This is a genomic window from Coprobacter tertius, assembly GCF_024330105.1.
GTDB classification, from domain to species: domain Bacteria; phylum Bacteroidota; class Bacteroidia; order Bacteroidales; family Coprobacteraceae; genus Coprobacter; species Coprobacter tertius.
Map to the genome: position 1 here is coordinate 1 of NZ_JANDHW010000015.1, position 57,671 is coordinate 57,671.

The window sequence follows — 57,671 nt, forward strand, 5'->3', positions numbered from 1 at the left end:
AAATTGTCGGCCATTTAGCTGTTTACTCAAGCGCAAAAGTAATTAAATTTTAATATCGCACAAACAATTTTAATAGAAAACAGGATACAATATTTTAAAATACATTAATTTACCAGACACTATTATCTCTGATACACTTCTCCGGGGATCCTTCACTTACGTTCAGGAGGACAAAAGGGCGGTCACGTCCCGGATAACAGAAGATGTCATCCGGGACGTGAACAAAACATTTTATTTATCGAATCAGTTTACGGATATAATTCTTATCACTTTACTGGAATATTCACCATAAAGGGGAATATCGATTCCTTCTTCCATTAAATATTTCCCGCTTATTACTATCCCTTCTTGAGGCAAACCGTCGCTTATCCGATTCAGTTCTTCCAGCTTGTATTTTCTATTCGGGTCGAGACCTGCCATTCTGAAACGGGGAACAGGCTGATTATAAAAATGCTCGAGCTTGTAAGCAAAAAATACGGCTTCATCTTTTTCCGGAGTAACATACATGAGCGAAGACACCCCTTTTCGGTCATAAGGCGATATCAACCGGTAAAGATCCCCCTGCTGCACGACCGGACGTATTATTTTATACGAAGCTATGGCTTCGCGGGCAAATTCTTTTTCGTCGGCCGTCATGTCTGCGGGTTGCATCTCCATTCCCAACCGGCCCGACATCGCTACATCGAAACGAAATTTTAAAGGAATAGAACGGCCGGTCTGATGATTTCTGCCCGCACTCACATGAGAGGCCATAGCGACAGCCGGATAAAAATCGGAAAATCCCCATTGAATGTATACACGCTGTAATGCGTCGGTATTGTCACTGGGCCAAAATTCGTCGAAATACGGCAACAAGCCATAGTTAACCCGTCCGCCACCGCTGGCGCAAGCCTGCATTGCGACTTCGGGATATTTAAATCGTATCTTTTGGAGTACATCGAGTAGTCCCCGATGATAATCGATATACAGATGCGACTGTTTATCTTGAGGGAGATACGAAGATCCGTAATTAAACAAAGACATATTGGCATCCCATTTTATATATTTTATTTCGGGGTGCGCGGTAAGTAATTTATCCACCACACCAAAGACGAAATCCTGTACTTCGGGATTAGACATATCCAACACGAGTTGCGTACCCCCTCGTCCTTTAAACGCTTCCCGGTTATCTTGACAAATGATCCAGTGGGGATGTTTCTCATACAATTCACTTAGCGTATTGATCATTTCCGGTTCTATCCATATACCGAATTTTATATGATTCTTATCGGCAGAAGCAATAAGTCCTTCGATACCGCCGGGCAATTTTTCCCGGCAAACTTCCCAGTCTCCCAACCCCTTCGTATCGTTATTTCTCGGATATTTATTTCCGAACCACCCGTCATCCATAACGAATAATTCGCCGCCTATATCCGAAAAATCCTTCATCATCTGTTCCATGACGGTCTGATTCACGTCAAAATATACACCTTCCCAACTATTCAGCAAGATATCACGGTTTTTATCCCCGTGAGCCAACTTATATTTACGGGCCCACCGATGAAAATTGCGGCTTACACCACCTTTACCCTCTATACTATATGTAATCGCAAGCGGAGGGGTTACAAAATTCTCTCCCGGCGACAATTTATAATATGATGCGTCTTCGTTGATACCTGCAATAATACGAGTGGTACGGGTATAATCTATATCGAAGCGCAATGCATAATTTCCGCTCCATGCCAATGAGCCGCCCAATACCGCTCCGGCATCTTCCCGGGGATGTCCATCGACAGATAACATAAAGGAAGGATTGTCGGTTTGAGAATTTCTCACGCCGTCTTTATTTTTCAGCATTTTCATTCCCGGTAATAGCCTCTCTTCTTCCTGATACGATTCGGAAGCCCAGTTTCCGTGCAAATGGGTAAGCCAGTGATCTCCCTGACGCACAGGCAAAAAAGCGGAAGCGAACTTGTACAACGTCACAGGTTTCTTTTCACGGTGTGAGATTTCGGTCCATACTTCGATGACATCCGTCCCGCTATATGTCTTATAGCACAGCTTTACCGTAAAAGGATATTTTGGATCTTTCAAAATAAAAATATAGGTTTCACCGTCTTTCGCCGCTATTTTCACGGTATCTTCCAAATAGAGGTCGAGCGACATGTTCCCGTCGGCATGCGTTACTTGTACGGCCGGCTCGGTCACACACTCGATACCGAATGAAGGATACGCTTGTATATCTATCGCCGTGCCGCTGTTATAAACGTCGGCCGGAGAATTTATTCTCGTACCGTAATACCTGAATAAAAGCCTTTCTCCCTTCTTGCCCGACACCAGCAACGACGTGTTAGGCGTTGAAATAAGGTAATCGGCGCCTTCTGCCGAATAAACAGCGGAAAAAGAGAACAGAAAAGATAAAAGTAAGATCAGATTTTTCATTTCAGTATCGTAATTTATTATTATCATTTATCGGCTTTCATCGGTCGAACCATAATCGATACCCATTTCTCATCTTCATTGTTAATCGTCAGGTACCTCAATAAATCTTTTTGTGTTTTTCTCATCATAAATTTCTCGGAATCAGTCTCCGAAACGCTATTAATAATTGTAGTGACATATCTAAAATAGAATTATCAAATATGCAATTAATCCTCTAATATAAACCATTATGTTTGTAGTGTAAAATTATATAAAGTATTAAGACAGACAAAAACTCAGGTTGTTATTTTATAATAAATTTTAGCTCTATTATTTTAAAAGATATATTTTTGCATAAATCATATTTACTTAATAAACTATTTCCCTATGAGAAAAATAATCTTTTTGTTATTACTCTTCGGCATTTTTCAATTAAACCGGGCACAAGAATCATTTACCATTCAGGGTCACCAGTTTGTACTGAACGGTAAGCCTGTGCAACTGATATGCGGCGAAATGCATTATTCACGCATTCCGCACGAATACTGGAGAGATCGTTTAAAACGGGCAAAAGCCATGGGACTAAACACGATCTCGACGTATGTTTTCTGGAACTTTCATGAAAAGCAACCGGGAGTTTTCGATTTTAAAGGACAGGCCGATTTATCTGAATTTTTACATATTGCGCAAGAAGAAGGATTATACGTAATATTAAGGCCCGGCCCGTATGTATGCGCCGAATGGGATTTCGGCGGGTACCCGTGGTGGCTGCTGGAGGAAAAGGGCATGATATACCGTAGCAAAGACCCCAAATTTATGAATGCCTGCAACCGTTATATAAAAAGGTTAGGCAAAGAGGTTTCCCGACAAACGATAACCAAAGGGGGGAATATCATTATGGTACAAGTCGAAAACGAATACGGCTCTTACGGCAACGATAAAGAATATCTTGCCGACTTAAGAGATATGATAAAAGATGCCGGATTCGATGTTCCGCTGATCACCTGCGACGGCGGCGGACAATTACCCAACGGCCAAATCGACGGAACTCTCGCGACCGTCAACGGAGTATTAGGAAACGATATTTTCAAAATTATCGATAAATATCATCCGGGAGGACCTTATTTCGTGGCCGAATTTTACCCGGCTTGGTTCGATGTATGGGGTAAACCTCATTCGGCGGTAAATTATCAAAAACCGGCAGAGCAACTCGATTGGATGCTGAGCCACAATATTTCGGTAAGCATGTATATGTTTCACGGAGGCACTAATTTCTGGTATACTAACGGCGCGAATACCGCTAATGGTTTCGAACCTCAACCTACCAGTTACGATTATGACGCACCGTTAGGAGAATGGGGGAATATTACCCCTAAATACATAGCTTTCAGAAAGGTAATCGAAAAATATCTGCCCGAAGGAGAAAAACTACCTGATATACCGAAGAATAATCCGACCACCTCGTTCGCATCTATCACACTCGATAAGAGCGCACCATTGAACGCCATATTCAAAAATACGAAAATCTCGGAAAATATCCTTACCATGGAAGATATGGGACAGGATTTCGGTTATATACATTATGCTATTACGCTGAACAAAACCGGTAAAAACGAGCTGAAATTAAACGAGCTTCGCGATTATGCAGTTATTTTTCTCGATGGGAAACAAGTTGGCAGCGCTGATCGCAGGCATAACCAAAACAGCGTAATACTCGAAGTAAAACATGTACCGGCACGTCTCGAAATAATCGTAGAAAACAGCGGACGTATAAATTACGGTCCCGATATTTTACATAATCGCAAAGGAATTACCCATAATGTATTGTGGGGAGATGAGGAACTTTCCGGTTGGGAAATAACGTCATTACCTCTTTACAAGGAAAATGTCTCGAAACTCGAATACGGCAAGCCGATAAAAGGGATACCCGCTTTTCATAAAGGGACTTTCTTTATCGAAAAAATAGGAGATTGTTTTGTCGATATGAGCAAATGGGGAAAAGGTGCCGTATGGGTAAACGGTCATTCATTAGGTAAATTCTGGAATATCGGTCCGCAACAAACTTTATACCTACCTGCACCCTGGCTGAAAAAAGGTAAAAACGAGATCATCGTCTTTGCCTTAGAAGACAACGGAGAACGTTCGTTACAAGGATTATCCCAGCCCATATTGAATCAGTTGGGAACCGACATCAATTTACCAGTGAAAAAGAAAGAAATTTACTCACAGAAGCCGATCCTCGACAAAGGAGATATCATTCTGTCTTCTTCTTGTAATAAAACAGATAACTGGCAAACATTTCCATTCGGAAGCACAAAGACTTTAAGGCATCTATGCATAGAAATACTGTCGTATCAGAATGCAGAGGATCCCTTTGCTCATATCGCCGAAATAGAACTGATCGATGAAAACGGAAATGCTATCGATAAATCGAAATGGAGTGTGGTATATGCCGATAACCAAACAGACAAAGGGAAAGCGGAATATATCTACGACAATGATTTAACAACTTCATGGCAGGCTGATCCTGGTAAAAAACAAGTTCCATTACACATTATAATAGATACGCATGAAATAAATAAAGCAAAAAGTATTCGTATAAAAACAGATGAGGGTAAAGAAGGTAACGGGATTAAAGATTTCAGGATTTACGGCCGACCCCAATTCTTTTTATTTGAATAATATAGATTTATTCATACATATCGGCTTCTAAGACATTCCCGTTCTTTCAAATATTATTTACGATAATAAACAAACGGGAATATATCATTAAAATAGGCAGGGGAAATAAATTTATTTCCCCTGCCTATTTTAATGATTGCAATTTTCATTCATCCATTTTTCCGCTTCTTTATCTCCAAGACCCGCAGCCATCCCCATATCGGCACAAGCTTTGCTCATTTCTTGTAAATTATACCAACACAAAGCGCGGTAATAATACATATCAGCGTCCTTTTCCTGAGCTATAGAAATCGCCTGAGAAAGTTTCTCCACAGCCAAACGATAATCTTTTTTATAATAATTTATATACCCCCATACTGCATACAAACGCACATCTTCTTTATCCAAATCGATTGCCGAAATAATATCCTTTTCAGCCATATCATACATTTCGAGAGATGCCTCTACTTTCGCTTTTTCTCTGAGAATATCGGATAATGACATTTTATCAGAATTTTTATATTGCTTAGCGGCCTCATTATAAGCAAACAACGCCTCGGATACACGTCCTCTTGCCGCACGACACAATCCCCTCAGATACAACATCTCCGAATTTTTAGAGTCCTGTCGTAAAACACTATCGACAATCGCATCCACTTCGTCATATTTTCCGACTTCGAGTTTTTGCCATACGGTTTCTTCTTTCGGTACTACATTTGAACTCGTTATCGACGGAATTTGCGGTGAGCGCACTTCGTCCTCCTCATCCGACTCGTCTCGGATATTATCGGCCAAGATAAGATAAGTATTAATTTTACGTTTGGAAACCAATTGAGGAAGGATAAGAGTCGTGTCGTTATTTATTTTATCTACAGGAAGATTAAGCCCTACACTTTTGGCCATTTTTAACAGGACAGTCGATTTAGAAGCAAAATTGGCAGCCGTGAAAACACCTGATCCAGCACTCGTGTGCCCGATGAGCATACCATTGCGATCGAAAACAGGACCTCCACTACTACCATAGGTAACAGGAACCGACATTTGATAAAAATCTAAATTATGATTTGTAGCGCTGATAATTCCTTCTGTTACTTTAATCGTGTATCCCAGCCGGTCTGAGATAGGAAATCCGAGAGCAAAACAACTTTCACCTTCGAGAGCTTCGGTATTCCTGAAATGATAATTCACTCTATCTATACCCGGGAAACGAAAATCTTTTATGCGAATAATAGCGATATCGCTTTCCTTGTCGGTGGTCACGACGATAGCTTTATACCTTTGTGTATAATCCCCGTTAATGCCCATCACATATAGATGACGTGCCCCGTCAACAACATGATCGCAGGTAGCGATATACCCGTCGGTCGTTAACGCATACCCCGAGCCTTCCCAACTTCCGGGAGCTTTCTCTTTTCCTGAATGTACTCCCTCTTTGGGTTGAGGATATTCACGGGTAAGATAATCGAAAAGCTTATTTTGTTTTTTATACATCTGGACGGTAAACCGCTGAAAATTATATACTGCCGTAGACGATAAATACTGAATATCATTGAAATTATATAATTCGATAAATTTATATTTATGACGTATCGCAGTAGGCTCTATAAATCCTACGATTGTTCCTTTTTTCCATCTTTTACCGGTATTTCCCGGATAATCCCACCATTGTCCTAATTTTTTCCCGGGAGGATTCAAAAGAACAATCCGGTATTTTATCGTTTCAGGAACAATACCGTTAACAGGATTTCTTTCGATCAAAACCGAAATATTATTTTCGAGTCTCCATATCCCTTCTAATTCTGAAAGCTGATCTTTACTATCGATTATTCTTTTTGCCTGTTCAACCGATGTAATCGGAGAATAAAAAACCTGTTCGTACCATTCTTTCGATTTTTTATTCCATTGACCCCACATCTGCGAGGTACACAATAAAACATATAAAAAGACAAAAAAAGTAATAACATTCCGTTTCATGGCCAGACAATTAATTAAGTACACAATACGACTTTTAAATCGCATCGCTTTCATATAACTTCAGTAATGAGAGACGGCTATAAAAACTCAACCCGGTAAATTCATCAAAAACGATAATTAAAACCGAAACTCAGCAATTCTTTCAATTGTAAATATGTATTCCGTTCTTTCTTGGGCTGTCTGTCGTCATAACGTAAATGCACAAAAAGACGGGTAGAAAAATAACGGTTCAAAACAAAATCGAAACTATTTTCAAAATCGATTTGTATACGATCATAATTGGTAAAATAAAAGAAACGCGAATTCCAGTGCATATTCCACAAAAACTCCCATTTTAAAGTCGTTTCGAACGATGAACCGTACTGATTTTGGGTTTTCCCTTTTTCGATACCGAACCATTGAGGATCGATGTATTTGTCCCGAGCCACAAATTTCAGGTTATAAGATAAAGGAGAAGGCACAACCGAAATATGTAACTTACGCGGGTCGTTATCGTACTGGTACGACATACCTAAACCGAGATTCAATTCTCCCGGAGACAAGAATTCGGCCTGTTTCTCATCCGAATTGGCTTTGTAACTACTTAATAACTGAGTTTTGAACAATAACGTTAGCGAATAATACCATTTATATTTCTTATTCGCTTTATATCCGAATTTCGAGTTTATCTGAAACAAGTCTTCATTTACCCGAATAGATCGTACCGTATCGTCAGGCGCATTATTCAATCCCAATTTCCACTGTATTGTATTCTCAAAAAGAACACGTTTATAATCATCATATTTCAGATTATATACCTGATTGCTTACGATGTTAAGGTTACTTTCCCCTCCTTGGTACCAATTATCGGATATGTGTACCTGCGAAAACTGAATAGAACTCTGGAATCCAGAAATCCAGTTTTTTAACTTTACCTCTTCTTTTTTTATCTGCGACTGATCTATCTCTAATTTATCAGGCTCTACCGTCAGTAAATTTTTCAACCGGTTGCTCTTCAGTTTCTTCGGTTCGGGTACATCCGGCAACTTCTCCCGATCGTATTTTATCGACTGCGGAGAAGTCACTATCATATTAAAACGAGCATCATCGGCTATCCCATTTAAAGCAATAACGTCTTCCAGCCATTGATCAGACCCCAATGGAGGCAGCCTATTATATCCGGTTTGTTTTTCAGGAATACTCAGTCCTTTAACCTCTTGATTCTGATAACTGGTAAATATAATCGGTAAAAATATTGGATTAACAGGCATCGTATCGGAATAAGTCATTAACGAATCATAATGTAATGCCATATATAATGCCCGTTCGACTTGCGGAGACAACTGAATAGTCGTATCAGGTTTAACAAGCTTCAACAAATTCGCCGTTTTAAGACTATCTATCACGGCTCTATCGACCGGTTGTTTTTTTATTTTTGATTTTTTCTTTTTTATCGTATCGGTAACGGTATCATTCTTAACCGTAGTTTTTTCAGGTAACAAAATTTTTTGATCCGTACTATCAACCGTTACCTCTTTAGCCGGTACAACCAAAGAATCGGGGATTGCCGGTGTCGCATCCACAGACTGAGCACTTATATTAGCCATCGCTAATACCCCTATAATACAACTCCACACGATTCTTTTAAAAAGAAGTTCCATACGATGCCGTTAAATTTGTTTACAAAGATAACCAATTAATAACAAATTATTTTTATAGAACCCTCAAAAAAATGTTTAACAACATGATTTCTCTCTTCAATTGTTAATTCATAATTAATATGAAAGATTTTCCGGCGTTTGTAGAGAATTTTTCATACTTTTGCATTTTAAAAAAATTAAACCGCACATAATTAAAGTATTAAATATATAATATTGTGGATACAAAGTATATTTTTGTTACAGGCGGAGTTGTATCTTCCTTAGGTAAGGGTATCATCTCCGCATCCTTAGCCAAATTGTTACAAGCCCGGGGGTATCATGTTACTATCCAAAAATTCGATCCCTATATCAACATCGACCCGGGAACTCTGAACCCTTACGAACATGGCGAATGTTACGTAACAATCGATGGACACGAGGCCGACCTCGATCTGGGACATTACGAGCGTTTTATCAATACCCGTATGACTCGTGCCAACAATATTACTACCGGACGCATTTACCAAAATGTAATCGACAAAGAACGACGCGGTGATTATTTGGGAAAAACAGTACAGATCATCCCCCATATTACCGACGAAATAAAAAGAAACGTAAAATTATTGGGAACGAAAAACGAATTCGACTTTGTAATTACCGAAATCGGCGGTACCGTCGGAGATATCGAATCGCTTCCTTTCCTTGAAAGTGTGCGTCAGCTTCGATGGGAAATGGGGAAAAATTGTCTTTGTATCCATCTTACCTACGTTCCTTTTATCGCTGCTGCCAAAGAGGTAAAAACAAAACCTACCCAACACTCGGTAAAACAGTTACAGGAAGTAGGTATTCAGCCCGATATTCTCGTTTTACGTACCGAACATGAACTAAGTGCCGATATACGACGTAAAGTCGCTTTATTCTGTAATGTAGATCCTTCTGCAGTTATACAATCGATAGATGTACCTTCTATCTACGAGGTACCGATTAAAATGCAGCAACAAAAACTCGATGAAATCGTATTACAAAAAACCGGGATGCCGATAAATTCCACTCCAGAACTGAAACCGTGGAAAGAGTTTCTCTCTCAAATGAAAAATGCCAAAGAAACTGTGCGCATCGGCCTGGTTGGAAAATACGTAGAGTTACCCGACGCTTATAAATCGATTAATGAAGCGCTGTTTCAAGCTGCGACTTATAACGACCGGAAACTCGATTTAAAACTCATTCATTCTGAAAAACTAAACGAATCAAATACTAAAGAACAAATCGGATCGATGGACGGAATCATTATCGCACCCGGTTTCGGACAACGAGGAATCGAAGGCAAATTTGCTGCCCTGAAATATGCCCGCGAAAACGACATTCCTACCTTCGGCATTTGTTTAGGTATGCAATGCATGGTTATAGAATTTGCCCGGAATGTTTTAGGATATACCGATGCCAATTCGACAGAAATGGAAGTAAGCACCAAACACAATGTTATCGACCTGATGGAAAGTCAGAAAAGTATTTCCAATATGGGAGGAACTATGCGTTTGGGTGAATACGACTGTATTCTGCAGGAAGGCTCGAAAGCAGCCAAAGCTTACAAAAGCACACATATTAAAGAACGTCATCGCCACCGTTTCGAATTCAATAGCGATTACCGCACGGAATTTGAAAATGCCGGCATGAAATGTACCGGTGAAAATCCCGATACTCATTTGGTAGAAGTAGTAGAAATACCCGCATTGAAATGGTTTATCGGTGTACAATATCATCCCGAATATAACAGTACGGTACTGAAACCCAATCCCCTATTTGTAGATTTTATAAAAGCTGCGGTAGAAAATAAAAAATAATTACCTCTGGAACAGAATGTTCCTCATTGATAATATTTAGTGAAAACAAAAAAATATGGATAAAAACACAATTATCGGTTTTATTCTTATCGGACTTATACTTTTCGGCTATACTTGGTACTCACGGCCTTCCGAAGATCAAGTAGCAGCCATGAAACAGTACAATGACTCGATCGCGCAGATCGAAAAAGCCGAATTGTCGGCTCTCGATGAAATTTCAGATACGGCAACTACACTGCCCGCAACCGACACTCTTCCCGTTATCGATAAAGACTCTTTGCAAAAGATCGAGACTCTGAAAGCTTATGGTGCATTCGCTTCCGCAGCTGTTGGAGAAGAAGAAATGATTACTCTTAAAAACGACTTGGCAACTATTACGTTCAGTAATAAAGGAGCCCGTATTTACAAAGCCGTACTCAACGAATACAAAACTTACGATTCGCTGCCGTTGACTCTTTTCAACGGAGAAGAAAATGATTACGGATTTATATTTAAAACGAGTGGGCGTATCATCAATACTTCTGATTTATATTTTAAACCGACCGTTTCACCCGATGGAAATTCGGTATCGATGCGTCTCGACCTTCCTCAAGGAGCTTATTTCGAAATGATTTATACTCTTTTACCGAAATATATGGTAAAGCTCGATATAAAGCAAAAAGGAATGGATCGTATTCTTCCGACAAACACCGCATCCCTCGATATATACTGGAATCAAAAACTTCGTCGACAGGAAAAAGGCCGCATGTTTGAAGAACGAAACAGTGCACTATATTATAAGTACTTTGCATCGGATGTCGACAGATTGAGCGAATCGAAAAACGAGAATGAAAATATCAATGTAGGAATCAAATGGTTCGGATATAAAAACCAGTTCTTCTCGTCTGTATTTATTGCGGACAATAAGTTTAACGGAGGATCGATCAGTTCAAATATCGAAAGCGAACCGAACTATCTTAAAGATTTCGCTACCGAAACTTCCATCGACTATAGTCCGGCTGCAGCTACCGTTCCCGGTTTCCAATTTTATTTAGGTCCGAATCTGTTCCCTTTACTTAAAAGTTTCGATAAAAAAGTAGATAAAAAAGAACAACTCGATCTCGACCAATTGGTTCCTCTGGGATATAAATTTTTCCGGTGGATAAATACTTGGTTTATAATTCCTATATTTACTTTCCTAGGTAAATTTATCAGTAATTACGGAGTCATTATTTTGTTATTGACGATTATTATCAAAGTGATTCTGGCTCCATTGACTTTTAAATCTTACATGTCGAGTGCGCGTATGCGGGTACTTCGCCCACAGATAGAAGAAATAAACGCTAAATATCCCGGCCAAGACAAAGCTATGGAACGTCAACGCGCTACTATGGAACTTTATAACCGAGCCGGTATAAACCCCATGAGCGGATGTCTTCCGATGTTATTACAAATGCCTATATTGTTGGCTATGTTCGCTTTTTTCCCGTCCTCGATCGAATTAAGGCAGCAGTCGTTCCTTTGGGCAAAAGATTTATCTTCTTACGACGCTATATTTACCTGGAATACTTACATCCCCATTATAACTCCTTATTTTGGGAATCACATCAGTTTATTCTGTCTATTAATGACCATTACAAATATTATCTATACCAAAATAAATATGGATAATCAACCCGGCGGACAACAAATGCCCGGTATGAAAATAATGATGTACATGATGCCGCTGATGTTCCTGTTTATCTTCAATAACTATGCATCGGGACTCAGTTACTATTATTTCATATCGTTACTGATTACGATCATACAAACTTATGCTTTCCGTAAATGTATCAACGAAGAAAAGGTTTTGGCTAAGTTAAAAGAAAACCAAAAGAAGCCACGTAAAAAATCAGGTTTCATGGCTCGCCTCGAAGAAGCTCAAAAACGGCAGGAAGCAGCAATGAAACAACGAAATAAAGGTCGTCGATAAATGACCATAACAACCGGAAACAGGGCTTTCTCTAAAAACAATCAGGAGTAAGCCCTGTTTTTATAATTACAATATTGGGAATATGAGAACTGTATTTATAATTTTATTGTTCGCTAATATCCTGTTTACGGCAACATCCGCCGGAGAAACACTTCACACGATTATGCCGGATTATTCCGAATATCTGAAGGATACGACCGAGATATATCATAATGATCCCGTCACGAAAAGAAAGAACGACGAATCGAAAATACTCGATTATATAAAAAGCCTGCAGAAATTATCGCTAAACGAACAGAAAGAACAAATTAAAAAAATGTTCTCCACTTTTCCCACCCAATGGAATATTACGACAGCCACTTTATCGGCTTTTTGTGAAGACATTCTCGGAGATCCCGATTCGCCCTATTACGATGATGAATTATATATAATATCGATAGAAGAAACCATAAATTCCGATCAGTTATCAGATGACCAAAAAATACGACCGCACGATCTTTTGAATATGGCTTTGAAAAATCGACGAGGAGAAAAGTGTTCCGATTTTACATTTATTTCCAGAAACGGACACAAAGAACAACTATTCGATATCGATACGGAGTTTACAATTTTATTTTTCTATGACCCCGATTGTGAATACTGTTTGAAGGTAAAAAAAGAATTATCGAATCATATCCTATTAAATAAACTTATCGAAGAAAAAAAACTTACGATATTGGCCGTTTATCCCTTCGGTAATATCGAATTATGGAATTCACATAAAAACTACATGCCTTCAAACTGGATAGATGCTTTCAACTCCGGTGGATCTGTTTTCGAAAATTCTCTATATGAATTACGGACGATGCCTGTTCTTTTTCTACTCGATAAAAACAAAACGGTAATTCAAAAAAATAGTACGGTCAGGAAAATAATCGGATATATCGAAAAAATTTAATCCATATTCTGGTATATACGCACAGTCACAAAAACTTTCATTTAATTGTAAGTTTTCGCAAAAAAAGATATAAAATCTTTATTTTCACGCCATATTTAGAATATCAGCCCTATTTTTCTATTTGAAAAAAGCCCGAAATACCCAATTTATAATTAAGTTTGCAGTTTGAAAATTAAAACCTATAATGAAAGAGAATTATCTGAATATAGCTATTACTGCTGCACTTCATGCAGGCCGCAAAATATCTGAAATTTACAATGACCCTTCATCTGATTTCGAGATTGAACGCAAGGCCGATAATTCTCCGTTGACCATAGCCGACCGGAGTGCTCATAACATAATAATGTCGTATCTCGAGAAAACTTCGTTCCCTATATTAAGTGAAGAGGGCAAACATTTACCTTTCGAAGAACGTAAAAAATGGGATACTCTTTGGATTGTAGATCCGTTAGACGGGACTAAAGAATTTATTAAGCGTAATGGAGAATTTACGGTAAATATAGCCCTTGTACATAATGAGGTACCCATTTTAGGAGTCATTTATGTTCCCATTCAAAAAATGCTTTATTTTTCTGATATTAATATAGGAGCATATAAAACCGGACCGATAGAATACCATAACGATCTCGAATGGAAAAAAATAATAAAAGAGGCAAAAAAAATGCCTTCGGAAAATCCCCATCCCGATAAAGTCATAATAGTTGCCTCTCGTTCGCATCTTAGTCCCGAAACAGAAAACTATATAAATAAATTAAAAACTCAGGGAAAATCCGTTGAAACGATATCGAGTGGAAGTTCTATAAAAATTTGTCTCGTTGCCGACGGCGTAGCCGACCTATATCCCCGTTTTGCTCCGACAATGGAATGGGATACCGCTGCCGGACACGCCATTGCCATCGGATCGGGGAAAGAAATATATCAATACGAAGAGGAAATACCTCTGCAATACAACAAAGAAAATTTACTAAACCCTTGGTTTATTGTAAAAGATAAACAACCTGAAAATCAGGAAGAATGACTTTTGAAATATTTTTTACTCTTTTGGTCCTTACCGGGATGATAGCGGCCTTGGTTATGGATAAAATGCGTCCGGGAATGATCCTGTTCTCGGTTGTAATTTTATTTATGCTTGTGGGAATACTTTCACCCAAAGAAGTTTTGGAAGGATTCAGCAATAAAGGAATGATTACCGTAGCTCTGCTTTTCCTTATCAGCGAAGGTATAAGGCAAACCGGAGCGATTAGCCAGTTGATAAAAAAGTTACTTCCCGATAAGAAAACAACCATATTTAAAAGTCAGTTGCGTATGCTGCCTTGTATAGCGGCAATTTCGGCTTTTTTAAACAATACTCCCGTAGTCGTTATTTTTGCGCCGATCATAAAACACTGGGCTGCAAAACAAAACCTACCGGCTACGAAATTTCTTATCCCGCTTTCGTATGCAACGATATTAGGAGGGGTATGTACATTGATCGGGACATCGACAAACCTCGTCGTTCACGGAATGATTCTCGAGACCGGCCGTCAAGGGTTCAGCATGTTCGAATTGGGAAAAGTAGGGATATTTATTGCCTTGGCCGGTATTATCTATATTTTCTGTTTTTCGAATAAACTTTTGCCCAATCGACGGAAAGATCCTGTTTCTGAAGATTCTGAAGAAGAAAACCACCATGAACTACATCGTATCGAAGCAGTCATCGGCCCGCGTTTTCCCGGTATAAACAAGTCACTTAAAACCTTTGATTTTATGCGTCATTACGGCGCCGAGGTAAAAGAAATAAAACGGAACGGAGAGAGCTTTACCCAAGACCTTGAAAATATCCCGTTTCGTGACGGAGATACTCTCGTACTGATAGCCGACGATGATTTTATTCCTACATGGGGAGAATCTTCGGTCTTTTTAATGTTAGCCAACGGAAAAGACATCGATATACATCAGAAGGGTAATAAAAAAAGACGTTGGTTCGCCATGCTTTTACTTATTTTTATGATTACCGGTGCTACCGTCGGCGAACTGCCCCGAGTAAAGGAAATGTTCCCTAACCTGAAACTCGACATGTTCTTTTTCGTATCGATAACGACCGTTATCATGGCGTGGGCAAAATTATTTCCTCCTAAAAAATATACTAAATACATATCCTGGGACATCCTTATAACGATTGCCTGCGCTTTCGCTATCAGCAAGGCTATGGAAAATTCCGGGTTTGCCGATATGATTGCTTCCTATATCATCGGTTTAGCCGATAATCTGGGACCCCATATGTTACTGGCTTTATTATTTATCATTACGAATTTATTTACCGAAATCATCACCAATAATGCTGCAGCAGCACTTGCCTTTCCGATAGCATTGTCACTGTCGACCCAACTGGGAGTATCGCCGACGCCTTTCTTCGTCGTTATCTGTATAGCAGCATCGGCAAGTTTCTCAACTCCCATCGGTTATCAGACAAATCTTATTGTACAAGGTATCGGAAATTATAAATTTACCGATTTTATCCGGTTCGGTTTGCCATTGAACATTATAACCTTTTTATTATCGGTTATACTTATACCCTTATTCTGGAAGTTTTAATATTGATTATGAAAAATAATATTTATCCCATATTCGACAAAATGTTGCAACGCTCAGATAAAGAGCAATTATTGAAACAACACAGTGTTATGATCTGGTTTACAGGACTTTCTGGATCCGGGAAAAGTACACTCGCAATTGCTCTCGAAAGAGAGTTGCACCGCAGAGGATTACTATGCCGCATATTAGACGGAGATAATATCCGATCGGGAATCAATAATAATTTGGGGTTCTCACCCGAAGACCGCATCGAAAATATTCGTCGCATCGCAGAAGTAAGCAAACTTTTTGTTGATAGCGGCATTATCACCATAGCCGCATTTATAAGCCCCAGTAACGAAATGCGCAAACTCGCATCGGATATCATAGGTAAAGACGATTTTATAGAAGTATTTATAGATACTCCTCTCGAGGTATGTGAAGAACGTGATGTAAAAGGTCTTTATGCAAAAGCCCGTCGGGGTGAGATAAAAGAATTTACGGGTATTTCGGCACCTTTCGAACAGCCAGAACATCCCGATTTACGTCTGGATACTTCAAAACTCGAAATCGGAGATTCGGTAAAGAAACTGCTCGAACTCATACTTCCGAAAGTAAAACCGGAAACAACCAATAACTAACCGAAAGATCAAAAATAAAATATTATGTCTGAAAAATATAAATTAAGCCATTTACAGGAATTAGAGGCCGAATCGATACATATTATCAGGGAAGTCGCTGCCGAATTCGAAAACCCGGTTATGCTATACTCTATCGGAAAAGATTCCTCGGTAATGGTACGGTTGGCAGAAAAAGCTTTCGCACCCGGGAAAGTACCTTTTCCATTGATGCACATCGATAGTAAATGGAAATTTAAAGAAATGATTAAATTCCGTGACGACTATGCAAAAAAATACGGTTGGAATTTAATTGTAGAATCCAATATGGAAGCATACCGTGCCGGAGTGGGACCATTTACTCACGGCAGTAAGGTACATACCGATCTGATGAAAACCCAAGCGTTATTAAACGCACTCGACAAATATAAATTCGACGCCGCTTTCGGAGGCGCCCGTAGAGACGAGGAGAAAAGTCGTGCCAAAGAGCGCATTTTCTCTTTCCGGGACAAATTTCATCAATGGGATCCCAAAAATCAACGCCCCGAATTATGGGATATTTACAATGCTCGGGTTCACAAAGGGGAAAGTATTCGCGTTTTTCCCCTCTCTAACTGGACCGAATTGGATATTTGGCAATATATCCGACTCGAAAATATCCCTATCGTCCCCTTATATTTCGCAAAAGAACGCCCTATCGTAAATATCGACGGAAACCTTATTATGGTTGATGACGACCGCATGCCCGAAGAACTTCGCAAACAAGCCAAACCCATGATGGTAAGATTCCGTACATTAGGTTGCTATCCTCTTACAGGTGCTGTTGAAAGCGAAGCCGATACTATTGAAAAAATCGTAGAAGAAATGATGACGACAACCAAATCGGAACGTACTACTCGTGTGATCGACTTCGATCAGGAAGCCAGTATGGAACAAAAAAAACGTGAAGGTTATTTTTAAAAAGATGAAATCATGGCAGAAAAATTAAATATAAAAGAATTTCTCGATCGGGATGAACAAAAAGACCTGCTTCGGTTTTTAACGGCCGGCTCGGTAGATGACGGAAAATCGACCTTAATCGGAAGATTATTATTCGACAGTAAAAAAATATACGAAGACCAATTGGATGCCCTCGAACGTGACAGCAAACGTATGGGTAATGCCGGTGAACACATCGACTATGCTTTACTACTCGACGGTTTGAAAGCCGAACGCGAACAAGGTATTACCATAGATGTCGCATACCGTTACTTCTCGACCAATAACCGAAAATTTATTATTGCCGATACTCCGGGACACGAACAATATACCCGGAATATGATTACCGGAGGTTCTACCGCTAATCTGGCCATCATTTTGGTAGATGCTCGTACCGGGGTAATTACACAAACACGTCGACATACCTACCTGGTATCTCTATTGGGAATAAAACATGTCGTATTGGCAGTTAATAAAATGGACCTCATCGACTTCGATGAAACCCGTTTTAATGAAATCGTTAACGATTATACGCGATTTATTACACCATTGGGTATCGAGGATGTCAATTGTATTCCGCTTTCGGCTCTCAATGGGGACAATGTAGTCGAAAAATCTCCTCGTACACCCTGGTATAAAGGGCCCTCGTTACTCGAATTCCTCGAAACCGTGCCCATCGACCGGGACCGTAATTATTCCGATTTCAGATATCCTGTACAATATGTTTTACGTCCAAATCTCGATTTCAGGGGTTTTTGCGGAAAAATATCTTCAGGAATCATACATAAAGGTGATGAAATAATGGCTTTGCCTTCCGGGAAAAAGTCGAAAATAAAAAGCATCGTCACATACGAGGGGGAACTCGAATATGCCTTCCCGCCGCAATGCGTAACGCTTACACTCGAAGACGAAATAGACATCTCCCGGGGAGAAATGCTCGTGCGTCCCGATAATCTACCCATAACCGACCGGAACTTCGAAGCTATGCTGGTATGGATGGATGAAGAGGAAATGAATACGAACAAACAATTTTTTATAAAACATACCACCAACACAACTCGAGCACGCATCGACAGCATAAAATATAAAGTAAATGTAAACACGATGGAACGTTCCTCCTGTGAGAAACTTATATTAAACGAAATAGGGCGTGTCGTATTCACAACAGGTAAAGAATTATTCTTCGACCCCTATACCAAAAATAAAAACACAGGAGCCTTTATTCTCATCGACCCGATAACTAACAACACGAGTGCGGTAGGGATGATCATCGACAGGATAGATGCTAAAGATATGGTTCAAGACGAGTCTTTCGCCATACTGGATCTTCCGTCTTTAGGTATCGATCCAACACATTACGAAGCAATTACCCAAATTTGTACCGAATTAAAGAAACAAGGAATACCTGTAAAATGTATCACCGAAAAAAAATAAATTATGGGGCTCATCGAATTTGATAAACTTCCCATCAATACATTAGTGGGAGCCGATTGGAAAACATTCAAGGCAATTACCGATGGAAAAGTAATCGATAAGAATTTCCGTAAAAAATACATTCTTACCAAATCGGTATGCCGATTACTAAGCTCACTCAACGGAATAGAAGAACACCGATATAATAAACTGTTGGCCGATAAAGAACTCGAAACAGACCCGATGTTCATACTCGGTCACTGGCGTAGCGGGACGACATTTGTGCACAACGTCTTTTCCTGTGATAAACATTTCGGTTACAATACGACCTATCAGACTGTTTTTCCCCACTTAATGTTATGGGGACAAGGATTTTTCAAAAAAAACATGTCGTTTCTGATGCCTGATAAACGACCTACCGATAATATGGAATTAAAAGTAGATTTGCCTCAGGAAGAAGAATTTGCATTAACCAATATGATGCCTTACTCCTTTTATAATTTCTGGTTTTTACCTAAACACACGATGGAGTATTGTGATAAATATCTTATTTTCGAAACTATTTCCGAAAAAGAACGTCAAGTTTTTAAAGAACAGTTTCTGAAACTAATAAAAATATCATTGTATAATACCCAAGGCACTCAATTCCTGAGTAAGAATCCGCCCCATACGGGACGAGTTAAAACTCTACTGGAGATGTTCCCGAATGCTAAATTCATATATCTGAAACGCAATCCGTACACAGTATTCGAAAGTACCCGGAGTTTCTTTACCAATACCATACAACCTCTCCGACTACAAGATATATCGAACGAACAGATAGAAAAGAATGTTATTGAGGTATATAAAAAATTATTCTATAAATTTGAAGAAGAAAAACATCTTATTCCCGAAAATAACCTCATAGAAGTAAAATTTGAAGATTTCGAAGCAGATGCATTCGATATGACACAACATATTTACCAGCATCTGAAGCTCGAAGGTTTTGAAACGTCGAAAGCCGAAATTGAAAAATACCTCGGGAAAAAGAAAGGATATAAGAAAAACCAATATAAATACGATGAACGCACGGTTAAAACAGTAGAAGAAAATTGGGGGTTTGCCCTCGAAAAATGGGGATATAACCTGTAATTATAAATCGTAAAAAAATGAATTTCAATAAAAAAAGCTTATTGACTTATGCTTTGCTGGGAAGTTGTATATGTACTTTACCGGCACAGAAAAAGGTTCCTCTTGCTTTTGGTAATATGGACCAATGGGTGACTCGTAACATACATGAATCGGGAATTATCGGAGGACAAACAAAACACCTATATGAAATAGGCCCGACCGAAACAATCAACAATAACGACGCCTATAAAAACCGGGGAGGTTCACCCTGGGCAAATTCAAACGTGATGGCCCGTGTCGCAGGGATAACCAAAACCAATACTTCGGTTTTTCCAGAAAAACGGGGAAACGGCTATTGCGCACGACTCGAGACCCGAATGGAATCCGTTAAAGTATTAGGGATAGTAGATATTACCGTACTCGCCGCCGGATCGGTATTCCTGGGATCGGTACTCGAACCGATTAAAAGTACAAAAAATCCACAAGGTGTTCTTAACTCGGGTGTACCGTTTACTCAACGTCCGAAAGCGATAGAGTTCGACTACAAAATAAAATTAGCTCCTGAAAAACATCGTATTCGCGCCACGGGGTTCAGTAAAATTACTGATGTAGAAGGTATGGATATGCCAGGAGTTATTTTGCTATTACAAAAAAGATGGGAAGACGAAAAAGGAAATATTTTCGCTAAAAGAGTCGGCACGATGGTCATATATTATACAAAAGATCAGGACTGGAAAAACAATGCCCATTACGAAATTCTTTACGGGGACATTTCTAAGCACCCCAAATTTAAATCATATATGCGTATTCAGGATGAAAATCGATATGCCGTAAATAGCAAAGGGAAAAATGTTCCCATAACAGAAATCGGTTGGGCTGATGAAGGAGATATTCCCACTCACATGATCCTGCAATTTACATCCAGCCATGGAGGGGCATATATAGGTGCTCCCGGAAATACTTTTTGGATAGACAATGTTTCTCTTATTTATTGAAATTAAATAAATATGCGATAATAAAAAGACCGGAAAAGTATAATTTCCGGTCTTTTTATTATCGCATATTTACTATTTATTTACCATATAAGCGTAAACGCATTGCCGCTACTTTTTCGTCAGTAATATAATCATCATAATCCATCATTTTATCTATTATACCATTCGGGGTAAGTTCGATTACACGATTACATACGGTCTGTATAAATTCATGGTCATGCGACGACATAAGAACATTTCCTTTAAAGTTCTGAAGTGTATTATTAAAAGCTTGTATCGATTCAAGATCGAGGTGGTTGGTCGGTGAATCGAGTATCATCGTATTGGCATTTTTCATCATCATCCGGGCAATCATACACCTCATTTTCTCTCCTCCCGATAATACCGAAGCACTTTTCAATAATTCATCTCCAGAAAATAACATTTTGCCCAAGAAACCTTTCAGATATAACTCACTGGTATCTTCTGAAAACTGAGCCAGCCAATCTACCAAATTAAGGTCGGTATTAAAAAAAGAAGAGTTATCGAGCGGCAAATAGGCCGTCGTAATCGTTTGCCCCCATTCATAAGATCCATCATCAGCTTTTGTTTCGCCATTTATAATATCGAAAAGTGCCGTCATAGCGCGAGGATCTCGAGAAATAAAAACAATCTTATCATCTTTTTCGACAGTAAAATTCACATCTTTAAACAGCAATGTTCCTTCTACCGATTTTCCCAGGCCTTTCACTTCAAGAATCTTATTACCAGGTTCTCTTTCGGGGGTAAATATAATTCCCGGATAACGGCGTGAAGAAGGTTTTATCTCTTCGATATTCAATTTCTCAAGCATTTTTTTACGACTGGTCGTTTGCTTCGATTTCGCCACATTTGCACTAAACCGTTGAATAAATTCCATCAATTCTTTTTTCTTCTCCTCGGCTTTCTTATTTTGGTTCTGCTGCTGCCGCAAAGCCAACTGACTCGATTCATACCAGAAACTATAATTCCCGGCAAATAATTCTACCCGATTGAAATCGATATCTACTGTATGGGTACATACCGAATCGAGAAAATGTCGGTCGTGAGATACGACCAACACGGTATGCTCGAAATTCGACAAATAATTCTCGAGCCACATAACCGTTTCCAGATCGAGATCATTGGTAGGCTCATCCAATAATAGATTATCGGGTTGTCCGAAAAGCGCCTTAGCCAACAAAACACGTACTTTTTGTTTACCGCTCAGGTCTTTCATCAGCATATAATGCAAATCTTCCGTAATGCCCAAACCGCTTAACAAGTTGGCAGCATCGCTTTCTGCGTTCCATCCTTCCAGTTCGGCAAACTTTTCTTCCAGTTCTGAAACTCTTATCCCATCGGCATCACTAAAATCCGGTTTAGCATATAGGGCATCTTTTTCTTTCATGATATCCCATAATACCGTATGTCCCATCAATACGGTATCTATCACTGTAAACTCATCAAACGCAAAATGATCCTGGCTGAGAACAGAAAGACGTTCTCCCGTACCCATAGAAACGGTCCCATGCGTAGGATCTATTTCACCGCTTATCGCTTTCAGGAAAGTAGATTTTCCAGCACCGTTCGCCCCGATAATACCATAACAGTTTCCGGGGGTAAATTTCAGATTAACATCCTGAAATAGAACTCTTTTACCAAACTGTATCGCCAAATTATTAACCGTAATCATATTTCAATCTTTTTTATCCGGCCGCAAAGGTAGTCATTTTCTACCACATTATAGAGTAAACATTCTACAATAGCCGCAAAGCAACCGGAAATTAATCTCGAATCTTCCTTTTTTTTGACTTACCGAAAACCATAAAAACCAGAAAATCGTAAAAAAAAGGTCCTGCCATAATATAACCGGCAGGACCTTCGACGTATAAAAACAATTTCTTTAGATAATATACTGTGAACTTATCGACTCGTTTTCGTAAACACGACGTATCGTATCGGCAAACATTTCCGCAATACTAATCGTATTTACTTTCGTGCTCTCTTTACAATAAGGGATACTATCGGTAAATATCATTTCAGTCATTTTAGATTTTTCGATACGTTCGGTAGCAGGATCAGACATAACGGCATGACTTGCAATCGCACGCACCGATAAGGCTCCTTTACTCATCATCAAATCGGCTGCTTTGGTAATTGTTCCAGCCGTATCTACCATATCATCGATCAGCACCACATTTTTACCTTCGACATCACCAATTACAGTCATACTTTCCACTTCATTAGCCTTAGCTCTCGATTTATGACAAAGCACGAGGGGAACCCCGAAATATTTGGCATACGAATTAGCCCTTTTAGAACCTCCGACGTCGGGGGTTGCAATTACCATATTCTCAAGATTCAGCGAAGCGATATAAGGACCGAAGACAGAAGATGCATATAAATGATCAACCGGTACATTAAAAAATCCTTGTATCTGATCGGCATGCAAATCCATCGTTATTAGACGACTGATACCGGCCACACTCAACAGATCGGCAATAAGTTTCGCTGCGATCGAAACACGAGGTTTGTCTTTACGGTCCTGACGGGCCCAGCCAAAATAAGGAATTACGGCAATAATCGATTTAGCCGAAGCCCTTTTCGCGGCATCAATCATCAACAAAAGTTCCATGAGATTGTCGGAATTGGGAAAAGTCGACTGTACCAGATATACCTGACAACCGCGTATCGATTCTTCAAATGAAACAGCAAATTCACCATCGGCAAAATGCTGAATGTTCATGTTCCCTAATTCACAACCTAAACTATTACAAATTTTCTCAGCAAGATAACGGGAATTGGTTCCCGAGAAAACCTTAAAAGGAGGGGTCTGGCTCATTGTGTTTTTAGAATAAATTCTATAGTGGTTAATTTTTCTGCAAAGGTACAATTTCTATTTATATTATAACCTATTAATCTTATTTTTTTCCTTTTCACTTTTTCCTGAAATAAGCTTTATCTTCCATACGACAGCATTATCAGCCGACACAGCACTGTAAAACATCCGATCGGGATGAATTGAACAAGTTGTTACAGCTCCTCCAAGTAATTCGGTACACTCACCATACTGTGGCTCGATTTCCAGTACATCGAAAGCATGATCCGGAATACGTATCCCGACCGAAACATCACGATCATCGAAATTAGCGATAATGACCAGTAACTCATTGCCGTATTTTCTTAAAAAAGCATATTGGCGGTTCGCATCGAAACAATCATTATCCAGATTAACGTACATCAAATCGAAAAACGAGCCTTCGCGAATAGCAGCTTCTTTATTACATAGCGTAAGCACTTTCTTATATATTTTACGAAGTTCCTTCTCCCCGGAAGAAAGATTCGATACCGTACAGTTCCCTTTATTATACCAATTACGTACAGAAGCAATGCTCCAATAATCAAAAATAGTCGTACGCCCGTCGTATCCGCTAAAACCTTCTTCGTCTTTCCCCGGCTCACCCAGCTCCTGGCCAAAATATATCATCATGGGATTCACATTCATCATTGCTGAAACGACTAATGCCGAAACAGCTCTGAATGGATCGCCGGCAAACTCTCCCGAAGCAATTCTTTGCTCATCATGATTTTCCAGAAAATTAAGCATATGAGAATTTATACCATCAAGAGATTGCCAACTGCGAGTAATCTGTGTCGCCGAAGCATGTCGACAGATAATACTGCGCAATAAATCATACAGCCCGACTTTATCATATAAATAATCGAATTTACCATCGAAAATATAATACCGATATTCATGTGGGTTATAAATTTCAGCAATAAATATAACTGCAGGATATTCTTTTTTAACCAAAGGAATCACCCATCCCCAAAACTCTACCGGAACCATCTCAGCCATATCGCAACGGAAACCATCCACTCCTTTTTCACACCAGTAAAGCAAAATATCTTTCATCTTTTCCCAAGTATCGGGTACCGGATCGAAATATTTTTTATGGCCATGCATATAATCCACACCATAATTAAGCTTTACAGTTTCGTACCAATCATTACAATTGGGATAAGCACCGAAACAATCATTCCCGGTCGCCTTGGCCGGATATTCGGTATACTTGTCAGGGCCCTCTCCCAAATAGAATTGCCCTGCAAATTCCTGTCGCGGAATATAATAGAAATTATTATTCGGTAAAAAATGCACCGTCGTATCGTCATTTTCTCCCAAGTCCTTTATTCCAGCCGGTTTCGTATCCGATCTATACTGACGGGCAACATGATTAGGAACAAAATCCATGATCATTTTAAGACCGGCATCATGTGTTCTCGCTACCAAATCTTCAAATTCACGCATCCGATCTGAAACATTTACAGCCAAATCGGGATCTACATCATAATAATCTTTTATCGCATACGGAGACCCGGCTTTCCCTTTTACAACATGTTTATTATCCTTTGTAATACCATAACGGCTATAATCGGTTTGCGTAGCATGCTCGATAACGCCAGTATACCATATATGCGTACACCCCAATAACCTGATTTCACGCAATACCTTCGGTGTAAAATCGACAAATTTTCCTACACCGTTTTCCAGTAAAGTTCCATTAGGTTTACATGTCGCATTCATATTTCCAAATAAGCGTGGCAATACCTGGTATATGATTATCTTATTTTTCTTCATACCTTCTTTCTGAATCTTTTAAAAAAACGGTTTCTTACTTTCTTCAGGTTTAAGGAGTTCTTTCCCGATAAGATCGGATGACTCTTTTAACATCAGCGTATTCCGGGCAGCTTCATAACCGAATCGAGCTATCTCCCGTAATTTTACAATGTCGAATATATTAAAATGCGCAATTTCTTCAGTTTGTATCAACACATCGCATAATTTTGCGTCGAATAAACTATTGCTTTTAAAAATAAAACTATACGAACGTTCGGCAATCCCCAGTAAAGTCTGTTTGTATTCTTTTGCTACCAAAGGATTTACATTTACTCCGATAACGATATCGCAACTCTGCCGTATCGTCGAAACCGGGAAATTTCTGAAAACTCCGCCATCGACATAATGTACCCCATTAATTTTAATCGGAGGGAAAATAATCGGAATACTACATGATGCGCATACCACTTCCACAATAGGACCTTTGGCAAAGGTCGTAGTTTTCCCTTTATCGAGATCGGTTGCCGATACGATAACCGGGATAGAAAGATCTTCGAAATTATTAGCCCGCAATACTTTCTTCAAAAAATTACGAAAACGATCTATTTTGAAAAAACCAGCACGGGGCATTGTAATCTCAGCCAGATCACTGAAATTAAGACGAGAAAACAAATCGATAATCTCATCGGGTGAATACCCGTCGGCATACAATACTCCGATGATCGATCCTGCACTTACACCCGAAATAATATCGGGGCGAAGCCCCATTTCTTCAAGAGCCTTTAAAGCCCCTACATGAGCAAATCCCCTCGCTCCTCCTCCGCTAAGGGCTAAACCTATCCTGTAAGGTTTGATTGTAGCTAAACTTTTTTCTTCATTTATCATGAAGCTAAGTTATTAAAAAGTCATCGCCTACCCAAACAAACCGTTTATTTTATTTCGAAAAATATAGAATCGTTTCTTTAATATGAAATGTCAAAATTCATAATCGACACATGCCCTACCCTCTTTTACATCTTTGATAATCGCTGCTGCCGCCAAATGTTCCGGATGATTGGCATAAACCGACAAATCATGCATATTATCGAAAACCGTTACCAGTGCCACATCATAATCTTCGGCAGAGTTCACATTTATACCGACTTCAATACTCTTTAATTCAGGTATTATATCTTTCAATGCTTCCAAAGCCGATTTAAAACGCTGCATTATCTCCATTTTAGCCTTGGAAGATTCCATCCTTTTCAGTTTAAATAAAACGATATGTCTGATCATATTAAAAATTATTATATTTGTATTAAAATGAAATGGAAGACACTGTTTTCATTTCCATGAAAACTTGTTTTCGGGATTACAAAATTAATTATATTTTATCTATATCTTTCAATTTATGCTGATAATTGGTATTGCAGGAGGAACAGGTTCGGGTAAGACAACGGTCGTACGCAAGATAATTCAAAGTCTGCCCGCTGGCGAGGTAACCGTCATTCCCCAAGATTCATATTACCGGGACAATAGCCATATGCCACTTGAGGAAAGACTGAAACTCAATTTCGACGAACCGGCTGCAATAGAATTCGAGTTATTAGTAAAACAATTAAAAGAGTTGAAAGAAGGTAAAGCGATAGAACAACCGATATATTCTTATCTTACCTGCACTCGTTCGGAAGAAACAATTACTGTTTTACCACGTGACGTAGTCATTGTGGAGGGGATTCTTATCCTTTGTGATCCGCTTTTACGTAAAATGATGGATATGAAAGTTTTTGTAGACGCTGACGCAGACGATCGTTTGATTCGGGTCATCAATCGGGATATTATCGAACGGGGACGTACCGTAGAAATGGTAATCGAAAGATATGAAAAAGTTCTTAAACCGATGCACCTACAACATATCGAACCAACTAAACGATATGCCGACTTAATTATCCCACAAGGCGGTAACAATTTGGTAGCTATAGATATACTTACTAACTTTATAGCATATAAACTAAACCCGTAACCGGGATTTCTTCATTTTTAATCCGGATTACTATGATAAATCGCACCATATACTTCATTCTTATATTCTTGTTTCTGATAACCGGTTGTAAGCAAAAAAACAAAGGGAACAATACGCCTAAAGATGATTTTGAAGCAATAAAAGAGAAAAAAGAATTAACCGTACTCACCTTATACAGTTCAACCTCTTATTTTCTTTACAAAGGAGAAGAAATGGGTTACGAATACGAATTGATAAAACAATTTGCCAAATCTCAAGGTCTCGATGTTAAAATCGTCGTAGCTGAAAATATCAGTAAACTCATAGAAATGTTGAAAGATGGCAAAGGGGATATTATCGCTTATAACATTCCGGTTACCGGAGATACCAAAAACGAACTTCTGCACTGTGGACGGGAATTAATTACTCATCAGGTACTGGTACAACCTACAGGACAAGGAATAAAGCCCTTGCGTAACGTGACCGAACTTGTAGGCAAAGACATATATGTCGAAAAAGACTCAAAATATGAAGAACGCATTAATAACCTGAACGACGAACTGGGTGGAGGAATAAATATACATCTTATGGACCGCGACACTCTGGTAACTGAAGATCTCATCGAAATGGTTGCCATGCGGCAAATCCCTTATACCTTGGCTGATAACAATATCGCCAGATTAAATAAAACATATTATAATAATATCGATATAAATCTCGAAGTAAGTTTCCCGCAACGTTCCTCATGGGTGGTGCGCCCCGATTCGAAATCTTTAGCTAATGCAGTAAACCAATGGGCTAAAGAAAACATCAAATCAGCCGAATACCGCAGTATATTGAAACGTTACTTTCAGTTAAGTAAAAATCCTCCAGCACCAGCTGTTTTGTCTCTAAAAAACGGACAGATATCCGTATATGACCATTTGTTTAAAAAATATGCCGAACAAATCGATTGGGATTGGAGACTGATCGCTTCGCAAGCCTTCAAAGAGTCGAGATTTGATACATCGGCTATCTCCTGGGCCGGAGCTCGCGGATTGATGCAAATTATGCCTCGTACCGCCCGCAACTACGGATTGCAGACAGACCAGATGAACAACCCGGAAAAAAGTGTGGCGACTGCGGTAAAAATATTAAAATCTTTAGATAAAACATTTTCGAACATACAGCCCAAAGAAGAACGTATAAAATTTATGCTGGCAGCATATAACGCTGGATTAGGTCATGTACTGGATGCGATAGCCTTAGCAAAAAAATACGGAAAAGATCCCGATAAATGGGAAAACAATGTCGCCGAATATATTTTGCTAAAAAGCAATCCCGAATATTTCAATGACGAAGTATGCAAATCGGGGTATTTCAGAGGGCGCGAAACAATAAACTACGTACATGATGTACTGGAAAATTATCAATCCTACAAATCGAAAATCCCCTATGACATACAACAACATAAAAAACAAACCAAATCTTAATAATTATATACCATGAAAAAAATACCTCTTATCATCGTTATTCTTTTCATTACATCGTTATGCGTATTTGCCCAAGAACCTCTTCGTTTACCGGTATGGCCTGAAGGAGCTCCGGAAGAAAACGGAATTACCGCACCGGAAAAAACAGGAACAAACCAAATACTTTATAACAGTAAAAAAGCCGAACTATTTATTTTCCGTCCACAGAATAATAATACCGAAGCGGCTGTTATCATATGTCCGGGCGGAGGTTATGCCGCAGAAGCTATCGACTACGAAGGATATGATTTCGCAAAATTCCTCAGCAAAAACGGCATAACCGGAATTGTCCTTAAATATCGTCTTCCTAACGGACATAAAAACATTCCACTCTCAGATGCCGAACAAGCAATCAGAATCGTCCGACAACACGCACAAGAATGGGAGATAAACCCACAAAAAGTAGGAATAAGCGGATTTTCTGCCGGAGGGCATCTGGCATCTACTTTAGGTACTCATTTTCAAACAGACACACGCCCCGATTTTATGCTGCTTTTCTACCCGGTTATTACCCTCGACAACAAATATACTCATCAAGGTAGTCGCGAAAACCTATTAGGCAAAGAAAAAGATGACCCGGAAGCAATTACGTTTTTCTCTAATGAAAAACAAATTACGGAACAGACTCCTCCCACTTTGCTTTTATTAAGCGATGACGATACAGTTGTGCCCCCTTACAATAGCACTGCATTTTACAACGGGCTAAAAAAATACGACATTCCGGCGAGCATATATATTTTTCCTACCGGAAACCACGGATGGGGCTGCCATAAAAATTTTGCTTATTACGATACTTGGACCGGATTATTATTAGATTGGTTGAAAAAACATTCGTTTATCGGAGAATAATAATTTTAATGCTGTATCATTATTGAAATGGAAACTAAAAAAATTTCTTTTAACCAAAAACTTTAATAAAACATTAAGTTTTCTCTCACAGATGTAAATTTTTGTCTTATATTTGTACTTACATTCTTTAATCTAAATTAAATAGAATATTATGAGAAAGAGTAAACTAACACTATTTATGGCCGTATTATTAAGCGGCAGTATTATGTTTTCTTCCTGTATCGGTTCTTTTGCCCTTACTTCGAAATTACATAGCTGGAATAATAACGTCGGAAACAAATTTGTGAATGAGTTGGTATTTTTAGCTTTCTGCATCGTGCCCGTATATGAAGTATCATTAGCTGCAGACTGGTTAGTACTCAACTCGATCGAATTCTGGGGAGGCGGAAACCCGGTAGCTGATAATACGCAGCATATCAAAGGAGAAAATGGTAATTTCCTGGTACAAACCCACAAGAACGGATATACCATTACCAATGAAGACACAAATACAAAAGTTGAATTGGTATTTGACAAAACTGATCGTTCGTGGTCGGCTATTGCCAACGGAAAAAATGTAAAACTAATGACTTTCATCGACGATAACCACGTAAACATGTATAATGCAAGCGGTGAAGCGATGACAATAGAATTATCTAAAGCCGGCGTACTTACCTATAAAGATATAGTAGAAAAACAGAATACATTCTTTGCCAGTAAATAAAAACAACTCCATAATAAAAAAATTCCCGAAGTATAAAATCTTCGGGAATTTTTTTGTCCTCAATTTATTCTTTTATCGTACAAATAATAATTCTCTATATTTAGGCAAAGGCCACATCTGATTATCTATCATAAGCTCGAGTTTATCGGTATGATAACGTATCTCATCGAGTTTGGGAACAACCGTATCATGATAGGCGACAGCTTTTTCCCGCTCGTTTTCTATCTTATTAGCTAATTTCCGGGCATCTACCATTGCAGCCACCTTATCTTGAATAGCCGTCGAATGAAATGCAATTTTACGAATTATATCGATATCTCGTGCCGATATCTCAGCGGCCTCTTCTTCAGGAAATACATTTTTAATTTTACATACCGTATCAAGCAACATCGATTGAAAACGAGTAGCTACCGGAAGAATATGGTTAAGTACCAAATCACCCATTACACGGGCCTCTATCTGTACTTTTTTCGTATAAGTCTCCCATTTTACCTCGTTACGGGCAGCTAATTCCACCGCATTCATAACCCCCGTTTCTGAAAACATCCGTATCGAAGAAGGACGAAGGTAAGCATCGAATATTACCGGGACACTGGTTTCACAATCGAGACCACGGCGACAGGCCTCTTCTTTCCAGGCATCACTGTAGCCATTTCCGTCGAAACGGATAGGACGACTTTCCCGAATATATGATTTCAGTACCGAAAGGATTGATTTTTCTTTAGGTATTCCACTTTCAATCAGTTTATCGACTTCGATCTTAAATAATTTCAACTGGTGTGCGACAGCCGCATTAAGTACAATCATCGCCGAAGCACAATTAGCTGAAGAGCCAACCGCTCTGAATTCGAACCGGTTTCCTGTAAACGCAAAAGGTGATGTACGGTTTCGATCAGTATTGTCCATTAATAATTCCGGTATTTTAGGAATGTTCAGGTTTACACCGGTTTTACCATGAAAAGAAATGGTGGTATCATCGCTACAATTTTCAAGTTCATCAAGTACCTGAGACATCTGAGAACCTAAAAAGATAGAGATAATCGCGGGAGGAGCCTCATTTGCACCCAAACGATGAGCATTAGTCGCAGAAGAAATACTCGCTTTCAGTAAACCGTTATGTTTATATACAGCCATAATAACATTCACCAGAAAAGTCACGAACTGTAGATTATCTTCCGGTGTTTTCCCCGGCGACAACAATTGTACACCGGTATCCGTTCCCAACGACCAGTTATTATGTTTTCCCGACCCGTTCACTCCTTTAAACGGTTTCTCATGCAGCAACACCCTGAAACCATGACGACGGGCAATACGGCGCATCAATTCCATGATCACCTGATTATGATCATTGGCAAGATTACACTCTTCATAAATAGGCGCTAATTCGAACTGATTGGGAGCGACTTCATTATGCCGGGTTTTAACGGGAATACCCAGCTTAAGACTTTCTATTTCCAATTCCTGCATAAAAGCTGAAACCCGTGTAGGAATCGCACCGAAATAATGATCTTCCAGTTGTTGGTTTTTAGAACTTTCATGTCCCATCAACGTACGTCCTGTAAGCAATAGGTCGGGACGGGCGGCATATAATCCTTCATCTACTAAAAAATATTCCTGTTCCCAACCCAAATATGAATAGACTTTCTTTACGTTTTTATCGAAATAACGACATACATCGAGAGCCGCTTCGGTAACAGCCCCCAACGATTTCAACAAAGGCGCCTTGTAATCGAGAGCTTCTCCGGTGTACGAAATAAATACCGTGGGTATACATAACGTATCACCTACGATAAATGCAGGTGAAGAGGGATCCCAGGCGGAATATCCCCGAGCTTCAAAAGTATTCCGTATGCCACCATTAGGAAAACTCGAAGCATCACCTTCCTGCTGTATCAGTAATTTACCGGAAAACTCTTCTACGACTCCGCCATTTCCATCTTGCTCTACAAATGCATCATGCTTTTCGGCAGTTCCATCGGTAAGCGGGTGAAACCAATGCGTATAATGTGTAACCCCCATTTCAATCGCCCATTTTTTCATTCCCGCGGCCACCATATCGGCAATTTCCCGATCTAACGGTTTACCGTTATCAATAGCATCTACTAACGCATCATACGCCGTACGGGGAAGATAACGGAACATTTTTTCCCGATTGAAAACATATTTTGCAAAGTAATCAGAAGGGCGTTCTTCAGGGCGTTCTACAGCTACCGCCTTTTTTTTAAAAGCCTCTTCTACAACTCTAAAACGTAAAGATGACATAGTCCTGTGTTATTTGTTTCTTGTTTCGTTGCAAATGTACATAAAAAAAACGGCAGTCGAACATAAGGTAAATAAGTATTATTTGCTTATCCTTTGCCCGACTGCCGTATATCGCATATCCTATTTTCTTATAATAAAATTATATTGTTTTTGGCACACTCGGCTATTTGTTCTTCAGGCCAAATACTGGCTTGTACTTCACCGATATGAGCTTTTTGTAAAAGGAACATACACAACCGAGACTGACCGATCCCTCCCCCTATCGAAAGGGGTAATGACCCGTCGAGGAGAGCTTTATGAAATTCAAGATTCTTCCTTTGGGGACAACCACAGATATCGAGTTGCCTCAAAAGCGACTCTTTATCGACCCGTATCCCCATAGAAGAAAGCTCGAACGGACATTCGAGTACCTGATTCCACAATATGATATCACCGTTCAGGCCTGTATAACCATCCGAATTATGAGAAATCCAGTCGTCATAATCGGGAGCGCGACCATCATGAGGTTCCCCGTTAGAAAGCTTATTACCGATGCCGATAATAAAAATAGCTCCATATTTTTTAGCAGCAGCAGCTTCCCTTTCCTTCGGAGTAAGGTCGGGATATTGTTGTAATAATTCCTCAGAATGGACAAAAGTAATTTTTTCTGGCAAAACCGGGGTAATATGTGGGAAATCGTTATATACCATTTCCTCGAGAGCTTTTATCTGCTCATAAATATTATTTACTACCTCTTTGAGATAAGACAAAGTGCGGTTTTCAGGCAAAATAGTCTGTTCCCAATCCCACTGATCTACATAAAGTGAATGCAGGTTATCCAAATCTTCATCGGCACGTATCGCATTCATATCGGTATATAAACCATAACCGGGAGCAATACCGTATGCACCGAGTTTCATTCGTTTCCATTTAGCTAACGAATGTACAACCTCGGCTTTGCGATCGCCCATACATTTTATCGGAAAAGACACCGCCCTTTCCATACCATTCAGATCGTCGTTAATTCCGGTACCTGTAAGAACGAAAAGCGGTGCGGTAACCCGACGCAGATTCAATGCTTTTGATAATTTATCCTGAAAACAAACCTTCAGTGTTTTTATAGCCTGCTCGGTCGTTTCGGGTAGTAATTTCAGTTTATACTGTTTCGGTATAATCAATGCCATATCTATAAATGTGTGTTTTATATTCTGTATTTTTCTGCTTATCAAAGTGATAAACAGATGATTTGAGTCATAATGTACTGAATTCGACTACTAAAATTAAATTCAGCAACAAAACCGATAGCACTTATGACTGGCAAATATAAAACATTTTTGATTGTATTCCACGAAAATAAAAAACTTTTTGCTATTCATATAAAGATTTTTATATCATTTAGATGTTTAAAAAATTTACTTATAATCGGGGTACATAAGATATTTTTTCCGCATTTTCTTATATTCTTGTAATTCACTTGCCCAGCGATCTTTTATTTCGTTTTCAGATTTACCGGACAAAATATCCTGTCTAACCCGGCGGTTGCCCATCAGTTTATCAAAAAACGAAGGACTCGAAAAAAACTTTTCTTTTTCTCCAGACAACCGGTAAAAACGGAGAAGATAAGTAAGTGTAAGCCCCTCGGGCATTATCGAATCTCGTAAATCAATTCCATAACAAAGAACTCCCTTTTGCAAAGGATTTTTATCATATCCGGGTAGAGAACGAGGGGTAAATGTAAAATTTCCATATTTTTTATTCGGAGCTCCGATAATTTGAAACGGATATTTTGTTCCACGCCCCACACTTACCCGGGTGGCTTCAAAAAAACATAACGAAGGATAAAACCGCACCGCTCTCATATCCGGAAGATTCGGTGAGGGTTTTACCGGCAGAGCGTATGGTTGACCGTGAGACCAACCAGAAACAGGAATTACCGTTAAAGACAATTCGTTTTTACCATACCATTTTTCTCCAACGATCATATGGGAAAGCTCTCCGATCGTAAGGCCATATAATACCGGCAAAGGTAAAGCTCCGACAAAGGATTTCAGAGAATCTTCCATAATCGGTCCGTCAACATAATCGTTCGGATTCGGCCGATCGAGAACGATGATAGGTTTACCAGTCTCGGCACAAGTTTGCATTACATATAACAAAGTACTTATGTATGTATAAAACCGTGCCCCTACATCCTGTATGTCAAAAACAATGACATCAAGACCATTAAACTGGTCGTTGGTCGGCTTTTTATTTTTACCGTAAAGGGAAATAACAGGTAAGCCGGTACGCTCGTCGAAACTATTATCAACAGTTTCTCCCGCATCCGCATATCCGCGAAAACCATGTTCCGGTGCAAAAATCTTTTTTATCATTACACCTTCTGCTATAAGAGTATCGAGCAAATGCACTCCCCTACCCGAAAGTAAAGAAGTATGATTGACTACCAAACCTACTTTTTTATCTTTTAATAGAGGAAGAAGAAGTTCCATACGATCGGCTCCGACACGAACTCCAGCCGATACTGTCACAGAAACGAAAGAAAAAGCGAGGATTATAACAAAAGAATACAATAATCTCATTCTTCAGAATATATATTTTAAATTTTAAACGATCAATCAAAGATATAAAATGAAAAACAATTTACTGAATATAAAATTCTTTCTTAAAGAAAATAATGCTATTTTTGTTTTCTATCGTTAATAAATCGACTTATGAAATATTCTATTTCACTTAGTATAATACTTCTTTTGTTCTTTGTATCAGTTTCCGAAATTATGTTCGGCCAAAATCGTAATCCGTTCAGGCCGACACTAAAAGTACCGGATGTCCCTACCGAAAAATCGATTAATATCCCTGACTCATCATATAATGAACGTTCTTTCGCAAATATCCCTCTTCCCCCACTGAAAAAAGATAGTCTTTATAAATCCGACATTCCATTCGACAAAGCGATCACAATGCTGGGCTTCGAAAAAAGAGTAAAAGACAAAAATGAAACTTTCCTTTTAAAAAACAATACTCCTTATTTGGTAACTCGTGTAAAACTTAAATTGATTTATAAAACCAGAAATGATGAAATGATCGATTACCGGGAAATAACTATAGACGGAGAAATTCTTCCGGGTACGACTAAACAATTCGAAAAAGAAAGTTTCGACAAAATAAAACGTTACTATTACATAAAAAGTATGCCGCTATATGACCAAGATAACGGATATCCTTTTAAGGTTATGTACGAACTATTACGCTATGATATTGCCATCACAAAATAAATTTTGATCTTTACTTCGCATTTTTAACCCGCAATCATCGAACAAAGCTATTTTCAGGCGTGTTTTCTTTATCTGAAAGAATGATATCGATATATAATATCATTTACTTTCGTCATTAATAATCAATTAATCTGGAGGAAACATTATGACACCTGCAAAAAATTCACAAAACTGGTTACCGGGAATTTTCAATGACTTTTTCGGAAATGAATGGATCACAAAAACAAATAGTTCGGCTCCCGCAATCAATATTATCGAAGACGACAAAGCATACAAAGTCGAAGTAGCCGCTCCGGGGCTTACCAAAGACGACTTTAATGTTCGCATCGACGATAACGACCATCTGGTTATCACCGTAGAAAATAAAAAAGAAAATGAAGAGAAAGATAAAAAAGGGAAATATCTACGCCGTGAATTTTCTTACTCCCAATTCCAGCAAACTCTCGTGTTACCCGAAAATATCGAAGAAAATGCAATAGAGGCTAAGCAAGAAAACGGTGTGCTTACTGTTACTATTCCTAAAAAAGCCTTACCGGAATCCAAGGAACCCAAACAAATTAAAGTGAAATAAATTCCCGGAAACGGGGATATACGCTCGATTAGCGTATATCCCCGTTTCTTTTATTTTTTCACACCCGTTTCCAGATATAATTTTTACCTCTACTGAATAATCCGATCAGCCGATAATAAATATTTACGGGGGTATAAACCAAATCAAAAAAAGGAAGTGTCAATCGTGAAGGACGACTTCCCAATATTTTAGAAGAACGATTATAGATTATCCATTGAAAAACATAACGGATCACAAATAATACAAGACCGACCAACGGGAACAACAAATTGTAAATTCCCATTATTAATAACGCCAATACAGATAAATAAAACGCGTAAGCTGTAATTCTCTCAAAACCAAAAACAGAACGATAACAACTCTTCAGGTATTTAGAAGTAAAATCATAACGCAATTTCAGTTCTTTCCAAGCTTCATGAACAAGGTCATATTCGACTTCTATAAGACTGTTCTCAGATATTTCTACACGAGTATTTTCCGAATCGGCGATTTCATTAATAAACAGGTCGTCGTCTCCATAATGTAAATTCAGATACCGAGAAAAACCTTTATTGGCGAAGAACAGACTCTTACGATAAGCAAGGTTCAGCCCTATTCCCATATATGGTTTTCTACGAAGTGCAAAAGAAAGATATCTCAACGTAAACATTGTACGATCGAAACACTCATATCGACTCATATTTCCGATATAAGCATGTCCCAAAACAATATCTATACCGGGAATAAAATTTCTGGCCATTGCCGCCAGCCAGTTTTTATCCTTAGGTTTACAATTAGCACAAGTAAGTATTACAATCTCATGTTTCGCCGCTTTTATTCCTAAGGTAACAGCCAGTTTCTTACGACTCAGGCTACGAGCTTCTTCGGGAATATAAGTTTGATAAAGATTAGGATAACGGTATTCGAAATCAGAAAGTACATCTTTTGTTTCATCAGTAGAACCGTCGTTTACAACGATAACTTCGAAATCAGGATATTGTTGAGAGAGAAAATCGGGAAGAAAACGGCTCAAATTATCCGCATCATTTTTTGCATAAACGATTACCGAAACAGGAGGTTGCTCTTCGCTATATTTTACCAGTCCCTTTTCTACTGTCTTATAAAAACGATAAGGAGCCTGGTAAAAAGTAAGGTAATAATACAACTGAATTACCAACACCACAACAGAAAAACCTAACAAAATTATTTCAGCCGGATGTAGTATAAAATAAATATCCATAATATATGGGGCATATTAAAAAATGATTTTTACGAAGTACAAACGTACATAAAGTTTTTCTAATGAGAAAACTTAATATCTTTTTTCATGATAACGGATAAAACGAACATACAGTTTCCTAAACATAAAAAATATTGTAGGAATTTTTAATACATAGAAATGCCTAAAAAGAAGAAAGGGTACATTAATAATATTATACATCTAAGTACAATAATATTTCCCATAATACGTTTTGTTAGTAAACCGGAAAATTTGGATTGAGCAGAAAAAAAACTACCTTTGCCCGGAATTTTATTTTTATGAAAAATATAAAGTAAAAGTAAATGAAGACAAAATTACTCTTATTATTTATTGTACCTTTTCTCGTTTTATCTTGTAAATCAAAGTCCGATATTATCTATTTTCAGACACTCGGAAATTCAAATATAACCGATCAGGCTATTAATTACGAACCCAAGATAACACCTGATGACCAGTTATCGATCTCGGTTTCCGCCGCTGATCCCGAAGCTGTGGCAAATTTCAATCTTCCGGCTCTCAGTTATCTCACCCCCGGAGAAAAGCAACTAGCCGTGACCCCTTCTTTACAAACCTATCTTGTAGACCAAAACGGGAATATAGATTTCCCGATAATCGGAAAACTAACTGTCGCCGGCCTTACCCGGCAACAGTTAGCTGAACAGCTCAAAGAAAAAATAAGTGTTTACGTTACCGATCCGCTGGTGAATGTACAAATCATGAATTTTAAAGTAAACGTTATAGGCGAAGTAACTACTCCCGGTTCTTTCCCTGTAGCCAGCGACCGAATATCTATCCTCGATGCCATATCATTGGCAGGAGACTTGACCATTTACGGAAATCGGTCGAATGTATTGCTCATAAGGGAAAACAATGGAAAAAAAGAATTTTACAGATACGATCTTACCGATCCGGCGCTCTTTTCCTCTCCATACTATTACTTACAACAGAATGATGTTATTTACGTAGAACCTAATAAATCACGACAAGGGAACTCTAAATACAACCAAAACAAACAGTTCAATATCTCTGTCATGTCAACAGTGATCAGTGCTGTTTCGGTTATCACATCATTATGTATCGCTTTAATTAAATAATTTTTCTGTTTATTATGGATAATAATACCGGCATCAACAAAAACAATGATATTTTCGATCTGAACAAACTTTTAAAAAAATACCTCAATCATTGGTATTTATTCGCCATATCAATTGTCGTATGCTCTCTTATAGCATATTTATATACAAGAATCACCCCGCCCATTTATCAGATCAATGCAAATATTCTTATTAAACAAGATGATAAAAGCTCGGGATCGGGCCTGCAATCGGCAATGCTTAAGAATTTTTCATTCGGTAGCATGTTAGGCGGAGGCGGAGAAGTAAACGACGAATTATACGTTTTGTCTTCCCATACGGTGATTAAAGAGGCTATCGAAGAATTAGGGTTGAATAAAAAATACATCCTGAAGAAAAATTTTTTGAATAAAAAAGATGTTTATAAAAACTCTCCTCTCGACATACTTACCGATCGTAATATCGCCGATACACTGAAAGTAGGTATACTATTTAAGATACGTATTAAAAAAGACGGTAATATCAAGGTAAAAGCGACAAAAGGTTTCGAAACAATCGCAAGTACCGAAGCAAAAGAATTACCCTGCTCTATAAATACTCCATATGGAACATTTGTTATCACAAAAACACCTTTATATAAAAACGGCCAGCCACTGAGTATGAACATTTATTTCTCCGGTTACAGCGCTACGGCCGAAATAATGAACCGCAAACTGGATATTTCTATTACCAATAAAAAAGCAAACCTAATAAGTCTTTCGATTCGAGATATTGAAATCGAAAGGGGAAAAGACCTTTTAAACAAACTGATTACTATATATAATCAAAAAGGAATCGAAGAAAAAAATCTCGAAGCTACCAATACGGCAAAATTCATAGATGAAAGAATTGCTCTGATCTCAAAAGAACTCTCAGATGCAGAAAGTCTCGTAGAAAAATACAAAAAAGAAAATAATCTTACCGATATAAGTACCGAAGCCAAAATTATTCTCGAACAAAACGGAGATTTCAAAGCAAAACTGATTGAGGCCGAAACCCAATACAAAATTATAGATCTCATCGAACGTTTTCTGCAAGATCCCCAAAATAAATATTCTCAGATACCTTTCGCCACCGGACTGAGCGACAAAGCATCGACTGAAGCCTTACAAGGTTACAATGAGCTTCTGTTACAAAGAATGCGGCTCATGCAAACTGCTAAAGAAACCAGCCCTGCCGTTGTGATTCTAAATCAACAAATAGATGCTACACGAAAAAATGTAGATATGACCGTTAAGAATCTAAAATCGAGTATTCTTATCGGACTTAACGATCTAAAAGAGCAAGAAAACAAATTCATGGCCCGTATCAAAGGTATGCCTACTCAAGAAAGAGAGTTTCTCGATATAAAACGTCAGCAAGTAATCAAGGAGGAACTTTATATTTTCCTACTACAAAAAAAAGAAGAAAATGCACTGGCTTTGGCGATAACAACACCTAAAGGCCAAATCGTAGATTCGGCATATAATTTATACAAACCGGTAAGCAAATCAAATCTTTCAATTCTGCTCATCGGATTCTTCGTAGGCTTAATTTTACCGATATTCTACTTTTATCTGAAAGAATTACTCAGAAATAAATTCTCGACAAAAGATGAACTTGAAAGAATTACCAATATCCCTATTTTGGGAGAAATTTGCCAAAGTCACTCAAAACAAAATATTGTAGTTAAAGACGGTGAAAATTCTTCAATATCTGAATTGTTCAGATTGATACGAACCAATATACAATTTATACTCAAAGGAAAAGAAGAAAAGGTAGTACTGGTAACATCCAGTGTAAGCGGAGAAGGCAAATCTTTTATCAGTAGTAATTTCGCTGCCTCTTTAGCATTGCTGGGTAAAAAAGTGGTATTGGTAGGGATGGACATACGCAATCCACGCTTGGGTGAATATCTCAATATCAATTCCAAATATGGACTTACCAATTATCTTTCAGAGGGGGTAACAGATTATAACGAAATCATTATACATGATGCCGTTAGGAAAAATATGGACGTAATTATTGCAGGTCCTATCCCTCCGAATCCATCAGAATTATTACTTTCCGACAGGGTAGATTTACTTTTTGCAGATTTAAGAAAAGACTACGATTATATTATTATCGATTCGGCTCCGATTGGCATGGTTTCCGATACATTCAGCCTCGCCCGTATATCAGACGCAACGATATATGTATGTCGGGCTAATTATACGTCTCGCGATAACATCAGATATGTGAACCAAATTATTGCCGAAAACCGATTGAATAAAGTTTCTTTGGTCATCAATGGAACAAATGCAAAGCAAGGATACGGTTACGGATACGGTCAGAACAATGCATAACAGGCATACTCAAATAATTGATAAATATATACCGTTCGAGGTGAAACATGAGCGAAATCAAGAACATATTTATTAAAATACGTTGGTATTTAAATAAAGGCAACAACAGAAGCAAACAATTAAAAAAAAGTTTAGTATCATGCCTTATTATAAAAATTATCAGCGTCGCTATCAGTTTGCTCATGATTCCTATGTGTATCAACTATATAAATGCAGAGCAATACGGGATATGGCTGACTTTAAGTACGATTGTTCTATGGCTCGGATTCTTTGATATAGGCCTCGCAAACGGTCTACGCAATAAATTTGCAGAAGCAAAGGCCAAAGGCGATACCCGATTGGCAAAAGAATATGTAAGTACTACGTTTTTTATCCTTTCCCTCATTTTCGGAGCTACATGGGTTATCTTCATGGTACTCAACAGATATATAGACTGGAACGTATTTTTCCATATATCGATAAAGGGAACCGAACTGAACTCTCTTTTCAGTATCATCATTACCTATTTCTGCCTGCAGAATATATTCAAGATACTATCGACCGTATTACTGGCTGATCAGAAACCCGGGTGGAGTTCTTTCTTCGACATGTTGGGACAATTATTTGCCCTCATTATTATTTGGGTCATGATGCAACTTATACCAGGCTCATTACTTAAATTAGGAATCACTCTCTGCTTCGTTCCCCTTGTAGTATGGGTAATTGCTAATTTTTTCTTCTTCAAAGGAAGTTATAAAGCCTATTCTCCTTCTATAAAATCGATCAACAAAGCCCGTATAAAAGATATCCTGAATCTGGGCGTTAAGTTTTTTATCATTCAAATCGCTTGCGTAATCCAGTTTCAGACAGCAAACTTTATTATCGCCCATTTCTTTTCAGCTGTGGAAGTAACCAACTACAATATCGTATATAAGTATTTCAACGTTTTGGCAATGACCTTTACGATATTCCTCAGTCCGTTTTGGTCTGCCATAACCGATGCATGGACATTGAAAGATATGAGTTGGATTAAAAATACAACACAAAAATATGTGATTATCGCTACCGCATTCAATATATGCGGTCTTATCATGCTTATTGTCGCACCCGTCGTCATCCGATTCTGGGTCGGGAAAGAAATTGCCGGTAACATCGATAATATATTACTGGTTTTGTGCTATATTTATGTAGCTATTACTTTATACACGACTTTATTTGTAAATATATTGAACGGTATGGGAATATTGCGCACGCAATATATACTCGCTCTCATATCCCCGATTATATATATTGCGATTACTTACATCTTTATCGATAAATTTAATTTAGGTACGTACAGCATTTACATCGCTTTAATAGCATCCAACATCAACGGATTTATAGCCCCCTTCCAGTATTATAAACTTATACGTAAACATCATATAAAAACAAACGTAAATAACGTCTGCATACAAAACTAAAATAAAAAGAAACGTAACATGATATTAATTCTCATATTATCACTCATCTGGTTTCTCACTGGAAAGAAAGTTCCGGCTGTCATTGCCTTTTTCTTTTTTGTGACCGATGGGTTTCAGATCGTTCCGTTTTCTTTTTTCTCATTTTTCGGTATCGATATAAAACCTACCGATTATGCCCTTTTGCTGTTTGCTCTCATACTCATAATTTATTTTTTTATTCATAAACTCCCTTCCGTAAAACAGAGAATACTCCCCCAATTTACCTATCTGTTTATCGGGTATGTTATTATCGGTACTCTTATCAGCAGATATTCTTACGGTATAAGCTGGAACGACATCATACGTACCTCACGACCCTTTATTCTTTTATTTTCTCCTGTCCTCTTTTATTTTCTCGATAAGGAAGAAATCGAAAAAATAAAAAAAATTCTTTTTAAAATCACATTATTCCTGTGTTCACTCTTTATTTTACAGGTAATATTGGATATTCCGCTACTCAACGGATATGCAGGAGGATATGACAATCCCTTTTTGGGAATTACGATTCCGAGGTATTACAACATTCCCTTTTTATTGCCTTACTTCATATATTACGGGATCTACCAAAACGAATATTCAACCCGAAAACAAAAATATTTTATCTTATTTTTACTTTTCGCACCAATAATATTGTCGTTACACCGTAATCTTATTATGACTCTGATTTTTATCGGACTTATTAATTTTTATCTTGATAACAAAAATAAATCCAAGAAATTCAAAAATACGATCATAGCAATCATTGTATGTATTCCCTTTTCAGGAATTTTAATTGATAGTATGAACTCGAGAGGTACCGGTTCGGACATAAAACATATTTTAGCTGGTGATTTTTCGGCATATGCCAATCCCGAAGAATTTGAAAACGCAACGCTATTCTTCAGAATGAGTATGTTATACGAAAGGGCACATTTTATATTCGAACGTCCGATGACAACTCTGTTCGGTCTTGGATATATGCACGAAAATTCACAATATACACAAAATCATTTCGATTTTAAACTGGGAATACGCGACGAAACTACTAATAATATCCTACAAATCGATACGTCAGATATTGCCTGGGCTCCTTTATTGATAAGACTGGGAATTGTAGGTATCGTCATATACATGCTCTACTATTTCACTTTACTGAATTATTTTCGGAAACTTAAAAACACAAAAATAAAAATCACAGGAAGATCCTACTTGTTATTGATATTTTTTACTTCCATAGCCAACGTATATTTATTTACCCCAATGATGTTACTACCGATTTTATTGGATTACTCCGGCAGCCTATCATCTACAACCACAGACGACTATGAATCGAAATAACCCTCTTGTAACCATTGTTACTCCCTCATACAACCAAGGGCAATTTATAGAGGAAACTATAAAAAGCGTCCTGAATCAGACCTATTCTCCGATACAATACATTTTGGTTGACGGGGGATCGACTGATAATACAATGGAAATCGTCGAAAAATACCGGGATAAAATAAACATTATAATACACGAAAAAGACGAAGGACAGAGTGACGCTATCAATAAAGGATTTAAACTTGCTGAAGGAGAATTGGTCGGATGGGTAAACTCCGATGATATTCTTTATCCCGACTGTGTTGAAAACATCGTAAGTTTGTACTCGAAAAAGAGTGACGGAAGTATATATTACGGATCACTCATCGATTTTATCGACAACAATTCCAAAAAATATAAATCGGTACAGCTATTAGTTAAAGATAAAAACACTTTATTGAAAAAAGATTACAGCATCATACAACAAGGTTCTTTTTATAAAAAAGATTATTTAAAAGCATGCGGTTACATCGATAAAAACATACATTATTGTATGGATCTCGATCTCTGGCTCAGATTGCTTCAGTATGGACCTATTTATCATTACAACACAAAGCCTATTGCGGCATTTAGAATATGGGAAAATACAAAAACGACAAAGGAGTGGAAGCCTTTTATTAAAGAAATACGCCATACCCTTTATAAATACGGTGCCAATACTTGGAACTATACTATTCTGAAAACTTATAAATTAAATATGATACTATCTCTTAAAAGTCTATTAATAAAATAATTACCATGCATATCGTCCATATTTTATTTACGTTAAGTACAGGGGGAATGGAATCGATGTTAATGGATATTATCAGCGAACAAAGCAACTACGAAAGAGTTAGTCTGATCATAATTAATCGTGAAAATAATTACAAAATACTCGATTTCTTAAATAAGGATATACCCGTATATATTGTTAATCGACCTAAAGGATCAAACAATCCTTACTGGGTATTTAAACTTAACAGTATTTTATTTCGTTTAAAGGCTAATATCGTACATATACATAACGGAAATACGATTAAACTTCTTTTCAAGAATCCGCGTACCCGGTATGTCTATACCGAACACGATACCAAATTAGGAATAAAAAATCCTAAAAAATTCGACCAGATTTACGCTATCTCAAAATCGGTAAAAAATAAGTTATATGAGACATTCAGATACAATGCATCCCTCGTATACAATGGTATAAAAACCGAATCTATTTTTTCCAATGCACAAGAAAGGAAATCGAAAATTTTTAATCTGGTACAAATTTCTCGACTGGAAACTCAAAAAAAAGGTCAGCATATATTAATACAAGCCATCAATGAATTGGTCAATAATCGTGGAATAAATAATATACATGTCGACTTTATCGGAGACGGAGAATCGCTAAATGAACTGATACAATTATGCGAGAAATACAACCTTTCGAAATATATTTCTTTTAAAGGAGCCGTTAACCGTACCGATATTTATAAAAACCTACATAATTACCAACTTTTAGTACAACCCTCTCTTTACGAAGGTTTCGGCCTTACAGTCGCCGAAGCGATGGCTGCCGGTGTCCCTGTACTGGTATCGGATATAGAGGGCCCTATGGAAATTATTGAAAACGGTAAATACGGAAACTCTTTTAAAACCGGTAATCCCCTCGATTGTGCCTCGATGATCGAGAAAATCATGATCGATTACCCCGATTATCTTACTCTTGCCGAAATCGCCGAAAAACATGTAAAAAAAACTTTCGACATAAAAGCAACAGCGACCTGTTATCTCGATAATTATCATTTTCTCTTGGATAAAAAGAACAAACAATAAAATAGAATTGGCTAAGAATATCAAAAATACTTATATTTACAACTATAAATAAAAAGTTATGAATATTCTGGTCTTAAATTCTATACTATACACAGCTAACAGTAAAAACGTTCATCCTGTAAAAACGATAAAAGATACCCTTTTATACAATCAGTGTTTGGGGTTTGTCAACAGGGGACATCATGTTACTTTAATCGCTGCAGAAGAATTTAAACCGACAGAAGATACTCTTTTCGACTTCGAAATACTATTTTTCAAATCTTATTACAAGTCGGTTTTTAATCCTCATTTAATACCTTATCATAAAAAACTATATTCATTTTTACAAAAGAATAAAAATAATTACGACCTGATAATTTCGAGCGAATGTTTTTCGCTAAACTCCCTAATAGCCTCTGTTATATGTCCTGAAAAGTTAATTATATGGCAGGAATTAGCGGCCCATAACCGAAAAATAAAAAAAATACCTTCTAAGTTATGGTATAATACGATCGTGCGTAGCTTGATGAAAAACGTAACGATCGTACCCCGGTCTTTACACGCCCAAAAATTTATCAGTAAATTTTCATCCGGTGTCACTCATGAAATTATCGGCCACGGGGCTAATATCGATAAATTTAAAATCAACAGAGATAAAACAAAACAGTTCATTACTATTGGTCAGCTGATTCCACGCAAAAATATAGAATCCATTATCCGGATTTTCGATCGTTTCTTAACAGCCTATGCAGATGATGAGTTTAAATTATATATTGCTGGAAAAGGAGAATTAGAAAGTAAACTTAAAGGATTGGTGAAAACACTCCACCGCGAAAAAAACATTTTTTTCACCGGTCATCTGTCTCATGAGGAACTAAATAGTCTAATGGGCGCATCGATCGCTTGCCTGGTAAATACATTACAAGACAATAACATGGTATGTATTACCGAGTCTATTTTATGCGCCACACCGGTTCTTACCAACAACATACCATATAATAGTCACAGAATCATAGAAAAAAATTTAGGCATTGTAAAAGATAATTGGGACGAAACCGATCTTATAAACATAATCGATAATCTTAAAAAATATATTGAAAATTGTGTCGAATACAGAAATTCGATATCGACGGAAGCAATTGCCGATTCTTTTACCGGTATATACCAAAAGTATATTTTACCAAAAACAGAAAAATGACAACTTGGCTTTCCTTTCGACTCCCGGCTTAATATATCAAAATTAAACACAACAACCGGAAAAACAGATTTATTAAACAAATCCGATATATGAAGTAAAATTATTATATTTGTGGTCTTTTTAAAGCCTTTCTATAAATAACAAATATTACTAAATAAGCAACATGCAAAAGTAAAACCATGAATTTCCCTAAATACAAAATCATACTTGCCAATAAATATTATTATGCACGGGGGGGGGATTGTATTTATACCATAAACCTCGAAAAAATACTAAAAGATTACGGACACGAAGTTGCCGTATTCTCTATGGAACACCCTGAGAACTTTTCGAATGCATACCAAAAATATTTCCCTGCTGAAGTTATATATAACGGGAAAAAAAATTTATTACGATCATCGATACGCCCCTTTGGAACACCAGAGGTCAAACAAAAATTCAATGCACTATTGAATAACTTCAATCCGGATATCGTACATTTAAACAATATACATACCCAGCTTTCTCCCATTATCGCAAAAATAGCTTATGAAAGAAATATTCCGGTCGTATGGACCATACATGATTACAAACTACTCTGCCCAAGATACGATTGTTTGCGTAAAGGACAGGAACCTTGTGAGTTATGTTTCGGTAATAGAAGTAATATTCTGAAATATAAATGTATGAAAAATTCTTTTGTAGCTTCAATTGCAGCTTACATGGAGGCTATGGTATGGAATAGGAAACGGCTCGAAAAATATACTTCTACATTTATATGTCCAAGTCGGTTTATGGCTGAAAAAATGAAAATCGGGGGGGTTGATAAAAGTAAAATATTTGTACTCAACAATTTTATAGAAACCGAAAAATGCAGAACTACAGTCACCGAAAAAGAAGATTATTACTGTTATATCGGAAGACTTTCACATGAAAAAGGGGTAGAAACTCTTGTAAAAGCAGCACAGGAATTACCATACAAACTAAAGATTATCGGAGCCGGACCACTTACCGATCATCTGAAAACAATCACACAAAGACCAAATATTGAATTTCTCGGATATAAAAATTGGGACGAAATAAAAGAAATTAGCCGCAAAGCCCGATTTTTAGTAATTCCTTCAGAATGGTATGAAAATAATCCTTTCTCAGTAATAGAATCGCTATGTCTGGGTACTCCAGTTCTCGGATCTGACATCGGCGGTATACCCGAACTTATAAATATACCCAAAAACGGAATGCTTTTCGATCCTCGCAATACCGAAGACTTAACCTCAAAAATAAAAAAAATGTTCGAGGCGACATTCAATTATCAAGAAATAGCTCATGAGTCTTTAGAAAAATTCAATTCAGACAATTATTATTACAACCTATTAAACATATATAAATCAATCTCTCACTAAAAATTTAATTAATCATCATCGATATAATGGGAAATTAAAAAAATAAATCGACCATATCACCGTTAGATTTAAATAAGCATTATCATTTACTATGGAAATAAAAAAAATTCCACAACCTACCGACGCAAGTATTATCTTAACATATCGTTGTCCCATGCGTTGCAAAATGTGCAATATATGGGAGAACCCCACTGAAAAAGAAAAAGAAATTAAACCCGAAGAGCTGAAAAAATTACCCCAATTAAAATTCATAAATCTCACCGGGGGAGAGCCATTTGTAAGAGAAGACCTCGACAAAATCATCGAAATTTGTTATACCCGGTCTCCACGCGTAGTCATATCTACATCGGGATGGTTCGAAGAACGTATTGTCTCGATAGCCCAAAAATTTCCCAATATAGGCATCAGAATATCCATTGAAGGATTAAGCCATAAAAATGACGAACTCCGAGGACGTACCGGAGGCTTCGACAAGGGTTTACGCACCCTATTAACCCTTAAACGCATGGGACTGAAAGATATCGGTTTCGGTTGTACGGTATCGAACAATAACTCCCAGGATATGCTATCGTTATATCAGCTCTCAAAAGCTTTGGGAATGGAATTCGCAACTGCGGCATTCCATAATTCGTATTATTTTCATAAAGATGATAATGTAATTATCAATAAAGAAGAAGTCTGCAATAACTTTACGCAATTGATCAAATGGCAAATGAAAGAAAACCATCCGAAATCCTGGTTCAGGGCATTTTTCAATATGGGGTTGATCAACTATATCGAAGGAGGACGCCGCATGTTACCCTGCGAAGCAGGTACCATGAATTTCTTTGTCGACCCCTATGGCGATATATATCCCTGTAACGGATTGGAAGAAAAATACTGGATGAATAAAATGGGCAATATCCGGGAAGCGGCCGACTTCATGGAAATATGGACCAGCGACCAGGCCTGTAAAGTGAGAGATATGGTGAGAAAATGCCCCAAAAACTGTTGGATGGTCGGAACCGCCTCTCCTGTTATGCATAAATACATCCAATACCCGTTAAAATGGGCTTTAACCAATAAAATACGAAGCATGGTAAACAAACCCGTTTGTATCGATAAAAAATGGTATGATGTAGGGCAAGACCCTCAACAGGGAGATCTTAGAGAAAATTTCTGATGAAAAGATTAGTTTCCATTGATATAGCTAAAGCAATATGCATCATACTGGTTGTAATCGGACACTACCATCCCGATAATGCACCGCAATGGTACCATATAACTTGGGAAATCATATATTCTTTTCATATGCCTTTATTCTTTTTTGCAAGCGGATACATCTATATCGCTACCCGAAAAGAAACCGATACCTACATAAAGCCTGTTCTGAAAAAAATAAAAAGGTTACTCATCCCTTATTTCAGTACTTCATTTATCATAATTACATTAAAACTATTAAGTGAAAGAAACCTATCGGTAGAAAATCCCGTAAGTTACAAGGCCTATCTCGAAGTATTTTGTTATCCGTCTGCAGGAGTTTTTCTTTGGTTTGTTTGGGTATTATTTACGATATTTCTTATTATCCCTCTGTTTAAAACTCCCCACCAAAGATTATTTCTTTTTGGGGTAAGTCTTTTATTATATTACCTTCCCGGATCATTCGATCCTATTTTCTGCCTCGATAAATTCAAGATTATGTTCATATATTTCTGTTTAGGCACGGTTGTTAAAGATTATAGTAAATATTTAAAATCTATAATATCGATTAATCCGGTTTTACCTGTTTTATTATTTACCGCAGCATTATTTTTAAAATTTCATTTAAGGGGATCTTTAGAATTTCTTGTCGATATGATTACTGCTGTAGCAGGAACTTATGCTGTATGCAGTTTATCTCTATTTATTAATAAAAAAGGGGGATATATAAAAACAGCACTTATTTCAACATCTTTTTATATATTTATAATATATTTATTTCATACAACATTTGAAGGACTCGGAAAAGCCATTCTGCAAAAAACCGGATTTACAGAAACTTTTAATAATCTCTACTTTACAATAAATGCATTTATTATCATAACAATAGGAATAATCGGACCTATTTTACTACAAAAATATATCCTGACACATTCACGAATAACACGTTTTCTGTTCGGAATTAAATAATCAGAAATACCGAACCGGAATAAAAACAAAAAAAATCATTATATTCGTTTCGATATTAATCTTACTATTTCAGCCAATGAAAGTCGTCGTAACAGGAACGAGAGGGATACCTCACATTTTAGGGGGGGTAGAAACTCATTGTGAAGAATTATATCCCAGACTCGCACAAATGGGTTATGAGATTATAATTACACGGCGATCATGCTACATAACCGAAAATAATAGGATAAATTCCTTTAAAGGAATTACTTTAAAAGATATTTACGCTCCGCATCAAAAAAAATTCGAAGCGATCATTCATACTTTTCTTTCGATAGTGTACGCTCGAAGAATAAATGCCGATATTCTGCATATACACGCCATAGGACCGGCAGTAATGGTCCCTTTCGCAAGACTACTGGGATTAAAAGTAATAATAACACATCACGGTTTCGATTATAACCGTGAAAAGTGGGGGAAAACCGCCAGGTTGATGTTACGCGCCGGAGAATACTTAGGAACCCGGTTTGCAAACGAAATTATCGTAATCTCATCGGAAATACAAAACGTATTACAAACAAAATACAACCGCACCGATACTCATCTGATTTATAATGGTGTAAATATTCCTGTAAAAACAACCAGTATCGGATATTTATCGACTTTGGGTCTGCAACCGGGAAAATATGTCGTCGCATTAGGGCGCTTTGTCAAAGAAAAAGGATTCGATCTGCTAATCGATGCCTTTGGAAAACTCAGCAACAATAATTACACACTGGTACTTGCCGGTGATGCAGATCACGAAGATGCCTATTCCGTCTCTCTGAAAAAAAAGGCCCGGGAACAGGGTGTTATCCTCACTGGCTTTATCAAGGGAGATAAACTGAATGAAATATTATCTCATGCCCGATTATTTGTTTTACCTTCTTCTCATGAAGGCCTCCCGATCGCCCTACTCGAAGCGATGAGTTACAATCTGGATGTCCTGGTAAGCGATATACCGGCTAATAAGTTGAATGAACTCGAAAAAAACGATTTTTTCCGATCCGGATCTACCACCGACTTGGCGGTAAAACTGGAAAAAAAATTACAAAACAGTAAACCGGACAGAAAATACAATCTATCTGCTTACAATTGGAATCATATCGCCGGTCAAGTTAACGATATTTACCGGAAACTCACTTCCCGAAAGCATCTGAAACCTACAACGGGAGATTTTCCTGTAACTGAATAACTAGTAACAACTATTTTATAATAATAGGTATCTCTGATCGTTATATCTTTATATAAAAACAGATAATGAAAAATATATTCTTATTGCTTTTTTCAGGATGTTTTCTTTTATTTCTTTCCTGCGAAAAAGACGATGCACAGAAAATAACCGGTAAATGGCAGCTTACCCTTACGCAAATGCCCGACAAAGAAGTAACGACCGACTCGATATTCTATAACTTCGATAAAGGCGTTTTTAAATTACAAACGATCCGTACCAATAGAGAAGAATGGACAGTTGGAATGTATCGACTCGATAAAGATTCTATTTTTATGCATATTCCCGATCCGTCATTTTTAGAAATCGCTCTATCTAACGAATACTATGGATGGCATACCGAGTTCAAAAATTTTGCTATCCGCGAACTTAGCCGATCCCGACTTACACTTTCATGTCACGATACCCTCTATATTTTCCGTAAATTCTGAACCCGATGATTAAAAATATACTCTTAATTCTATTATGCCTTTTCTTTTTTCCCACTAACCGGCTACAAGCACAATTTGTTCTTAATTACAATGCCGAAGCGAATGTAATTACGGGAAACGGAGATTATACACCTTTTTATTTAATGAACAACCGTGCTGGCCTGATTTCTTTCTCGCCTAATAACGGATATCTAAGAGCCGGTATTTCAAAAGATGTCGAAAAAAACAAACGATTCTCATACGGTTTTGCACTCGATATCGTAGGAGCCTATTCCAATCCGATACCTGCATATATACAACAACTTTACGGCGAACTAAAATACCGCTGCCTGGGGATATCGATAGGTAGTAAAGAAGAATATTCCCTAATTGAAGACCGTAGCCTGAGTAGCGGGAGTATGGTCTGGTCGGGAAACAGCCGCCCCATTCCGCAAGTATGGATCGGGATACCTCATTTCACTGAAGTTCCCGGCACAAAAGGGTGGATGCAACTCAAAGGCGGTATTTCGTACGGAGCGTTTACAGATAATCGATATCAAAAAAAACACAAAATACCCGGTGGTAGATATTCTGAAAATGTACTTTATCACCGGAAAAATCTCTTATTACGGTTTGGCAAGCAAACTTCATTTTATGGGATCATCGGAATAGATATGGCCGCACAATTCGGAGGAACGGTGTACAATAGCGATCCGTATTTCCCTGTGATGAAATTCGAGCACAATCTGAAAGCCTTTCTCAAAGTTCTCGTACCTTCATCGGGAGGCAGCAATATAATAGATCAGGTAAACATCGTGGGAAATCATCTGGGCAGTTATTTAATGGAATTCGGTTATAATAAGAATTTATATTCAATAAGAGCCTATTACGAACATTATTACGACGATCATTCGGGTATGATTTTTAAAAATAAATTCGACGGATTATGGGGAATCGAATTTCGTTCAAAAGCTAAAAAATACCTCACCGGTTTCGTTTTCGAAGTCATAAACTCCACACATCAAAGCGGTCCCTTTCTTTGGGATAAAACCGATATGATACCTATACAAGTAAGCGATGGAGACAATTACTACGCACATGCCGCTTACAACGGTTGGACACACGCAGGCCATACGATGGGAACCCCGTTTATAAGTTCTCCTGGTTATAACAGAGATCATTTTCTGGGATTTACCAATAATCGTAGCCGCGCATTCCATACCGGAATCGATGGTTATATTACCCCAAAAATTTCATATCGCATACTAGCAGGGCATCAACGCGGATGGGGAACTCCCAATATACCATTCAAGCACATTGCCCATCAATTTTCGGGCTTGGCCGAGGCCCGTTACTCCCCAACCCGATTACACGGCTGGGAATTCCTACTCTCAGCAGCATTCGACAAAGGAACGCTATTCGACGATAATTGGGGGGTACAATTCGGTATCCGCAAAAACGGTATTTTATTCAGAAAATAATAAATATCCGACAAAATATTTTATACCGGAACGATATATATAACATTCATGAATATTTTTCATCAGGCAATTTTCATTTGTAATCTTATTGTAACATCTTTTTAGTTCCTTTGTCGCTCAATACAACACAACAGATTTTAAGAGCATATCACCTATGGAAACTTTTTATCTTTTAATTGTTATTTTCCTTTTTTTATTAGCCGTTTTCGATTTGGTCGTAGGAGTCAGTAACGATGCGGTAAATTTCCTCAATTCGGCTCTCGGAGCAAAAGCCGCGCCATTCAGAATAATTATGATAGTAGCCGGAATCGGAATTCTTATGGGAGCTTCCATGTCTAACGGTATGATGGATATTGCGCGGCACGGGATTTACCAACCACAGTATTTTTATTTTTCGGAGATCATGTGCATCTTATTAGCCGTAATGTTAACCGATGTCGTGTTGCTGGATGTTTTCAATTCGCTGGGGATGCCTACCTCTACCACTGTTTCGATGGTGTTCGAACTATTAGGAGGGACATTTGCACTGTCTCTTATAAAAATTATGGCCGATAACAGTTATGGTTTGGGAGATCTGATAAATACCGATAAAGCATTATCGGTTATACTGGCTATATTCGTTTCGGTAGCTATCGCTTTTTTCTTCGGATCGGTCGTTCAATATCTATCCCGAATACTTTTCACTTTCAATTATAAAAAAAAGTCGAAATATTTTGCCGGAATATTTTGCGGTCTCGCCTGTACAGCCATTCTTTACTTTTTAATGGTTAGCGGGCTGAAAGGATCCTCTTTCATGACTCCTGAGAATAAAGCATGGCTCGACAATAACACCTCAGGTCTCGTAGTAGGTTCACTCATCGGATTCACACTGTTAATGCAGGTGCTTTACTGGTTGAAAATAAATGTTTATAAAGTTGTCGTACTATTGGGAACTTTCGCTTTAGCGTTTGCGTTTGCCGGTAACGACCTGGTAAATTTTATCGGAGTTCCCCTTGCCGGATTTTCTTCTTATACCGATATTATTTCACAACCCGGTGCAAATCCCGACTCATACCTGATGAGTTCCCTTTCGGGTTCAGCGCATACCCCCTGGTATTTTTTGATTATTTCGGGTATTATCATGGTCGTAGCGCTGTTCACCTCGAAAAAAGCGCAAAGTGTCGTAAAAACGTCTCTCGATCTTTCGAGACAGGAAGAAGGAGAAGAAGCATTCGGTACTTCTCCGGTAGCAAGAGTTATCGTCAGAGTATCAAGTAATTTCTCATCGTGGCTGACAGGTATAATTCCCGAACGTACAAAACGCTGGATCAACGCCCGTTTCAATCAAAACGAAGCAATCTTGGCCGAAGGTGCATCTTTTGATTTGATACGCGCCTCTGTCAATTTGGTATTAGGCGGATTTCTGATCGCCATGGGGACCTCTCTCAAACTACCTCTGTCCACTACTTATGTTGCGTTTATGGTTGCTATGGGTACTTCCCTCGCCGACCGAGCATGGGGACGCGAGAGTGCCGTATATCGTATTACCGGAGTATTATCCGTTATCGGAGGATGGTTCATCACTGCCGGAGCTGCCTTTTTTATCTGTTTCTTTGTAGCTTTAATCATTTATTATGGAGGTACGCCCGCTATCATACTCCTCATCTCTTTAGCCATCTTTCTGCTTATCAGAAGTCAGCTACGGTTCAACAAAAAACAGAACAAAGAAAAAGGAAATCCGACAATCGTAAAACTCATGTCTACCCACGACACCAACGAAGCTCTCACTCTTTTGCGCAAACATACCCGTGACGAATTATCGGAAATACTGAATACTGCAGCCGAAACGTTCGACCATACGGTTTCTGCTTTTCTCTCTGAAAGTTATCGCGGACTTCGCAAAACAATGAATCACATCGATGATGAAAAAGTACACCTGAAACAGGTTAAACGTATCGGAACGCTCGGAGTAACTCATCTCGATAATAACACCGCCATCGAAAAAGGACTGTATTATTATCAGGGAAACGATTTTATCAGTGAAATCATATATAGTATAGGCCGTATCTGCGAACCTTGTCTCGAACATACCGATAATAACTTCAATCCACTGCACGATGAGCAAAAAGCCGAATTTTCCCACATCGCATCAGAAGTAACTCAATTACTCATCAGTAGTAGGGAACTGATCGAGAATAACCAATATGATGAAAAATTCATCGAGCTCATACAAAAGGCAAATATTATTATCAATAACCTCTCTCAACTGAAACGGGCCGAGTTAAAACGTATTCAAAGTCAACAAGGCAGCCTGAAAGTAAGCATGGTATATCTTACTATGATACAAGAAACCCAAAATGTAGTCGCTTATACTTCTAATTTACTTAAAGTGTCCCGCAAATTTCAAGAAGAGAAAAACTAAATAATAAACCTATATAGTAAAAATGCATCTTCTTCATTGAAAAAGATGCATTTTTTATTATAAACATCTTAAGCAGTTTGCCCTCTATCTATTTTCAATATTTTAATTTTAACAAATCAGCTTGTTAAATAATCATTATTTTCCATTGGAAAATTGTTTTTATGGAAATATTTTATACCTTTGTAATCGTTATCAAAAAAATATATTCCAGTAAAGAATAAAAAACAAAAACAATATGAAACAATGGGTAAAAAATAATAGGCTTCGCATTATAACCACACTTTTAGGAGCTGCTGCAGGATTTGCATATTGGTATTTCATCGGTTGTGCATCCGGGACTTGTCCCATAACATCCTCCCCTTACATAAGTACTTTGTGGGGAGCAGCTATCGGTTTTTTAATAGCGCCAGGCAAATGTTGCATAAAAAAAGAAAACTCGAATTGTGAAATACAAAATAGAAACAATCAAAATTAAATAAAGAATAATATGAAACTCAAGCGCATTCTTTTTCTAACATTGCTCGTATCGAGTCTTTTTACAAGCATTTCGTGTTCTTCACAAAATAAACAGAAAAATGATAATACGATTAATAAAAACAAAACAACTATGGGAACAATTGCTCTTACTAAAGACGAATTCTTAAAAAAAGTGGCTAACTATGAAAAAAATCCTGATGAATGGAAATACCTGGGTGATAAACCGGCTATCATAGATTTTTACGCAACTTGGTGCGGCCCCTGCAAAAGCATTGCACCCTCACTCGAAGAACTCGCTGAAGAATTTAAAGACCAGATTTATATCTACAAAATAGACACCGATAAAGAACAGGAACTGGCTGCCGCTTTCGGAATCAGAAGTATTCCTACTTTACTTTTTATCCCAATGGACGGAGCTCCTCAGATGGCTCAAGGAGCTATTCCTAAAAAAGACTTGAAAAAAGCTATCGAAACGGTACTTTTAAATAAAGCCGAAGCCACTAAATAAAATACTCTTTATATCATAAAGAGATTTCAAATAACAAGTTCCGGAGATAAACAATTTTATTTTCCGGAACTTTATCTGTACGATAGATTGCCTGAAATAAACAAAAACAAAGAATAATATGGAAACCTTGTGCTACATCAGAGAAATATATCAAGCAATAGCCGAATTTGAAAATTATTTTCATAAAACACACGATCTTTGTCTGAACGAAGGAATGCTGCTATGCGTTCTCAAAGAAGGACCTCTTACGTCGGGAGAGATTGCAAAGAAACTGAATCTAAGCCAATCGAATACCTCTAAAGTACTTCGGTCGGTCGAGATGAAAGGGCTGATATTGAGAGACCTCGG

General features: G+C 37.9%; 46 protein-coding genes (1 of these 46 running past the window's edge). 34 read left to right on the forward strand and 12 right to left on the reverse strand.

Annotated features, from left to right (window positions below; all coding sequences use genetic code 11):
* Positions 1-243: 243 nt before the first annotated feature.
* Positions 244-2,421 (reverse strand): alpha-galactosidase, encoded by a 2,178-nt coding sequence (locus NMU02_RS12105; protein ID WP_255028196.1) that lies wholly within the window; start codon positions 2,419-2,421, stop codon positions 244-246.
* A gap of 366 nt (positions 2,422-2,787) precedes the next feature.
* Between NMU02_RS12105 and NMU02_RS12110 the strand changes: the two genes are divergently transcribed.
* Complete coding sequence (locus tag NMU02_RS12110; protein ID WP_255028197.1) at positions 2,788-5,082, forward strand: beta-galactosidase; 2,295 nt, start codon at positions 2,788-2,790, stop codon at positions 5,080-5,082.
* 129 nt (positions 5,083-5,211) lie between these two features.
* Here the strand turns inward: NMU02_RS12110 and NMU02_RS12115 are convergent, their stop codons facing one another.
* Together NMU02_RS12115 and NMU02_RS12120 are read right to left on the reverse strand one after the other, a co-directional pair.
* Positions 5,212-7,035, reverse strand: a complete 1,824-nt coding sequence (locus NMU02_RS12115; protein WP_255028198.1) for a trypsin-like peptidase domain-containing protein — start codon at positions 7,033-7,035, stop codon at positions 5,212-5,214.
* Between the two features lie 104 nt (positions 7,036-7,139).
* A complete protein-coding gene (locus NMU02_RS12120) occupies positions 7,140-8,675 on the reverse strand; it encodes a DUF3078 domain-containing protein (RefSeq protein WP_255028199.1) in 1,536 nt (511 codons plus the stop codon).
* Between the two features lie 212 nt (positions 8,676-8,887).
* Here NMU02_RS12120 and pyrG point away from each other — a divergent pair, with 212 nt between their 5' ends.
* From pyrG to NMU02_RS12170, 10 genes are all read left to right on the forward strand, one after another.
* Entirely contained in the window at positions 8,888-10,495 is a 1,608-nt protein-coding gene (gene pyrG, locus NMU02_RS12125) for a CTP synthase (RefSeq protein ID WP_255028267.1), read from the forward strand.
* A gap of 55 nt (positions 10,496-10,550) precedes the next feature.
* A complete protein-coding gene (gene yidC, locus NMU02_RS12130; RefSeq protein ID WP_255028200.1) occupies positions 10,551-12,446 on the forward strand; it encodes a membrane protein insertase YidC in 1,896 nt (631 codons plus the stop codon).
* An 82-nt stretch (positions 12,447-12,528) separates the two neighbouring features.
* Entirely contained in the window at positions 12,529-13,383 is an 855-nt protein-coding gene (locus NMU02_RS12135; protein WP_255028201.1) for a DUF5106 domain-containing protein, read from the forward strand.
* Positions 13,384-13,567: 184 nt separating this feature from the next.
* On the forward strand, positions 13,568-14,401 hold the full coding sequence (gene cysQ / locus NMU02_RS12140) for a 3'(2'),5'-bisphosphate nucleotidase CysQ (protein ID WP_255028202.1): 834 nt from the start codon (positions 13,568-13,570) through the stop codon (positions 14,399-14,401).
* Positions 14,398-15,957 (forward strand): SLC13 family permease, encoded by a 1,560-nt coding sequence (locus tag NMU02_RS12145; RefSeq protein WP_255028203.1) that lies wholly within the window; start codon positions 14,398-14,400, stop codon positions 15,955-15,957. Before cysQ ends, NMU02_RS12145 begins: the two co-directional genes overlap by 4 nt.
* An 8-nt stretch (positions 15,958-15,965) precedes the next feature.
* Entirely contained in the window at positions 15,966-16,577 is a 612-nt protein-coding gene (gene cysC, locus NMU02_RS12150; protein WP_435522043.1) for an adenylyl-sulfate kinase, read from the forward strand.
* Positions 16,578-16,601: 24 nt separating this feature from the next.
* The gene (cysD, locus tag NMU02_RS12155; protein WP_255028205.1) at positions 16,602-17,513 is read left to right on the forward strand and encodes a sulfate adenylyltransferase subunit CysD; all 912 of its coding nucleotides are present in this window, start codon (positions 16,602-16,604) and stop codon (positions 17,511-17,513) included.
* Positions 17,514-17,525: 12 nt separating this feature from the next.
* Complete coding sequence (cysN, locus tag NMU02_RS12160; RefSeq protein ID WP_255028206.1) at positions 17,526-18,965, forward strand: sulfate adenylyltransferase subunit CysN; 1,440 nt, start codon at positions 17,526-17,528, stop codon at positions 18,963-18,965.
* Positions 18,966-18,968: 3 nt separating this feature from the next.
* The gene (locus tag NMU02_RS12165) at positions 18,969-20,075 is read left to right on the forward strand and encodes a cholesterol-responsive sulfotransferase (protein WP_255028207.1); all 1,107 of its coding nucleotides are present in this window, start codon (positions 18,969-18,971) and stop codon (positions 20,073-20,075) included.
* 17 nt (positions 20,076-20,092) lie between these two features.
* Positions 20,093-21,049, forward strand: a complete 957-nt coding sequence (locus NMU02_RS12170; protein WP_255028208.1) for a PCMD domain-containing protein — start codon at positions 20,093-20,095, stop codon at positions 21,047-21,049.
* 76 nt (positions 21,050-21,125) lie between these two features.
* Here NMU02_RS12170 and NMU02_RS12175 read toward each other — a convergent pair whose 3' ends face one another.
* The 5 genes from NMU02_RS12175 to NMU02_RS12195 form a co-directional block, all read right to left on the reverse strand.
* A complete protein-coding gene (locus NMU02_RS12175; protein ID WP_255028209.1) occupies positions 21,126-22,742 on the reverse strand; it encodes an ABC-F family ATP-binding cassette domain-containing protein in 1,617 nt (538 codons plus the stop codon).
* Between the two features lie 210 nt (positions 22,743-22,952).
* Positions 22,953-23,891 carry a ribose-phosphate pyrophosphokinase gene (locus tag NMU02_RS12180; RefSeq protein ID WP_255028210.1) on the reverse strand — a complete coding sequence of 313 codons (939 nt, stop codon included), beginning with the start codon at positions 23,889-23,891 and terminating at the stop codon, positions 22,953-22,955.
* A gap of 63 nt (positions 23,892-23,954) precedes the next feature.
* Positions 23,955-25,688 (reverse strand): alpha-amylase family glycosyl hydrolase, encoded by a 1,734-nt coding sequence (locus tag NMU02_RS12185; RefSeq protein WP_255028211.1) that lies wholly within the window; start codon positions 25,686-25,688, stop codon positions 23,955-23,957.
* 18 nt (positions 25,689-25,706) lie between these two features.
* Entirely contained in the window at positions 25,707-26,552 is an 846-nt protein-coding gene (locus NMU02_RS12190; RefSeq protein ID WP_255028212.1) for a patatin-like phospholipase family protein, read from the reverse strand.
* Positions 26,553-26,642: 90 nt separating this feature from the next.
* Positions 26,643-26,942, reverse strand: coding sequence for a Dabb family protein (locus NMU02_RS12195; protein WP_255028213.1), 300 nt, complete (start codon positions 26,940-26,942; stop codon positions 26,643-26,645).
* 115 nt (positions 26,943-27,057) lie between these two features.
* On the opposite strand from NMU02_RS12195, the gene udk reads away from it, so the two are divergent.
* The 4 genes from udk (at position 27,058) to NMU02_RS12215 (ending at position 30,711) form a co-directional block, all read left to right on the forward strand.
* A complete protein-coding gene (gene udk / locus NMU02_RS12200; RefSeq protein ID WP_255028214.1) occupies positions 27,058-27,669 on the forward strand; it encodes a uridine kinase in 612 nt (203 codons plus the stop codon).
* A 32-nt stretch (positions 27,670-27,701) separates the two neighbouring features.
* A complete protein-coding gene (locus NMU02_RS12205) occupies positions 27,702-29,120 on the forward strand; it encodes an MltF family protein (protein WP_255028215.1) in 1,419 nt (472 codons plus the stop codon).
* Between the two features lie 12 nt (positions 29,121-29,132).
* Positions 29,133-30,008, forward strand: coding sequence for an alpha/beta hydrolase (locus NMU02_RS12210; protein ID WP_255028216.1), 876 nt, complete (start codon positions 29,133-29,135; stop codon positions 30,006-30,008).
* 151 nt (positions 30,009-30,159) lie between these two features.
* Positions 30,160-30,711 carry a DUF3332 domain-containing protein gene (locus NMU02_RS12215; protein WP_255028217.1) on the forward strand — a complete coding sequence of 184 codons (552 nt, stop codon included), beginning with the start codon at positions 30,160-30,162 and terminating at the stop codon, positions 30,709-30,711.
* Between the two features lie 72 nt (positions 30,712-30,783).
* On the opposite strand, the gene NMU02_RS12220 is transcribed toward NMU02_RS12215, so the two are convergent.
* From NMU02_RS12220 to NMU02_RS12230, 3 genes are all read right to left on the reverse strand, one after another.
* Positions 30,784-32,973 carry a glutamine synthetase III family protein gene (locus NMU02_RS12220; protein ID WP_255028218.1) on the reverse strand — a complete coding sequence of 730 codons (2,190 nt, stop codon included), beginning with the start codon at positions 32,971-32,973 and terminating at the stop codon, positions 30,784-30,786.
* A gap of 128 nt (positions 32,974-33,101) precedes the next feature.
* A complete protein-coding gene (gene asnA / locus NMU02_RS12225) occupies positions 33,102-34,136 on the reverse strand; it encodes an aspartate--ammonia ligase (protein WP_255028220.1) in 1,035 nt (344 codons plus the stop codon).
* A 228-nt stretch (positions 34,137-34,364) separates the two neighbouring features.
* Positions 34,365-35,531, reverse strand: a complete 1,167-nt coding sequence (locus NMU02_RS12230) for an exo-beta-N-acetylmuramidase NamZ family protein (RefSeq protein WP_255028221.1) — start codon at positions 35,529-35,531, stop codon at positions 34,365-34,367.
* 132 nt (positions 35,532-35,663) lie between these two features.
* Between NMU02_RS12230 and NMU02_RS12235 the strand changes: the two genes are divergently transcribed.
* A complete protein-coding gene (locus NMU02_RS12235) occupies positions 35,664-36,224 on the forward strand; it encodes a hypothetical protein (RefSeq protein WP_255028223.1) in 561 nt (186 codons plus the stop codon).
* A 145-nt stretch (positions 36,225-36,369) separates the two neighbouring features.
* Positions 36,370-36,795, forward strand: coding sequence for an Hsp20/alpha crystallin family protein (locus NMU02_RS12240; RefSeq protein WP_255028225.1), 426 nt, complete (start codon positions 36,370-36,372; stop codon positions 36,793-36,795).
* Positions 36,796-36,853: 58 nt separating this feature from the next.
* Here the strand turns inward: NMU02_RS12240 and NMU02_RS12245 are convergent, their stop codons facing one another.
* Positions 36,854-38,014: a glycosyltransferase gene (locus NMU02_RS12245; protein ID WP_255028226.1), complete on the reverse strand. Its 1,161-nt coding sequence runs from the start codon at positions 38,012-38,014 to the stop codon at positions 36,854-36,856.
* Between the two features lie 323 nt (positions 38,015-38,337).
* On the opposite strand from NMU02_RS12245, the gene NMU02_RS12250 reads away from it, so the two are divergent.
* The 17 genes from NMU02_RS12250 to NMU02_RS12330 all read left to right on the forward strand — a co-directional run.
* Complete coding sequence (locus NMU02_RS12250; RefSeq protein WP_255028227.1) at positions 38,338-39,129, forward strand: polysaccharide biosynthesis/export family protein; 792 nt, start codon at positions 38,338-38,340, stop codon at positions 39,127-39,129.
* 14 nt (positions 39,130-39,143) lie between these two features.
* Positions 39,144-41,471: a GumC family protein gene (locus NMU02_RS12255; protein ID WP_255028229.1), complete on the forward strand. Its 2,328-nt coding sequence runs from the start codon at positions 39,144-39,146 to the stop codon at positions 41,469-41,471.
* A gap of 47 nt (positions 41,472-41,518) precedes the next feature.
* Positions 41,519-42,910, forward strand: coding sequence for a lipopolysaccharide biosynthesis protein (locus NMU02_RS12260; RefSeq protein ID WP_255028230.1), 1,392 nt, complete (start codon positions 41,519-41,521; stop codon positions 42,908-42,910).
* An 18-nt stretch (positions 42,911-42,928) separates the two neighbouring features.
* Positions 42,929-44,266 carry a hypothetical protein gene (locus tag NMU02_RS12265; RefSeq protein ID WP_255028232.1) on the forward strand — a complete coding sequence of 446 codons (1,338 nt, stop codon included), beginning with the start codon at positions 42,929-42,931 and terminating at the stop codon, positions 44,264-44,266.
* A complete protein-coding gene (locus tag NMU02_RS12270; protein WP_255028233.1) occupies positions 44,253-45,023 on the forward strand; it encodes a glycosyltransferase family 2 protein in 771 nt (256 codons plus the stop codon). Before NMU02_RS12265 ends, NMU02_RS12270 begins: the two co-directional genes overlap by 14 nt.
* A 5-nt stretch (positions 45,024-45,028) precedes the next feature.
* Positions 45,029-46,090 (forward strand): glycosyltransferase, encoded by a 1,062-nt coding sequence (locus NMU02_RS12275; protein WP_255028234.1) that lies wholly within the window; start codon positions 45,029-45,031, stop codon positions 46,088-46,090.
* Between the two features lie 58 nt (positions 46,091-46,148).
* Complete coding sequence (locus tag NMU02_RS12280) at positions 46,149-47,267, forward strand: glycosyltransferase family 4 protein (protein ID WP_255028235.1); 1,119 nt, start codon at positions 46,149-46,151, stop codon at positions 47,265-47,267.
* 179 nt (positions 47,268-47,446) lie between these two features.
* Entirely contained in the window at positions 47,447-48,649 is a 1,203-nt protein-coding gene (locus NMU02_RS12285) for a glycosyltransferase (protein WP_255028236.1), read from the forward strand.
* A 91-nt stretch (positions 48,650-48,740) separates the two neighbouring features.
* Entirely contained in the window at positions 48,741-49,811 is a 1,071-nt protein-coding gene (locus NMU02_RS12290; protein ID WP_255028237.1) for a radical SAM protein, read from the forward strand.
* Positions 49,811-50,797, forward strand: a complete 987-nt coding sequence (locus tag NMU02_RS12295; RefSeq protein WP_255028238.1) for an acyltransferase family protein — start codon at positions 49,811-49,813, stop codon at positions 50,795-50,797. The genes NMU02_RS12290 and NMU02_RS12295 overlap by 1 nt, the downstream gene beginning before the upstream one ends.
* Positions 50,798-50,873: 76 nt before the next feature.
* Complete coding sequence (locus tag NMU02_RS12300) at positions 50,874-52,010, forward strand: glycosyltransferase family 4 protein (RefSeq protein ID WP_255028239.1); 1,137 nt, start codon at positions 50,874-50,876, stop codon at positions 52,008-52,010.
* Positions 52,011-52,075: 65 nt separating this feature from the next.
* On the forward strand, positions 52,076-52,477 hold the full coding sequence (locus tag NMU02_RS12305) for a lipocalin-like domain-containing protein (RefSeq protein ID WP_255028240.1): 402 nt from the start codon (positions 52,076-52,078) through the stop codon (positions 52,475-52,477).
* Positions 52,478-52,482: 5 nt separating this feature from the next.
* Positions 52,483-53,937 (forward strand): capsule assembly Wzi family protein, encoded by a 1,455-nt coding sequence (locus NMU02_RS12310; RefSeq protein ID WP_255028241.1) that lies wholly within the window; start codon positions 52,483-52,485, stop codon positions 53,935-53,937.
* Between the two features lie 154 nt (positions 53,938-54,091).
* Complete coding sequence (locus NMU02_RS12315; protein ID WP_255028243.1) at positions 54,092-56,338, forward strand: inorganic phosphate transporter; 2,247 nt, start codon at positions 54,092-54,094, stop codon at positions 56,336-56,338.
* A 235-nt stretch (positions 56,339-56,573) separates the two neighbouring features.
* Positions 56,574-56,813 carry a DUF6132 family protein gene (locus NMU02_RS12320; protein WP_255028245.1) on the forward strand — a complete coding sequence of 80 codons (240 nt, stop codon included), beginning with the start codon at positions 56,574-56,576 and terminating at the stop codon, positions 56,811-56,813.
* A gap of 12 nt (positions 56,814-56,825) precedes the next feature.
* Complete coding sequence (trxA, locus tag NMU02_RS12325) at positions 56,826-57,323, forward strand: thioredoxin (RefSeq protein WP_255028247.1); 498 nt, start codon at positions 56,826-56,828, stop codon at positions 57,321-57,323.
* A 118-nt stretch (positions 57,324-57,441) separates the two neighbouring features.
* Positions 57,442-57,671: the 5' portion of a MarR family transcriptional regulator gene (locus NMU02_RS12330; RefSeq protein WP_255028248.1), read on the forward strand. Its footprint extends 130 nt past the window's final position; only the first 230 of its 360 coding nucleotides appear in the window; its start codon is at positions 57,442-57,444; its stop codon lies off the right edge, out of view.

Coding starts and splice junctions, on each gene's coding strand:
- NMU02_RS12270 (WP_255028233.1), top strand. CDS start 44,253: ATGAATCGAAATAACCCTCTTGTAACCATTGTTACTCCCTCATACAAC.
- NMU02_RS12115 (WP_255028198.1), bottom strand. CDS start 7,035: ATGAAACGGAATGTTATTACTTTTTTTGTCTTTTTATATGTTTTATTG.
- NMU02_RS12245 (WP_255028226.1), bottom strand. CDS start 38,014: ATGGATATTTATTTTATACTACATCCGGCTGAAATAATTTTGTTAGGT.
- cysD (WP_255028205.1), top strand. CDS start 16,602: ATGTCTGAAAAATATAAATTAAGCCATTTACAGGAATTAGAGGCCGAA.
- NMU02_RS12205 (WP_255028215.1), top strand. CDS start 27,702: ATGATAAATCGCACCATATACTTCATTCTTATATTCTTGTTTCTGATA.
- NMU02_RS12250 (WP_255028227.1), top strand. CDS start 38,338: ATGAAGACAAAATTACTCTTATTATTTATTGTACCTTTTCTCGTTTTA.
- NMU02_RS12280 (WP_255028235.1), top strand. CDS start 46,149: ATGAATATTCTGGTCTTAAATTCTATACTATACACAGCTAACAGTAAA.
- udk (WP_255028214.1), top strand. CDS start 27,058: ATGCTGATAATTGGTATTGCAGGAGGAACAGGTTCGGGTAAGACAACG.
- NMU02_RS12290 (WP_255028237.1), top strand. CDS start 48,741: ATGGAAATAAAAAAAATTCCACAACCTACCGACGCAAGTATTATCTTA.
- NMU02_RS12230 (WP_255028221.1), bottom strand. CDS start 35,531: ATGAGATTATTGTATTCTTTTGTTATAATCCTCGCTTTTTCTTTCGTT.
- NMU02_RS12255 (WP_255028229.1), top strand. CDS start 39,144: ATGGATAATAATACCGGCATCAACAAAAACAATGATATTTTCGATCTG.
- NMU02_RS12240 (WP_255028225.1), top strand. CDS start 36,370: ATGACACCTGCAAAAAATTCACAAAACTGGTTACCGGGAATTTTCAAT.
- NMU02_RS12195 (WP_255028213.1), bottom strand. CDS start 26,942: ATGATCAGACATATCGTTTTATTTAAACTGAAAAGGATGGAATCTTCC.
- NMU02_RS12275 (WP_255028234.1), top strand. CDS start 45,029: ATGCATATCGTCCATATTTTATTTACGTTAAGTACAGGGGGAATGGAA.
- NMU02_RS12120 (WP_255028199.1), bottom strand. CDS start 8,675: ATGGAACTTCTTTTTAAAAGAATCGTGTGGAGTTGTATTATAGGGGTA.
- cysC (WP_435522043.1), top strand. CDS start 15,966: ATGAAAAATAATATTTATCCCATATTCGACAAAATGTTGCAACGCTCA.
- NMU02_RS12210 (WP_255028216.1), top strand. CDS start 29,133: ATGAAAAAAATACCTCTTATCATCGTTATTCTTTTCATTACATCGTTA.
- NMU02_RS12295 (WP_255028238.1), top strand. CDS start 49,811: ATGAAAAGATTAGTTTCCATTGATATAGCTAAAGCAATATGCATCATA.
- NMU02_RS12185 (WP_255028211.1), bottom strand. CDS start 25,688: ATGAAGAAAAATAAGATAATCATATACCAGGTATTGCCACGCTTATTT.
- NMU02_RS12180 (WP_255028210.1), bottom strand. CDS start 23,891: ATGAGCCAGACCCCTCCTTTTAAGGTTTTCTCGGGAACCAATTCCCGT.
- NMU02_RS12320 (WP_255028245.1), top strand. CDS start 56,574: ATGAAACAATGGGTAAAAAATAATAGGCTTCGCATTATAACCACACTT.
- NMU02_RS12315 (WP_255028243.1), top strand. CDS start 54,092: ATGGAAACTTTTTATCTTTTAATTGTTATTTTCCTTTTTTTATTAGCC.
- NMU02_RS12265 (WP_255028232.1), top strand. CDS start 42,929: ATGATATTAATTCTCATATTATCACTCATCTGGTTTCTCACTGGAAAG.
- NMU02_RS12110 (WP_255028197.1), top strand. CDS start 2,788: ATGAGAAAAATAATCTTTTTGTTATTACTCTTCGGCATTTTTCAATTA.
- NMU02_RS12235 (WP_255028223.1), top strand. CDS start 35,664: ATGAAATATTCTATTTCACTTAGTATAATACTTCTTTTGTTCTTTGTA.
- yidC (WP_255028200.1), top strand. CDS start 10,551: ATGGATAAAAACACAATTATCGGTTTTATTCTTATCGGACTTATACTT.
- NMU02_RS12300 (WP_255028239.1), top strand. CDS start 50,874: ATGAAAGTCGTCGTAACAGGAACGAGAGGGATACCTCACATTTTAGGG.
- NMU02_RS12135 (WP_255028201.1), top strand. CDS start 12,529: ATGAGAACTGTATTTATAATTTTATTGTTCGCTAATATCCTGTTTACG.
- trxA (WP_255028247.1), top strand. CDS start 56,826: ATGAAACTCAAGCGCATTCTTTTTCTAACATTGCTCGTATCGAGTCTT.
- NMU02_RS12285 (WP_255028236.1), top strand. CDS start 47,447: ATGAATTTCCCTAAATACAAAATCATACTTGCCAATAAATATTATTAT.
- NMU02_RS12305 (WP_255028240.1), top strand. CDS start 52,076: ATGAAAAATATATTCTTATTGCTTTTTTCAGGATGTTTTCTTTTATTT.
- NMU02_RS12165 (WP_255028207.1), top strand. CDS start 18,969: ATGGGGCTCATCGAATTTGATAAACTTCCCATCAATACATTAGTGGGA.
- cysN (WP_255028206.1), top strand. CDS start 17,526: ATGGCAGAAAAATTAAATATAAAAGAATTTCTCGATCGGGATGAACAA.
- NMU02_RS12145 (WP_255028203.1), top strand. CDS start 14,398: ATGACTTTTGAAATATTTTTTACTCTTTTGGTCCTTACCGGGATGATA.
- NMU02_RS12170 (WP_255028208.1), top strand. CDS start 20,093: ATGAATTTCAATAAAAAAAGCTTATTGACTTATGCTTTGCTGGGAAGT.
- NMU02_RS12190 (WP_255028212.1), bottom strand. CDS start 26,552: ATGATAAATGAAGAAAAAAGTTTAGCTACAATCAAACCTTACAGGATA.
- NMU02_RS12260 (WP_255028230.1), top strand. CDS start 41,519: ATGAGCGAAATCAAGAACATATTTATTAAAATACGTTGGTATTTAAAT.
- NMU02_RS12310 (WP_255028241.1), top strand. CDS start 52,483: ATGATTAAAAATATACTCTTAATTCTATTATGCCTTTTCTTTTTTCCC.
- NMU02_RS12105 (WP_255028196.1), bottom strand. CDS start 2,421: ATGAAAAATCTGATCTTACTTTTATCTTTTCTGTTCTCTTTTTCCGCT.
- NMU02_RS12175 (WP_255028209.1), bottom strand. CDS start 22,742: ATGATTACGGTTAATAATTTGGCGATACAGTTTGGTAAAAGAGTTCTA.
- cysQ (WP_255028202.1), top strand. CDS start 13,568: ATGAAAGAGAATTATCTGAATATAGCTATTACTGCTGCACTTCATGCA.
- asnA (WP_255028220.1), bottom strand. CDS start 34,136: ATGGCATTGATTATACCGAAACAGTATAAACTGAAATTACTACCCGAA.
- NMU02_RS12215 (WP_255028217.1), top strand. CDS start 30,160: ATGAGAAAGAGTAAACTAACACTATTTATGGCCGTATTATTAAGCGGC.
- NMU02_RS12220 (WP_255028218.1), bottom strand. CDS start 32,973: ATGTCATCTTTACGTTTTAGAGTTGTAGAAGAGGCTTTTAAAAAAAAG.